The sequence below is a fragment of the Mycolicibacterium arenosum genome, assembly GCF_024320865.1.
Lineage (GTDB): Bacteria > Actinomycetota > Actinomycetes > Mycobacteriales > Mycobacteriaceae > Mycobacterium > Mycobacterium arenosum.
The window spans coordinates 228,128-275,842 of sequence record NZ_JANDBD010000011.1 but is presented as its reverse complement, the minus strand read 5'-3'; the positions used below and the strand labels follow the sequence as shown (position 1 = coordinate 275,842).

Annotated in this window: 42 protein-coding genes (1 of these 42 running past the window's edge); 12 read left to right on the top strand and 30 right to left on the bottom strand. The window is 69.7% G+C overall.

Annotation, left to right across the window (positions count from 1 at the left end; translation table 11 throughout):
- Positions 1 to 163: 163 nt before the first annotated feature.
- Positions 164 to 1,792, bottom strand: coding sequence for a chaperonin GroEL (gene groL, locus NM203_RS25380; protein ID WP_255063354.1), 1,629 nt, complete (start codon positions 1,790 to 1,792; stop codon positions 164 to 166).
- Between the two features lie 83 nt (positions 1,793 to 1,875).
- Positions 1,876 to 2,178, bottom strand: a complete 303-nt coding sequence (gene groES, locus NM203_RS25375) for a co-chaperone GroES (protein WP_036421278.1) — start codon at positions 2,176 to 2,178, stop codon at positions 1,876 to 1,878.
- Between the two features lie 235 nt (positions 2,179 to 2,413).
- Between groES and NM203_RS25370 the strand changes: the two genes are divergently transcribed.
- The gene (locus NM203_RS25370) at positions 2,414 to 3,958 is read left to right on the top strand and encodes an HNH endonuclease signature motif containing protein (protein WP_255063352.1); all 1,545 of its coding nucleotides are present in this window, start codon (positions 2,414 to 2,416) and stop codon (positions 3,956 to 3,958) included.
- A 91-nt stretch (positions 3,959 to 4,049) separates the two neighbouring features.
- On the opposite strand, the gene NM203_RS25365 is transcribed toward NM203_RS25370, so the two are convergent.
- The 7 genes from NM203_RS25365 to alr are packed head-to-tail and all read right to left on the bottom strand — an operon-like array spanning position 4,050 to position 9,319.
- Positions 4,050 to 4,493, bottom strand: coding sequence for a nuclear transport factor 2 family protein (locus NM203_RS25365; protein ID WP_255063351.1), 444 nt, complete (start codon positions 4,491 to 4,493; stop codon positions 4,050 to 4,052).
- Entirely contained in the window at positions 4,490 to 5,512 is a 1,023-nt protein-coding gene (tsaD, locus tag NM203_RS25360; RefSeq protein ID WP_255063350.1) for a tRNA (adenosine(37)-N6)-threonylcarbamoyltransferase complex transferase subunit TsaD, read from the bottom strand. The genes NM203_RS25365 and tsaD overlap by 4 nt, the downstream gene beginning before the upstream one ends.
- The gene (gene rimI / locus NM203_RS25355) at positions 5,509 to 5,970 is read right to left on the bottom strand and encodes a ribosomal protein S18-alanine N-acetyltransferase (protein WP_255063349.1); all 462 of its coding nucleotides are present in this window, start codon (positions 5,968 to 5,970) and stop codon (positions 5,509 to 5,511) included. The genes tsaD and rimI overlap by 4 nt, the downstream gene beginning before the upstream one ends.
- On the bottom strand, positions 5,967 to 6,599 hold the full coding sequence (gene tsaB / locus NM203_RS25350; RefSeq protein WP_408633409.1) for a tRNA (adenosine(37)-N6)-threonylcarbamoyltransferase complex dimerization subunit type 1 TsaB: 633 nt from the start codon (positions 6,597 to 6,599) through the stop codon (positions 5,967 to 5,969). The genes rimI and tsaB overlap by 4 nt, the downstream gene beginning before the upstream one ends.
- Positions 6,596 to 7,072 carry a tRNA (adenosine(37)-N6)-threonylcarbamoyltransferase complex ATPase subunit type 1 TsaE gene (tsaE, locus tag NM203_RS25345; protein ID WP_255063347.1) on the bottom strand — a complete coding sequence of 159 codons (477 nt, stop codon included), beginning with the start codon at positions 7,070 to 7,072 and terminating at the stop codon, positions 6,596 to 6,598. Before tsaE ends, tsaB begins: the two co-directional genes overlap by 4 nt.
- Positions 7,065 to 8,132: an alpha/beta fold hydrolase gene (locus NM203_RS25340; RefSeq protein WP_255063377.1), complete on the bottom strand. Its 1,068-nt coding sequence runs from the start codon at positions 8,130 to 8,132 to the stop codon at positions 7,065 to 7,067. Before NM203_RS25340 ends, tsaE begins: the two co-directional genes overlap by 8 nt.
- A 44-nt stretch (positions 8,133 to 8,176) precedes the next feature.
- Positions 8,177 to 9,319, bottom strand: a complete 1,143-nt coding sequence (gene alr, locus NM203_RS25335) for an alanine racemase (protein WP_255063346.1) — start codon at positions 9,317 to 9,319, stop codon at positions 8,177 to 8,179.
- Positions 9,320 to 9,446: 127 nt separating this feature from the next.
- On the opposite strand from alr, the gene NM203_RS25330 reads away from it, so the two are divergent.
- Positions 9,447 to 11,642, top strand: coding sequence for a hypothetical protein (locus NM203_RS25330; protein WP_255063345.1), 2,196 nt, complete (start codon positions 9,447 to 9,449; stop codon positions 11,640 to 11,642).
- On the opposite strand, the gene NM203_RS25325 is transcribed toward NM203_RS25330, so the two are convergent.
- Entirely contained in the window at positions 11,639 to 13,021 is a 1,383-nt protein-coding gene (locus NM203_RS25325; RefSeq protein ID WP_255063344.1) for a glutamate decarboxylase, read from the bottom strand. The genes NM203_RS25330 and NM203_RS25325 overlap by 4 nt on opposite strands.
- Before the next feature lie 13 nt (positions 13,022 to 13,034).
- Positions 13,035 to 14,456, bottom strand: a complete 1,422-nt coding sequence (locus NM203_RS25320; RefSeq protein ID WP_255063343.1) for an NAD(P)H-hydrate dehydratase — start codon at positions 14,454 to 14,456, stop codon at positions 13,035 to 13,037.
- A gap of 32 nt (positions 14,457 to 14,488) precedes the next feature.
- Between NM203_RS25320 and NM203_RS25315 the strand changes: the two genes are divergently transcribed.
- A complete protein-coding gene (locus NM203_RS25315) occupies positions 14,489 to 14,869 on the top strand; it encodes a nuclear transport factor 2 family protein (protein WP_255063342.1) in 381 nt (126 codons plus the stop codon).
- Positions 14,870 to 14,888: 19 nt separating this feature from the next.
- Here the strand turns inward: NM203_RS25315 and NM203_RS25310 are convergent, their stop codons facing one another.
- Entirely contained in the window at positions 14,889 to 15,347 is a 459-nt protein-coding gene (locus tag NM203_RS25310) for a CGNR zinc finger domain-containing protein (protein ID WP_255063341.1), read from the bottom strand.
- 83 nt (positions 15,348 to 15,430) lie between these two features.
- On the opposite strand from NM203_RS25310, the gene NM203_RS25305 reads away from it, so the two are divergent.
- On the top strand, positions 15,431 to 16,297 hold the full coding sequence (locus tag NM203_RS25305; protein ID WP_255063340.1) for an alpha/beta fold hydrolase: 867 nt from the start codon (positions 15,431 to 15,433) through the stop codon (positions 16,295 to 16,297).
- Here the strand turns inward: NM203_RS25305 and NM203_RS25300 are convergent.
- The 4 genes from NM203_RS25300 to glmS are packed head-to-tail and all read right to left on the bottom strand — an operon-like array spanning position 16,294 to position 21,500.
- Positions 16,294 to 17,031, bottom strand: coding sequence for an SDR family oxidoreductase (locus NM203_RS25300; RefSeq protein WP_255063339.1), 738 nt, complete (start codon positions 17,029 to 17,031; stop codon positions 16,294 to 16,296). The genes NM203_RS25305 and NM203_RS25300 overlap by 4 nt on opposite strands.
- Before the next feature lie 9 nt (positions 17,032 to 17,040).
- The gene (locus tag NM203_RS25295; protein WP_255063338.1) at positions 17,041 to 18,726 is read right to left on the bottom strand and encodes an MOSC and FAD-binding oxidoreductase domain-containing protein; all 1,686 of its coding nucleotides are present in this window, start codon (positions 18,724 to 18,726) and stop codon (positions 17,041 to 17,043) included.
- A 12-nt stretch (positions 18,727 to 18,738) separates the two neighbouring features.
- Entirely contained in the window at positions 18,739 to 19,632 is an 894-nt protein-coding gene (locus NM203_RS25290; RefSeq protein WP_255063337.1) for an alpha/beta fold hydrolase, read from the bottom strand.
- The gene (gene glmS, locus NM203_RS25285; protein WP_255063336.1) at positions 19,632 to 21,500 is read right to left on the bottom strand and encodes a glutamine--fructose-6-phosphate transaminase (isomerizing); all 1,869 of its coding nucleotides are present in this window, start codon (positions 21,498 to 21,500) and stop codon (positions 19,632 to 19,634) included. Before glmS ends, NM203_RS25290 begins: the two co-directional genes overlap by 1 nt.
- Positions 21,501 to 21,556: 56 nt before the next feature.
- Between glmS and NM203_RS25280 the strand changes: the two genes are divergently transcribed.
- From NM203_RS25280 to NM203_RS25265, 4 genes are all read left to right on the top strand, one after another.
- Positions 21,557 to 22,402 carry a dienelactone hydrolase family protein gene (locus tag NM203_RS25280; RefSeq protein ID WP_255063335.1) on the top strand — a complete coding sequence of 282 codons (846 nt, stop codon included), beginning with the start codon at positions 21,557 to 21,559 and terminating at the stop codon, positions 22,400 to 22,402.
- 52 nt (positions 22,403 to 22,454) lie between these two features.
- Positions 22,455 to 23,495, top strand: a complete 1,041-nt coding sequence (locus tag NM203_RS25275; RefSeq protein ID WP_255063334.1) for an LLM class F420-dependent oxidoreductase — start codon at positions 22,455 to 22,457, stop codon at positions 23,493 to 23,495.
- A gap of 181 nt (positions 23,496 to 23,676) precedes the next feature.
- The gene (locus tag NM203_RS25270; protein ID WP_255063332.1) at positions 23,677 to 25,119 is read left to right on the top strand and encodes a DEAD/DEAH box helicase; all 1,443 of its coding nucleotides are present in this window, start codon (positions 23,677 to 23,679) and stop codon (positions 25,117 to 25,119) included.
- 80 nt (positions 25,120 to 25,199) lie between these two features.
- Positions 25,200 to 25,679 carry a tellurite resistance TerB family protein gene (locus tag NM203_RS25265; protein ID WP_255063330.1) on the top strand — a complete coding sequence of 160 codons (480 nt, stop codon included), beginning with the start codon at positions 25,200 to 25,202 and terminating at the stop codon, positions 25,677 to 25,679.
- 22 nt (positions 25,680 to 25,701) lie between these two features.
- Here NM203_RS25265 and NM203_RS25260 read toward each other — a convergent pair whose 3' ends face one another.
- The 7 genes from NM203_RS25260 to adh all read right to left on the bottom strand — a co-directional run bounded on the left by NM203_RS25260 (position 25,702) and on the right by adh (position 32,190).
- Positions 25,702 to 27,051 carry a hypothetical protein gene (locus tag NM203_RS25260; protein ID WP_255063329.1) on the bottom strand — a complete coding sequence of 450 codons (1,350 nt, stop codon included), beginning with the start codon at positions 27,049 to 27,051 and terminating at the stop codon, positions 25,702 to 25,704.
- Positions 27,023 to 27,307, bottom strand: coding sequence for a type VII secretion target (locus tag NM203_RS25255; RefSeq protein ID WP_255063328.1), 285 nt, complete (start codon positions 27,305 to 27,307; stop codon positions 27,023 to 27,025). The genes NM203_RS25260 and NM203_RS25255 overlap by 29 nt, the downstream gene beginning before the upstream one ends.
- Positions 27,308 to 27,349: 42 nt before the next feature.
- Positions 27,350 to 28,681: a phosphoglucosamine mutase gene (gene glmM, locus NM203_RS25250; protein WP_255063327.1), complete on the bottom strand. Its 1,332-nt coding sequence runs from the start codon at positions 28,679 to 28,681 to the stop codon at positions 27,350 to 27,352.
- Between the two features lie 102 nt (positions 28,682 to 28,783).
- Complete coding sequence (locus tag NM203_RS25245; RefSeq protein ID WP_255063326.1) at positions 28,784 to 29,227, bottom strand: hypothetical protein; 444 nt, start codon at positions 29,225 to 29,227, stop codon at positions 28,784 to 28,786.
- A gap of 230 nt (positions 29,228 to 29,457) precedes the next feature.
- The gene (rpsI, locus tag NM203_RS25240) at positions 29,458 to 29,967 is read right to left on the bottom strand and encodes a 30S ribosomal protein S9 (RefSeq protein WP_308212851.1); all 510 of its coding nucleotides are present in this window, start codon (positions 29,965 to 29,967) and stop codon (positions 29,458 to 29,460) included.
- Positions 29,964 to 30,407, bottom strand: a complete 444-nt coding sequence (rplM, locus tag NM203_RS25235; RefSeq protein WP_255063325.1) for a 50S ribosomal protein L13 — start codon at positions 30,405 to 30,407, stop codon at positions 29,964 to 29,966. The genes rpsI and rplM overlap by 4 nt, the downstream gene beginning before the upstream one ends.
- A gap of 259 nt (positions 30,408 to 30,666) precedes the next feature.
- Positions 30,667 to 32,190, bottom strand: coding sequence for an aldehyde dehydrogenase (adh, locus tag NM203_RS25230; protein ID WP_255063324.1), 1,524 nt, complete (start codon positions 32,188 to 32,190; stop codon positions 30,667 to 30,669).
- A gap of 166 nt (positions 32,191 to 32,356) precedes the next feature.
- Between adh and NM203_RS25225 the strand changes: the two genes are divergently transcribed.
- A complete protein-coding gene (locus NM203_RS25225; RefSeq protein WP_255063323.1) occupies positions 32,357 to 32,890 on the top strand; it encodes a TetR/AcrR family transcriptional regulator in 534 nt (177 codons plus the stop codon).
- Here the strand turns inward: NM203_RS25225 and NM203_RS25220 are convergent.
- From NM203_RS25220 to eccCa, 6 genes are all read right to left on the bottom strand, one after another.
- Complete coding sequence (locus tag NM203_RS25220; RefSeq protein WP_255063322.1) at positions 32,865 to 33,782, bottom strand: alpha/beta hydrolase; 918 nt, start codon at positions 33,780 to 33,782, stop codon at positions 32,865 to 32,867. The genes NM203_RS25225 and NM203_RS25220 overlap by 26 nt on opposite strands.
- Before the next feature lie 84 nt (positions 33,783 to 33,866).
- Positions 33,867 to 35,156, bottom strand: coding sequence for a GAF domain-containing protein (locus NM203_RS25215; RefSeq protein WP_255063321.1), 1,290 nt, complete (start codon positions 35,154 to 35,156; stop codon positions 33,867 to 33,869).
- A gap of 139 nt (positions 35,157 to 35,295) precedes the next feature.
- Entirely contained in the window at positions 35,296 to 35,589 is a 294-nt protein-coding gene (locus NM203_RS25210; RefSeq protein ID WP_255063320.1) for a WXG100 family type VII secretion target, read from the bottom strand.
- A 31-nt stretch (positions 35,590 to 35,620) separates the two neighbouring features.
- Positions 35,621 to 35,944: a WXG100 family type VII secretion target gene (locus tag NM203_RS25205; protein WP_255063319.1), complete on the bottom strand. Its 324-nt coding sequence runs from the start codon at positions 35,942 to 35,944 to the stop codon at positions 35,621 to 35,623.
- Positions 35,945 to 36,021: 77 nt separating this feature from the next.
- Positions 36,022 to 37,098 (bottom strand): type VII secretion-associated protein, encoded by a 1,077-nt coding sequence (locus NM203_RS25200; protein ID WP_255063318.1) that lies wholly within the window; start codon positions 37,096 to 37,098, stop codon positions 36,022 to 36,024.
- On the bottom strand, positions 37,095 to 40,745 hold the full coding sequence (gene eccCa / locus NM203_RS25195; protein ID WP_255063317.1) for a type VII secretion protein EccCa: 3,651 nt from the start codon (positions 40,743 to 40,745) through the stop codon (positions 37,095 to 37,097). Before eccCa ends, NM203_RS25200 begins: the two co-directional genes overlap by 4 nt.
- A gap of 109 nt (positions 40,746 to 40,854) precedes the next feature.
- Here eccCa and NM203_RS25190 point away from each other — a divergent pair, with 109 nt between their 5' ends.
- Both NM203_RS25190 and mycP read left to right on the top strand, forming a co-directional pair.
- Positions 40,855 to 42,078 (top strand): EsaB/YukD family protein, encoded by a 1,224-nt coding sequence (locus tag NM203_RS25190; protein WP_255063316.1) that lies wholly within the window; start codon positions 40,855 to 40,857, stop codon positions 42,076 to 42,078.
- An 8-nt stretch (positions 42,079 to 42,086) separates the two neighbouring features.
- Positions 42,087 to 43,376, top strand: coding sequence for a type VII secretion-associated serine protease mycosin (gene mycP, locus NM203_RS25185; RefSeq protein ID WP_255063375.1), 1,290 nt, complete (start codon positions 42,087 to 42,089; stop codon positions 43,374 to 43,376).
- Here mycP and eccB read toward each other — a convergent pair.
- Positions 43,347 to 44,708 carry a type VII secretion protein EccB gene (gene eccB / locus NM203_RS25180; protein WP_255063315.1) on the bottom strand — a complete coding sequence of 454 codons (1,362 nt, stop codon included), beginning with the start codon at positions 44,706 to 44,708 and terminating at the stop codon, positions 43,347 to 43,349. The genes mycP and eccB overlap by 30 nt on opposite strands.
- 208 nt (positions 44,709 to 44,916) lie before the next feature.
- On the opposite strand from eccB, the gene NM203_RS25175 reads away from it, so the two are divergent.
- Positions 44,917 to 47,715 carry the 5' portion of an AAA family ATPase gene (locus tag NM203_RS25175; RefSeq protein WP_255063314.1) on the top strand. Its footprint extends 1,500 nt past the window's final position, so the window shows 2,799 of its 4,299 coding nt (coding positions 1-2,799); the start codon lies at positions 44,917 to 44,919; its stop codon lies off the right edge, out of view.

Below are 47,715 nucleotides of genomic sequence, written 5' to 3'. Positions count from 1 at the left end.
GTGCCAGACGCATCCTCAAGCGCCACCTCGTCGACGTCATCTACCGAGCCATGCACACCGACCAAGCCACCTGGCAACACCAGATCAACACGTGCGAACGCCCCGCATTGACATAGAAGCATCCCCGGCCCAATTGGACCGGGGGTGTTCCGTACAGCTCCGACTAGTGCGAGTGACCGTGCCCGTGGCTGTGCCCGTGGCCGTCGTCCTCGGACTCCGCGGGCTTCTCGACGATCGCGGTCTCGGTGGTGAGCACCATGCGGCCCACCGATGCGGCGTTGAGCACCGCGGACCGCGTCACCTTGACGGGGTCGACGATGCCGTCGGCCAGCAGATCGCCGTAGGTGAGCGTGGCCGCGTTGAAGCCCTGGCCGGCCGGTAGCTCCGAGACCTTGTTCACCACGACCGCGCCGTCGAGCCCGGCATTGGTGGCGATCCAGAACAGCGGCGCCGACAGCGCGGAGGCGAACACGTCGACCCCGAGCGCCTCGTCACCCTTGAGCGACTCCCGAAGCGCCTTCAGCACCGAACCGGCCTGGACGAGCGCGGCGCCACCGCCGGTGACGATGCCCTCCTCGACTGCGGCCTTGGCCGCCGACACGGCGTCCTCCACGGCTTCCTTGCGCTTCTTCAGGTCGGTCTCGGTGGCCGCGCCGACCTTGATGACCGCGACGCCGCCCGACAGCTTGGCCAGCCGCTCCTCGAGCTTCTCGCGATCCCAGTCGGAGTCGGACGCCTCGATCTCGGCGCGCAGCTGCGACTTGCGTCCGTCGATGGCCTCCTGCGTCCCACCACCGTCGACGATCACGGTGCTGTCCTTGGTGACGACGACGCGGCGGGCGGTGCCCAGCACGTCGAGGCCGACCTCGCGAAGCAGCAGACCGACGTCGGGGTTGACGACCTGGCCGCCGGTGACGACGGCGAGATCGTCGAGGAACGCCTTGCGGCGATCACCGAAGAAGGGCGCCTTGACCGCAACGGCCTTGAGCGTCTTGCGAATCGCGTTGACCACCAACGTCGAAAGCGCTTCGCCCTCAACGTCTTCGGCGATGATCAGCAGCGGCTTACCCGCTTCGGCGACCTTCTCCAGCAGGGGCAGGAGATCGGGCAACGAGCTGATCTTCTCGCGGTTCAGCAGCACCAGCGCGTCCTCGAGCACCGCTTCCTGGGAATCGAAGTCGGTGATGAAGTAGGCGGAGGTGAAGCCCTTGTCGAAGCCGACGCCCTCGGTGACCTCGAGCTCGGTGTTCAACGTCGAGGACTCCTCGACGGTGACGACGCCGTCGACGCCGACGGTGGTCATGGCCTCGCCGACCAGTTGGCCGACCTCCTCGTCACGCGACGAGACGGTGGCGACCTGCGCGATCGCCTTCTGATCGCTGACGGGCGTCGCCGCGGCCAGGAGGGCCTCGGAGACCGCGTCGGCGGCCTTGCTGATGCCCGAACCCAGCGCGATGGGGTTGGCGCCCGCCGCGACGTTGCGCAGGCCGGCCTTGATGATCGCCTGTGCGAGCACGGTGGCGGTGGTGGTGCCGTCGCCCGCGATGTCGTTGGTCTTGGTGGCGACCGACTTCACCAGCTGTGCGCCGAGGTTCTCGAACGGATCCTCGAGGTCGATTTCGCGCGCGATGGTGACGCCGTCGTTGGTGACGACGGGGCCGCCGAAGGCCTTGGCCAGCACGACGTGGCGACCGCGGGGCCCCAGCGTCACGCGGACCGCGTCGGCGAGTTTGTCGACACCGGCTTCCATCGCCCTGCGCGCAGTCTCGTTGTACTCAATCTGCTTGCTCATGAATGTCCTTTATGACGGTTAACGAGTGCCGCCCCGGAAACTCACCCGTGGAAACGGGGAGCTCCGGGGCGGGACACTTGGGCTTACTTGTTAACGACAGCCAGCACGTCACGCGCGGAGAGAATCAGGTACTCCTCGCCGCCGTACTTGATCTCGGTGCCGCCGTACTTGCTGTAGATGACGGTGTCGCCCTCGGCGACGTCCAGGGGGATGCGCTTCTCGCCATCCTCGTCCCAGCGGCCGGGGCCAACTGCGACGACGGTGCCTTCCTGCGGCTTCTCCTTGGCCGTATCGGGGATGACCAGACCGGAAGCGGTCGTGGTCTCGGCCTCGTTGGCCTGAACGAGGATCTTGTCCTCGAGTGGCTTGATGTTGACTGCCACGATGGAGCCCTCCACTTAGTTCGGGTGTAGATCCGGGCATGCCCCGGACTGCGGGTGTTAACAGGTGTTTCGGCAGAGGTCCGGGCTCGATGCGCCGTCGTCGCGGGTGCCGGCGCAGGAGTTTTGGTCGACTGCCACCTAGCACTCTATACACGCGAGTGCTAGCGCTCAAGGGTGGGGTTCTGCAAGATCGGTTTCGGCAGATTTCCCGTCGGCGGGTTGAGGTAAAATCGAACACATGTTCGAGTCGAAGAGTGCGCGGGAGTTGATCGACACGATCACCGCGCGTGCTCGGGCGTCGGCGGCTGCGGATGCTGAGAGGTACGCGGCGATCGCGGAGTTGGCGCGTCGCCGGCTGCGCGACGGCGTGGAGTTCGAGGACGCCGCCGCCGATGCCGTCGACGGGGCGGCCGCGGAGATCTCGGCCGCGTTGAACATCGGGCACGGCCGCGCGCTCGGCGAGATCGAGATCGCGACCATGTTGCGCGACACGTTCCCGCGCGTGAACGCCCTGTTCCTGCAGGGCGTGGTGACCGGGCGGCGGGTCTGGATCCTCGCGAAGCGCACCGACCTCGTCGTCGATCCCGACGTGATGGCGCAGTTGGATCGGGTGCTGGCCGACCGCATCCTCGGGTGGGGTCCGCTCTCGGAGTGGAAGTTCGAACAACTCCTCGACGCCGAGATCGCCCGCATCGATCCCGCCGCCGTGCACCGGGTCCGCGAACAGGTCCGCGACCGCGACTTCGTCGTCGGCCGCCACGACGGCTCGGGCACCGTGCCCTACTGGGGCCGCATGACCGGACCCGACGCCGCGATCGCCGTCACCCGGATCCGACGGATGGCGCGCAGCGTGTGCCCCGACGACCCCCGCACCTTCAAGCAGCGCCGTGGTGACGCGCACGCCGCTCTGATGGCCGGATCCACCGTCCTGGCGTGCCTGTGCGAGAACCCGGACTGCCCCGCCGCCGAGGGGGACGACGCCGCGGCGGGCAGTGTGAGCATCCACGTCATCACCGACCGGGCCACCCTCGACACCGCCCTCGGTGCCTGCGTCGACGAGTCCGATCTGCACGGCCCCCGCACCGTGGAGGACGAACTCGACGAGATGATCGACGAGGTCGAGGAGGACGCCCAGCACGACGCCGACACCCGCACCGACGACCACGTCGAGGAACCGCCCGTCCCCGACCCCGGGCCCGAGTCACGGCCTCTGGCGATCATCCCCGGCCACGGCGTCGTCCCCCCGCCCCTGCTGGCCGACCTCATCGCCCGCGGCGCCACGATCAGACCGATCACCAGCCCCGGCGAAGAGGCCGAACCGCGCTACCGTCCCTCGGCGGCCACCGATCACTTCGTCCGCCTGCGCGACCTCACCTGCCGGGCACCGGGCTGCGATCGGCTCGCCGAATTCACCGACATCGACCACACCGTGCCGTATCCGGCCGGGCCGACGCATGCCGGTGGCCTCAAGTGCGATTGCCGAAAGCACCACCTGATCAAGACGTTCCACGCCGGCTGGTCGGAGGTCCAACTCCCCGACGGCACGGTCATCACCACCACCCCGACCGGGCACACCTACACCACCAAGCCCGGCATCACGCTGCTGTTCCCCGACGCCGACGTCACCACCCCCGCACCACCCGCCGGACCCGCACCACCGCCCAGCCCGTACCGCTCCATGATGATGCCCCGCCGAAAACGCACCCGCGCCCAAGCCAAGGCCCAACGCATCAACGCCGAACGCGCCAAGAACCTGCACGACGACGAACCCGCGCCCTTTTAGGACTTCTCGAACCGCTTCTCGCCAGCCCGGTTTCACCTTCAAGTACTGGGCGATGCCGAATGATGCTCGCGCAGTTCCCCCATGGTGGGCGCTACCCGAAGTTGTTCGGATCGATCATCAAGTGGTCGGACACGTCGCCGAGCATCTGGATGTCGACCGTGCGCTCGGTGAAGTGCCAGCCCTCATCGTCGCGCGCGAAAGTGTCGGCGTAGCGCCCCACGACAATGGGCTGCAGTGCCACGGTGTCGGTCTGCTGGATCACGCAGAACGTCGAGCGCGCGGCCGCGGTGTCACTGTCGACGTCGACGATCGGGTTCTGCACCAGATGCCGCGTCCTGGGCGTGTTGCCGTGCTCCGGAAATCGTCGCGTCGTGTTCGCGAACAGCTTCGCGATCGATCGCGCACCGGTGACTCCCATGAAGCTGCCGCGTCCGAGCAGTTCCCCGACCCCGTCGAAGTCACCCGCGTCGATGAGTTCGGCATAGCGATAGAGCAATTCGATGACGGCGAGCTTGTCCTCGACGTTCGCGCTCATGCGATCTGCCCCTTCACCACCGGCAGGCCGGGGTCGCTCGGCACGTCGAGGGGCGACGGCGCAGCACCGGCGGCGATCAGATGCGCGGCGAACGACGCGATCATCGCCCCGTTGTCGGTGCACAGCCGCGGTCTCGGCACCCGCAGCGTCACACCGGCTGCCGCGCAACGCTCTTCGGCGAGTTCGCGCAGCCGCGAGTTGGCCGCCACCCCGCCCGCGATCAGCAGGGTCGACACGCCCAGGTCGGTGACGGCCCGGAGCGCCTTCATCGTCAGCACGTCGGCCACCGCCTCCTGGAAGCCCGCGGCGACGTCGGCGGTCGGCGCGTCGGGGTTGGCCTCGACGTACCGCGCCACCGCGGTCTTGAGCCCCGAGAAGCTGAACGCGTACGGCGCGTCGCGCGGCCCGGTCATGCCGCGAGGGAAGGCGATGGCGGTGCGATCACCGGTGCGGGCCAACTCGTCGAGCGGTCGACCGCCCGGGTACCCGAGCCCGAGCAGTCGCGCCACCTTGTCGTAGGCCTCCCCCGCCGCGTCGTCGACGGTGCTGCCGAGTTCCTCGATCGGCTCGCCGAGCGATCGCACGTGCAGCAGGTTGGTGTGCCCACCGGACACCAGCAGCCCCACGCTCTCCGGCAGCGGCCCGTGTTCGTAGACGTCCGCGGCCAGGTGCCCGCCGAGGTGGTTCACCGCGTAGAACGGCACCTCCCAGGCGGCCGCGTAGGCCTTGGCGGCGGCAACGCCCACCAGCAGCGCACCGGCCAGGCCCGGTCCGATGGTCGCGGCGACGACGTCGGGCTTGTCGACGCCCGCTGCGGCCAGGGCACGCCGCATCGTCGGCCCGAGCGCCTCGAGATGCGCACGCGAGGCGATCTCGGGCACCACACCGCCGAAGCGCGCGTGCTCGTCGACACTGGAGGCCACCTCGTCGGCGAGCAGCGTCAGGGTACCGTCGGACGCGAGATCGCAGATCCCGACGCCGGTTTCGTCGCAGGAGCTCTCGATGGCCAGGATGATCACGCTCGCACCTCCGCCTCTCGGCGCATCGTGTACGCATCCGCACCGCTGACGCGGTAGTACCGCTTGCGCAGCCCCATCTTGGTGAAGCCGACGCTCTCGTACAGACCGATCGCCGCGGCGTTGTCGGTGCGCACCTCGAGGAACACCACACCGCCCACCGCGATGTCGAGAATCCGGTTCAGCAGCTCGCGGCCGATACCGGCACCCTGATGCGCCGGGTCAACGCCGATGGTGTGAATCTCGTACTCGAAGGGCGGCTTTCGGCCCAGCCGGGTGATTCCCGCGTAGCCGACGAGGCGCCCGTCGACGCGCGCCGCGACGTAGTGGTTGTGCTCGGATTCCAGCTCGCGGATGAACGCCGTCGCCGGCCACGGGTCGTCGCCGGGGAACAGCTGTGCCTCGAGTTCACCGCACCGGTCGGCATCGGCGATCCGCAGCCCGTCGTAGGTCACCGTCACGATCGCACTCCGCGCTCCGCCGTGGTTTTCGCATCGGGCCGCCGCAGATACAGCGGCACCAGCGGGCCGGGCGCCGCGGACCAGTCGACCGCGCGGACCAGCCCCGAGGTGGACGGGTGGGTCGGCGTCAGCCGCGGAAGGTCGAACAGCCCAACGTGATCGGGCGATCCCGCCACGGCCGCGGCACCGGCGGGGACGTCACCGGGCGCGCAGACGTCGGGCCCGGTGGTGCGCGCGCCGTCGACGTAACGCGCCCAGTACACCTCGCGGCGACGCGCGTCGGTGACGACCAGGACGTCGCCGTCGGTGTCGATCCCGATGGCGTCGAGGCTGCACACCCCGTACACCGGGACACCGAGCGCGTGGCCGTACGCCGCGGCGGTGGCCATCCCCACCCGAAGGCCGGTGAAGGGGCCGGGACCGCAGCCGACGACGACAGCCGTCAGCTGGGACATCGCAACACCGGCATCGGCCATGGCGCCCAACACGTTCGGGGTCAGCTGCTCGGCGTGCGCGCGAGCGTCGAGCGTCACGTGCTCTGCGAGTACCTCGACCCCCGACGCATCCCGTCGCGCCACTCCCGCCGTGACGGCCGGGGTGGCGGTGTCGATCACCAGCACCGTGGTCACGAGCGGCTCCACCGCCAGACCGCGGTTCGGACGTCGGTGTCGCGGCCACGCTCGAGGCGGATGTCGAGGTGATTGTCCGACAGCCGTTCAGCCAGCCCCTCGCCCCACTCGACGACCACCACCGCGTCCTCCAGGTCGGTATCGAGGTCCAGCGAATCCAGTTCGTCGAGCAGGTTCGCGCGCCCGTCGTCGAGCAGCCGGTACATGTCGACGTGGATCATCGCCGGAGCGCCCTCCCGCCGGGCGCGATGCACCCTGGCGAGGACGAACGTCGGCGACGTCACCGGGCCTTCGACGTCCATCGCCTCGGCGATTCCCTTGGCCAGCACGGTCTTTCCCGCCCCGAGCGGCCCGGAGAGCACGACCACGTCGCCGGCCCGCAGATCCGCGCCGAGCCGAGCCCCGAACGCGATCGTGTCCTCGGCGGTCTGCAGTTCCGCGGTGCCCTCGGACACCGAGCGCCCCTCAGCCATGGTGGCGCACCCGCTCGCGCAACCGTCGCGTCATGGCCGTCAGCTTTGACGGGGTGGCCCGCTCGACGAGACGGACCAGCGCGTCGTTGACGATCCCGGGCTGCTCGAGCTGAACGAGATGACCCGCCCCGCCGATGATGACGAGCTCGGAGTCGGGCAGCGCATCGGCCATTCGCTCCGAGCAGTCCTTGGGGGTGAGCAGGTCCCTGTCACCGCACACGACGAGAGTCGGAACCTTGGCCAGCGTGGCGAGTCCCGCGGTCTCGTCGTGCACCTCGAGGGCGTGCAGGAACCCCACCAGCGTCGCGATCGGCGTGTCGTGCATCATCCGCTCGGAGAAGGCCACAACGCTCGGGCTGATCCGCGCATCGCCGTACGACGCCGCGCGCAGCACCGGGCCGATGACGGCCCGCGCCGCACCCCTGGTCCGGTGCACGGTCTTCGGCGCGTACCGGGTTGCGAAGCGCGCCCCTTCGAGGACGGGGTTCTTGAGGATCTCGCCGAGCGGCGAGCGCGCCACCCCCTCGGCGGCCGACGCCACCAGCGCGGCGCCCGTGATGCGGCTCGGGTAGGACTTGGGGAACTGACGGGCGTGCGACAGCACCGTCATGCCACCCATCGAATGGCCCACCAGCACAACGGGTCCGCGCGGGGCCATCACCGCGAGCACCGCCTCCAGGTCACGTCCCAATTGGTCGACGGTGAAGGTGTCGGGGTCGGCGTCCCCGGACTGGCCGTGACCGCGCTGGTCGTAGAACACCATCCGAACCTGCGAACCCCACTCCTCGGTGAGCCGGGCCCGCTGGAAGTGGAAGGCGCCCATCCGAAGGGTGAAGCCGTGCGCGAACACCACCGTCAACGCGGCATCCTCGGGACCGACCTCGCGGACCGCGAGCGGCACGCCGTCCTCCGTCGTCACCACGAAACCGCGGTCGGCGTCGAGGAGTTCGAAGTCCTCGTCCGCGTAAGGGTCGTCGTCGCTGATCCGTCGCATCACCGAGCGCGCCACCGTCATCCCGGCCAGGCTTCCGACCGCACCGATACCCGCGGCACCGGCCATCCAGCGGGCGTTGCGAATTCGGCCGCGACGGCGCGATTCCCGGCTCACCGGTAGAACCGCCGCACCCGGCCGCGCGGGCTGGTGACGATCTCGTAGTTGATGGTTCCCAACAGTTCGGCCCAGTCCTGCGCGGTCTGCTCGCCGTCGTCGCCGGCACCGAACAGGATGGCCTCGTCGCCCTCGGTCACGTCGACGGGTCCCGGTCCGAGATCCACGACGAACTGGTCCATGCACACCCTGCCGACGGCTCGCCTGCGCCTCCCGTTGATGAGCACATCGAAGCGCCCACTGAGACCGCGGAACAGACCGTCGGCGTAACCGATGGGCAGCAGCGCCACGGTGGTGTCGCGTTCCGCGATCCACGTGTGCCCGTAGGACACCCCGTCACCGGCCGATATCGAACGAACCAGTACCACCGTGCATTTCAGTGTCATCGCGGGGCGCAGCCCCATGTCGCCGCGCTCGGGGATCGGAGTCTGGCCGTACACCGCGATCCCCGGCCGCACCATTTCGTAGGCCAGGTCGGGGCGGGTCAGCGCCGCGGGCGAGTTACACAGGTGCGCGATCTCGAAGTCGACTCCCGCGTCACGGGCCGCAGAGCGGAACTCCGAAAACCGCTGCGCCTGAAGGTCGTTGACGGGGCTGGCGGGCTCGTCACCGCAGGCCAGGTGAGACATGATGCCGCGCAGCCTGATCGACTCGTCGGCGACGGCACCCTTCAGGGCGGCGAGCAGCGCGGGAAACTCGGCGGCGCCGACCCCGTTGCGGTTGAGGCCGGTGTCCACCTTCACGGTCACGACGGCGGTACGACCGGTGCGGTGGGCCGCGTCGAGCACCTCGGTCAGTTGCCGCACCGAGTTGACGCCGAGTTGCACGTCGGCGGCCAGTGCCGGCGCGAAGTCGGTACCCGGCGCGTGCAACCACGCCAGCACGGGCGCGGTGACGCCGTCGCGGCGCAGCGCCAGCGCCTCGTCGAGCGTCGCCACTCCCAGTTCGGCGGCGCCCGCGGCGAGCGCGGCCCGTCCGACCTGCGCGGCGCCGTGGCCGTAGCCGTCGGCCTTCACCACTGCCATGACCTCGGCCGACCCGGCACCCTCCTTGAGCACGCGGACGTTGTGCGCGACGGCCCCGAGGTCGACGACCGCCTGCGCGGCGCTGAATCCCAGGTCGGTGGCATCGGTAGTCATGTCGCCCCCGATTGTCCCAGAACGCGAGTCCGGCCCGGATGCCGAGCGATAGCGATCGCTTTACTCGATGACTAAGACCATAACTAATCGCTTTTCACGGTTGGCCCTTCGTCCTAGATTGAGACGCATGCGCACGCTACTAATCGCGGTCCTCATTCTGGCGGTCAGTGCGTGCACGCCGGCGACGGAGTCCACTGTCGGGGCGGAGTCGGTCAGCCGGTCGGCGTGCGAGGTGCGACTCCCCGCAGACTGGAAGCGCGCGTTGACCGACAGCCGGGTCGACACCGGCGGGGGCGCCGAGCCACTGGCGATCGGGTCCGGTGGTGAAGTCGTCGCAGCACGAGGTGACGACGTCCTGCTGATCCAGCCCGACAAGACCGTCACGACGGTCTACTCGGTGCCGGATGCGGAGCGCGAGGCTCCGGAGGTCGCCGCGATCAACGACCGCTGGATCGCCGTCGGGATCCTCCGCACCGAGGGCCACACCGTCATCGACGGCGAGTCCTACGAGTACGCCGCGAGGACCCTGAAACGGATCGACGTCATCGATCGCCGTGACGACTCGGTTCGCACCGTCTTTGAGACCCCCGAAGCCGACCTCCGGGTCGGGCGCAACCCGATCGACTCGGTGGCCGTGTTCGACGACTCGGTCTACTGGATCACTCGCGACGAGTTCACAGGTGACCACGGGACCCTCCGCGCGTACGACGCGAACAGCGGTGCCACGCGGGAGGTGGAAGTCGGTGACATGCGCGACCTGAGCGCCACCGCGACCGGCATCGTCTGGACGTCGAACCACCCGGAACCACGGCCCGTATTCCGCAGCCTGGCACCGCTACCGGATGCAATAGCGTCGGTCACCGGCATCAACGATGATCAGACCTCGCTGGTCCGCGACGGTGACGCCTACGCCTGGATGACCGGCGTGGCCGAGGGAGGCACCGGCATCGCCCGGTGGTCACCGGAAGCCGGCATCACCCGGATCAGCACGGTGCGACTCTTCGAGGGTGCGCCGGTCACACAGCCCACAGTGGAACTGATCGGACCGTACGTGGTGGTGGGCGCGGGTCAGTGGATCGACTCGTCGACGCTCATCGACACCCGCTCCGGAGCGCTGACGCGGCTCGGGCCCACGGCCTTCGGCGCTGCGGGGGGCTCCATCGTCACTGATCTGACGGATGACAACCGAACGCAGCCCCCCGTAGTCGGGTTGGTGCGCGCCGATCAGCTGTCGCCGTTGGCCTGCTCGGCTACCGGATCCGACGGCGACACCGTCCGGCCGTCGTGCGAGGTGGCGCTACCGGCCGCGTGGCGCACGGCGTTCGCCGACAGCGCAGTAGACACCGGCGGGTCGACCACGCCGCTGGCGGTCGGGCGCGGAGGTGAGATCGCGGCGGGTTACGACGACGGTGACACCCGTCGACTCCTCCTCATCGGCGAGGACGAGTCGGTGAAGACCGTCTACCGGGTCGCCGACGCGGCAGTCGAGAGCATCGGTTTCGCGGCCATCGACGAGCGCCGGATCGTCGTCGGCGTCGACACCGGCCCCCGCAGAACCGATAACGGTCACCCGCACCTCGACGACAACGACGACGTCACGGCCACCAACCCGTCGTTGCCATGGCTGACGCGCATCGACGTCGTCGACCGGTCGAACAACTCGGTGCGAACGATCATGGCGCGCAACGCCGAAGAACGTGTGAGCAGCACCAGCTACCGTGACTCGCTCGCGGTGTTCGACGGCACCGTGTACTGGACCACGCGCGCCTACCCTGCTGACACCGTCGTGCGTTCATACGATCTCGACACCGGCCGGGTCGCCGAGATCGCGAAGGCACCCACCATCGAGCAACTCCGGGCGACGCCGCTCGGCATCGCCTGGTCGGAACCCGACCGGAACCTGAATAGGTTGGTGCACAACGTCGCCGAGGTGCCCGCTGCACTGCAGGCGGCCGGTGCCGATGCCGATGCCCCGCTGGCGACCGACGGCACGGTGTACGCGTGGATCACCGACACCGGCGTCGCGCACTGGTCGCCGGACACGGGGGTGACGCGGATCGACACGCTCGACCTGTTGGGCCGCGACGTCGATCGGTCGCTTCACGTCGACGGGCCGTACGTGATCCTCAGTCTGCGGCTGCACGGCGGCGGCCGGGCGACCGTCATCGACACCCGATCGGGTGCGATCACGTCGCTCGGCACGACCATCGTCACCGCGGGCGGCGGAAGCATCGCGGTGCAGGTTCCGGAAGCCGAGTACAGCAGCCCGCAGGCCGGCCTCGTGCGCACCGCCGACCTGCCCCCGCTTACCTGCGACAGCTAGTGGGCGAACGGCGCCTCGGTGTCGAAGTGTCCGGCCGGCTTGAGTTCGTCGAGGCTCTTGAGCACCGTGCTGATGTCGTCCTTGAGCGCGCGGGCCAGGTCGGCGGAGAAGCCCTCGCGCACCACGATCCGGAGGACGGTCACGTCGGTCGCGTCGTCGGGCATCGTGTAGGCGGGCACCTGCCAGCCGTACGCCCGAAGCGCGTGCGAGACGTCGAATTCCGTGTAGCCGCGGTCGCCGCTGAGCCGGAAGGAGACGACCGGAATGGCCGAACCGTCGGTGATCACCTCGAAGTGCTCGCCAGCGCGTAGCTCGTCGCCGAGCCATCGCGCGGTCTGCGAGAGGCACGTCATCACCTGGGTGAAGCCGCTGCGGCCCAGCCGCAGGAAGTTGTAGTACTGGCCGATCACCTGATTGCCGCCCTTGGAGAAGTTCAGCGTGAACGTCGGCATGTCACCGCCTAGGTAGTTCACCCGGAACACCAACTCCTCGGGGAGGTACTCGCTGCTGCGCCAGACCACGAAACCGACTCCGGGATAAGTCAATCCGTACTTGTGCCCGCTGACGTTGATCGACACCACCCGCGGCAACCGGAAGTCCCAGACCAGGTCGGGGTGCAGGAACGGGACGACGAAGCCGCCGCTGGCCGCATCGACGTGCACGGGGACGTCGACCCCGCCATTCGCCGCCAGCCCGTCGAGCGCCGCGCAGATCTCCGCGATCGGTTCGAGCTCACCGGTGTAGGTCGTGCCGAGGATCGCCACGACGCCGATGGTGTCCTCGTCCACCGCCGCCAGCACCTGCTCGGGCGTGATGACGTACCGCCCCTCCTCCATTGGAAGGTAGACGGGCTCGACGTCGAAGTACCTGCAGAACTTCTCCCACACCACCTGGACGTTGGAGCCCATGACCAGGTTCGGCCTGCGGCTGCGCCACCCGTCGCCCACCTTCTGCCGCCACCGCCAGCTCATCGCCAGCCCGGCGAGCATCACGGCCTCGCTGGACCCGACCGTCGAGGCCCCGATGGCCGTGCTCGGGTCGTCGTCGCGCAGGCCTTCGGCGTGGAACAGATCGGCCACCATGCAGACGCAGCGCTGCTCGATCGCCGCCGTCGCGGGGTACTCGTCCTTGTCGATCATGTTCTTGTCGAAGGTCTCGGCCATCAACTTCTCGGCCTCGGGGTCCATCCACGTCGTCACGAACGTCGCGAGATTCAGCCGGGAGCTGCCGTCGAGCATGAGCTCGTCGTGAATGAACCGGTACGCCGCGCCCGCGTCCATGCACTCGTCGGGCAGGCGCAGTGCGGGCACGGGCGCCATCGAGAAGCGTCCGGTGTAGGCGGGCGAGATCGAGGGGGCGTGCTTGTGCTTGCGGGACATGGGTCTTCCCTTCCTAGAGAGCGGCGATCGAGGCGCGGATGTGGTCGAGGATGCCCGCCGCGGACGTCGGCGCCGGGCGCGGACCGGGCTGCGCGGCAGCCTGCGCGGCGGCACGGGCGTGCACGAACGCGGCCATCGCCGCGGCTTCGCCGGGCGGCAGCCCCGAAGCCAGCAGCGCACCGACCACCCCCGAGAGCACGTCGCCGGAACCCGCTGTGGCGGCCCAGGATTGCCCGGCCGGGTTCAGGTACACCACGCCGTCGGGCTGGGCGATCACGGTGACGTTGCCCTTGAGCAGAACGGTGGCGCCGAACTGCTCGGCAAGGCGCCGGGTGGCGTGCACCCGGTCGTCACCGGGCGGATGACCTGCGAGCCTGGCGAATTCGCCGGCGTGCGGCGTCAGCACGGTGGGCGCTCGGCGGCCCGCCACCAGATCGGGATGGGCGGCGAGGATCGTCAGCGCGTCGGCGTCGACGATCACCGGGAGATCGGTGCCCAGCGCGAACATCAGCGCGCCCGCCCCCGCGTCGTCGGTGCCGATACCGGGACCGACGACCCAGGCCTGGACCCGGCCCGCCGCGTTCGCGCTGGACGCCGCCACCACCTCGGGCCAGTGGTCGACGACCTGCGCGGCCGCCGCTCCCGCGTAGCGCACCATGCCCGACGTCGCGGCGACGGCGGCGCCCGTGCAGAGGATCGCGGCGCCGGGATACGCCGCCGAACCGGCGAGCACCCCGGTGACCCCCTGGGTGTACTTGTCGTCGTGCGCCCCCGGCACGGGCCACCGGGCGGCGACGTCGGCGGCCTCGAAACCTCGGAGGTCGGTCGGCGGCAGGTCGAGCCCGATGTCGACGAGTTCGACCCGGCCGCACTCCCCCAGCGCGTGCACGGGTTTGAGTCCGCCGAAGGTCACGGTCAGATCGGCACGCACGTGCGGGCCGTCCGCGGCGCCGGTGTGCACGTCGACGCCGCTGGGCAGGTCGACGGCGACGACGGGGACCTCCGCGTCGGCGAGGTCGGCGAATAGCTCCGCCGCGCCGGGTCGCAGCGGCCCCGAGCCCGAGATGCCGACGACCCCGTCGAGCACCAGATCGGTTGTCGGCGGAACGCGCTGCACCACCCGGCCGCCGGCATGCCGGAAGGCGGCGAGGGCTTTCGCGTGGGTGCGGTCGACGTTCAGCAGGACGGCCGACGCGGCGGCACCGCGACGCCGGAGGAACGTCGCCGCCCACAGCGCGTCACCGCCGTTGTCACCGGAACCGACGATCGCACACACCTCGCGGCCCGCGACCCCACCGGTGCGTGCGCGCAGTTCGCGGATCAGTGCCACCGACAGGCCGTATGCGGCCCGGCGCATGAGAACGCCGTCGGGCAGTGACGCCAGCAGTGGCGCCTCCGCGGCCCGGATCGCGTCGGCGGAGTAGTAGTGCCGCATTGACGCTTACGTTACGGGGTACTCGCTCGGGCATGACGGATTCTCGGAACACTCTGGATGCTCTTCTGGAACTCGAGCACGCCGGCTGGGCGTCCCTGAGCGACGGCACCGGCGACGAGTTCTACGGCAGAATCATGACCGACGACGCGCTGATGGTGCTCGCCAACGGCATGGTGATGGATCGCGACACCGTGGCGGCCGCGCTCGGCGAGTCGCCGCCGTGGACGCGCTACGAGATCGCGGATGCGAGGCTCGTCGCCATCGACGCCGATACCGCCGCGCTGGTCTACCGTGGCACCGGCTATCGCGAGGGCGCTGACGAGCCGTTCGTCGGTGCGATGTCGTCGGTGTACACGCGCAGCACGACGGGCTGGAAGCTCGCGCTGTATCAGCAGACCGCCGTCGCGGACTGAATCTCGACGAGCAGTCGGGTCAGCCGTTGCGTCGCGCGCGGCTGTAGTGCCGCCGCGCCTTCATCCGGTTGCCGCACTCGCTCATCGAGCACCAGCGACCCGTGCCCGAGCGGCTCCGGTCCAGCAGGAAGAGCCTGCACTCGTCGTTGGCGCACGGCCGCAACCGTCCCGGCATGTCCGCCTGTAACTCACCCCACGCCAGCACCATTCGCGCCGGCCAGTCGGCGTTCAACGTCCATGTGATCCCGTCGTCGGCCACCGCCGGCGTGCGCGTGGCGCCCCGCAGATAGCTCGCGAGCACGGTGGGCGCGACCTCACCGCGCACCACCCGCTGAAGGTCGTCCCGTAGGCGGCGGGCGTCGGCGACCGTCTGGTTTCCCGCCGCGTGGTCGCGCATCCAGCGGCCGTCGAGCAGCTCGGTCTGCACACCCTCGACCACCGGTGTGGTGTTCAGCAGTTCCAGAAGCAGGTCGGACATACTAACCATCATAACCGACTTGACAGGTTAGAAGCCGGCGCGTTGAATGAGCTAACCACCAAAACGAATCATGGGAGTTAGCAATGGTGACGCACCACCGGTACGCGGAGATCAACGGGACCCGCATCTTCTACCGGGAGGCCGGCGATTCGGACACACCCGCCGTGGTGCTGCTGCACGGCACCCCGGCCAGTTCGCACATGTACCGCAATCCGATTCCCGCGTTGGCCGACCGCTACCGGGTCATCGCCCCCGACTACCCCGGCTTCGGCCACTCCGACGTGCCGGACCCGAGCGACTTCGCCTACACCTTCGACAACGTCGCCGATCACGTGGACGGGCTGCTCGACCACCTCGGCGTCACCCGCTACGCCGTGTACGTGCAGGACTACGGCGCCCCGGTCGCCTGGCGGCTGGCGCTGCGCCATCCCGACCGGATCGCGGCCGTGACCACCCAGAACGGCAACGCCTACGTCGAGGGCTTCGTGGGCGATGCCATGGAGCCGCTGTTCGCCTACGGCCGGGACCGCACCGAGGCGAACGCCGCGGCGCTTCGCGAGATCATCTCGCCCGCCGGCCTCGAATGGCAGTTCACCCAGGGCGTCGTCGATCCGTCGGTCATCGACCCGGACAACTGGATCAACGCCCACGCCGCCGTCGCCAGCACCCCCGCACGCGTCGAGGCTCAACTGGAGTTGTTCGCCGACTACCTCGCCAACGTCGAGCTGTACCCGACCGTGCACGAGTACTTCCGGACGTCGCAGGTCCCACTCCTGGCGGTGTGGGGTCGACGCGACCAGATCTTCGGTCCCGCAGGTGCTCTCGCGTTCGAACGCGACCTTCCCGACGCCGAGATCCACCTCCTGGAGGGCAGTCACTTCCTGCTCGAGAGCCGGCTGGACGCCGTCGTCGCGCTGATGCGTCCGTTCCTGCGGCGGCACCTCGGTTAACGCACCTCCGACGGCGCGATCCACTCGGTCGGCCGCAGCAGGATGATCTCGGGAACGATGCAGCCCCGCGACAGGCGGGTGGTGAGCCGCACGGTTTCGGCCACATCGCGCGGTGAGATCATCTCAACGGCGCCGCCGCTGCGGTACTCGTCGGCCATGGGCGTGTCGACGAGACCGGGGCAGATCGCGGTGGCCTTGATGCCCTCGCTCGCGAGTTCGTCGTGCAGCGCCTCGGTGAAGCCGACAACCCCGGCCTTGGTCGCCGAGTACGACGCCAGCGTCGCCTCGCCGCGCTTGCCCGCGTTCGACGCCGTGTTCACGATCTGCGCCGAACCCCGTTTCGCCACTGCAGATCTCAGCAGTGGCAGGCACTTGTTGGTGAGCATGATGACGGCCCGCAGGTTGACGGCGAGCTGCTCGTCGACGAGCGCGGCGTCGAGTTCGCCGATCCGACGGTGCCCGGAGACACCCGCGTTGTTGACGAGCAGGTCGAGCGCACCGAACCGTTCGGTGTGCCGGGCTACCACCTCGTCGAGGTACCCGTCGTCGGTGATCGAGCCCGCCGCGCAGGCCAGTCGGCCCGTTTCGAACTCGCCCGCGATCGCCGTCAGCTTGTCGGCGTCACGGCCGAGCATGGTGACCGCGAAGCCCTCCTCCAGCAGCATCGCGGTGATGGCCTCGCCGATGCCGCCTGACGCTCCGGTCACGATGGCGGTCCGCGCGTCAGTGGTCACAGTCGACCATTAAAGATCAACGACGACGTCCTCGCTCGGCTGCGCGCAGCAGATCAGGATGTTGCCGTCGGCGGGCGGCTCCAGCGGCTCGGGGTCGTAACGCACGACGCCCGCCACCAGGGCGGTCTCGCAGTTGTGGCAGACACCGGTGCGACAGGACCACCGCACCGGGACGTCGCAGGCTTCGGCGAACTCGAGCAGCGTGGCCGAGGGCGGCCCGAACGGTGCGGCGACGGCGCTACGGGCGAACTGCACCTCGGGACCGCTGCCCGGAGTACCGGCTGGCACGTGCGGCGCAACCTGGACGGAGTCGATCCCCGGCGTGAATCCGGCCGTCGCGCCGAAGGTTTCGGAGTGGATCCGATCGGGGGCCAGACCGAAGTCGGCCAAGCCTGATTTCAGGTCGGCCATGAACGCCGCGGGTCCACACAGGTAGGCGTCCGCGGTCGACGGCACCCCGAGGTCGCTCAGCGTAGCGACGGAGATCCGGCCGACGCCGTCGTAGTCTGCGTCGCCGGCGTCGGGGCTGCTGTACAGCACGCGGGAATGGCTGTCGGACAACCTGTTCAGGAGCGTGGCGACCTCCTCGGCGAACGCCCGTTGCGCACCGTTGCGGGCGCCGTGCAGCCACCACACGTCACGCCGTGAGACGGCCAAGGCGTGCAGCATCGACAGCACCGGAGTGATGCCGACGCCCGCGGAGATCAGCAGCACCGGGCCCGCTCCGTCGCGCAGCACGAAGGCCCCGCGCGGCGCGGCGACGTCCACCGTGTTCCCGACCTTCAGATCGCGATGGATGAAGCCGCTTCCGGCACCGTGCTCCTCGAGCTTCACGCTGATCCGGTAGTCGGGCGCGCCGGGATCGTTGGACAGCGAGTAGTTCCTGACGATCCCCGGTCCCAGGCGTAGCGCGATCGACTGTCCCGGACGCCGGTTCGGCAGCGGCGCGCCGTCGGGCGAGGTCAGCGTCACCGAACGGATGACGCTGCTCTCCGCACGGATCCCGGACACGGTGAGCGGCCGGAACCCCTGCCACGCCGGCGGCGGGCTGGTCGACTCCTCGAGCATGCTCCGGAACGACCCCTGCCACCCCGCGCTCAGAGCCGGAACGCGCAGGGCCCGCTCAAGGGCCTCGCGGGAATGCCCCGGCAGGTAGAGCAGGGCGTCGGCCTCGGCGACGGTGACGTGTTCGGGACCGTCGGCGACCTTGACGATGTCCTGACCCGCTTCGATCTCCCCCTCGGTGATCACGCGGCAGTAGAAGCCCGGCCTGCCGTGCGCCACCAGCAGCGCGGCCATCCGCGGCTCCCCCAGCCTCATGCCCGCGCGATAGCAGGTCACGCGCGGCTGAGTCACCTCCAAGACGGCGTCGCCGATCCGGTAGCGATCCCCGATGCACACCTCGTCATCGGGCAGCCCCTCCACTGTGAGGTTCTCCCCGAAGTTGCCGGGCGACAGATCTTCTCGGCCGAGTTCGGTGGCCCAGTACCGGTACGACGCCAGCTGGTACACCAGCACCGCTCGGTTCTCCCCGCCGTGGCCGCCGAGGTCGCCCTGACCGTCACCGTCGATGTTGAGACGACGCACAGTGCGAGGACCCGTGACCGGCTCCTTCCACGCCCCGGTGTGGACGACGCGGCCGTCCCATGGGACATCGCGGGGAAGACCGACGTTGACCGACACCAGGGTGGGCACGAGCGGATCGTCTCACACCGGCGGCGCCGCGTCGACGTCATTCCAGTATCGGCCCGCCGTCTCGGCGATCCGGTCGGGGAACTCGCCGTTGATCGCATGCGACGCGTCCGGCCACAGCTCGACCCGGCCGTGCCGCAACAGGTTTCGGGCCCGGTCGGCGGCCCTCTCGGCGTCGTGAACGGCACTGCGGCCGGCGATCAGCGCGAGCACCGGGAGGTCCAGGCCTCGCAAGTCGTCATCGGTGAACAGCGTGGGCAGCGGCTGGTGCAGTTCGAAATCCGTCGATCCGGCCGCGATCAACCGTGCGACGGGTTCGGAGTCGTCGACGTCGGCTCCACCGGCGAGCCACGACAGCACCCGCCTGCGCAACGGCTCCGGCGCGCCCCGCACCGTCAACGGGATCGTCGCCGCGATCGTGCGAAGCGGGATACGCGCGAACGTCAGGGCCGGATCGATCAGGGTCAGCGACGCCACCCGCTGGGGCATGCGAAGCGCGTAGTTGGTCACGGACCAGCCGCCGAACGACAGGCCCGTGAGATGCACCGAATCGAGACGAAGCGCAACAAGCACGTCGTCGAGCCAGTGCGCCTGATCGTCGGCACCGGTGATCGGCACCGTCTGCACCGAGAGCCCCGGCTCACCCAGCAGGTCGAGGCAGTACACCGTGCGATGTTCCAGCAGCCCCGGCAGGTTGGCCGCCCACAGTGGCGTCGGCGCGTTGCGCCCGGGCAGCAGCACGACCGGCTTGCCCGCCGGGCCTCCGAAGCGATACCCACGTACCGTGCCGAAAGATGTTGGTGAGTCGAAGGACTCGTCATAGGCGGGCAGGGCGGACAGGCAGCTACGGTAGATCTCGAGGTAGCGCGCACGGGCGGCATCGTTGCGGAACCGCCCGACGCGCGCCACTACTCGACGGTGACCGACTTGGCCAGGTTGCGCGGCTTGTCGACGTCGTACCCGCGGGCACGGGCCACACCCGCGGCGAAGAACTGCATCGGGATGGTCGACAGCAGCGGCTGGAAAAGCGTTGACACGGCGGGGATCTCGATCAGGTGATCGGCGTAGGGACGCACGGTGTCGTCGCCCTCCTCCGCAATCACGATGGTGACCGCGCCGCGCGCCTGGATCTCGCGGATGTTGGACAGCAGCTTGCTGTGCAGGACCGCCGCGTTCTTCGGCGACGGCATGACGACGATGACCGGCAGGTCGTCCTCGATCAGCGCGATGGGCCCGTGCTTGAGCTCGCCGGCGGCGAAACCCTCGGCGTGCATGTACGCCAGTTCCTTGAGCTTCAGCGCGCCCTCGAGTGCCACCGGGTAACCGACGTGGCGTCCCAGGAACAGCACCGTCGGCGACGATGCGAACCGCTGGGCCAGCTCTGTGACCGGCTCCATGCACGTCAACACGCGGGCGACCTGGTCGGACATGCCGACAAGTTCCAGGTACTCGCGCTCGACTTCGTCGGGGTACTTGGTGCCGCGCGCCTGCGCGAGCGCGAGGCCCACCAGGTAGTTGGCCGCGAGCTGAGCGAGGAACGTCTTCGTGGACGCGACGCCGATCTCCGGTCCGGCTCTGGTGTAGAGCACGGCGTCGCATTCGCGCGGGATCTGACTGCCGTTGGTATTGCAGATAGCCAGGACCTTGGCCTTCTGCTCCTTGGCGTGCCGGACGGCCTCGAGGGTGTCGGCGGTCTCGCCGGACTGCGAGATGGCGATGACGAGCGTGCTGCGGTCCAGCACCGGGTCCCGGTACCGGAACTCGCTCGCGAGCTCCACCTCCACGGGCAGCCGCGTCCAGTGCTCGATGGCGTACTTGGCGAGCAGGCCGGAGTGATAGGCGGTACCGCACGCGACGATGAAGACCTTGTCGATCTCGCGCAGTTCCTGATCGCTGAGGCGCTGCTCGTCCAGGACGATGCGACCGTCGACGAAATGCCCGAGGAGCGTGTCGGCGATCGCCGTCGGCTGCTCGGCGATCTCCTTGAGCATGAAGTACTCGTAGCCGCCCTTCTCCGCGGCCGACAGATCCCAGTCGATGTGAAACGCGCGAGCGGCGGTGGTGACGTCGGTTCCGTCGAAGTCGTAGATCTCGTAGGAGTTCGCGGAGATCACAACGGCCTGGTCCTGACCGAGTTCCACGGCCTCACGGGTGTGCTCGATGAACGCGGCCACGTCGGACCCGATGAACATCTCACCGTCGCCGACACCGACCACCAGCGGCGTGGACCGGCGCGCCGCGACGATCTTGTCGGGCTCGTCGGCGTTCGCGAACACCAGCGTGAAGTGCCCCTCCAGACGCCTCAGCACGGCCAGCACCGAGGCGACGAAATCGCCCGCGTGCTCCCCTAACCGGTACTCACGGGACACCAGGTGCACCGCAACCTCGGTATCGGTGTCGCTGGCGAACTCGACGCCATCGGCTTCCAGTTCGGCGCGCAGCGGCGCGAAGTTCTCGATGATCCCGTTGTGGACGACGGCGAACTTGCCCGAGCCGTCGCGGTGCGGATGGGCGTTGCGGTCGGTCGGCCTGCCGTGGGTGGCCCAGCGGGTGTGGCCGACACCGGTGCTGCCCGCCAGCACGCCGGCATCCGTCTCGGCGAGCGCGTCCTCCAAGTTGCCCAGCCGCCCCGCGCGTCGGGTCACCGTGAGCCCGCCGACACCGTCGAGCAGCGCGACACCGGATGAGTCGTACCCGCGATACTCCATCCGGCGAAGGGCGTCGACGACGATGTCGCGAGCAGGACGCTGCCCGACGTACCCGACGATTCCGCACATAGCCTCACAGGGTAGTGCAGGCATCGCCGTGAACCCAGGTGAGCTACGGTCATCGGGTGGCCAAGACGAAGAAGCTCTTCGCTGCCCTGACGCGCCGCGGGCCTCACCGCGTTCTCCGCGGTGACCTGGCATTCGCCGGTCTGCCGGGCATCGTCTACACCCCCGAAGCCGGGCTCAACCTGCCGGGGATCGCGTTCGGCCACGAATGGCTGACCGCCGCCGACCGGTACTCCGGAACCCTGGAGCACCTGGCCTCGTGGGGCATCGTCGCCGCGGCGCCGAACACCGAGACGGGCGTGGCCCCGTCGGCGCTCAACCTGGCCTTCGACCTGGGCACGACGCTCGACATCATCGCCGGAGTGCGGCTCGGCACCGGCAAGATCAGCGTCCATCCGACCAAGCTGGGTGTCGTTGGTCACGGTTTCGGCGGTTCCACCGCCGTTTTCGCCGCCGCGGGCGCTCCCGACCGCGTCAAGACCGCCGTCGCGCTGTTCCCGAGCGTCACGTCACCCTCGGCGCTCGAGCCCGCCGCGGGGCTGCGCGCCCCCGGCCTGATCCTCGCCGACCCCGGCGATCCGATGTCACTGCGATCGAACGCCACCGAACTGGCCAGGGTGTGGCGCGGCGCGACCCTGCGAGCCGCCAAGGACGTGAAGGCCGGCGGCCTGATCGAAGGGCGCAGGCTCGCGAAGGCCGTCGGACTGCCCGGCGCCGACCGCGGCACGCAGAAGATCGTGCGCGCCCTGCTCACCGGCTATCTGCTGAGTGTTCTCGCCGGCGACAAGGCGTATCGCGAGTTCGCCGACCCCGAGGCCGTCCTGCCGAAGTCCGAGGTCCTCGACCCCTTCTCCGAGGATCCGACGGCCCTGGAGAACAAGGTCGTCGCGCTGCTCAAGCCATAACCGCGGGCGCGCTCCCAACCAGTTGGTTGGGAGCGTCTGGTTTAATCCATCCATGCGCACCGGGATCTTCCTCAGTTACGCCGGCGGTTTCCGCGAAGCCGCCGATCAGGTCGTCGAACTGGAGAAGGTCGGTGTCGACATCGCGCTCGTCGCCGAGGCCTACTCCTACGACGCGATCAGTCAGCTGGGGTACCTGGCGGCCAAGACCTCGACGATCGAACTGGGCTCCGGAGTCGTGCCGATCTACTCGCGCACCCCGACCCTGCTGGCGATGACCGCGGCCGGACTGGACTACGTCTCCGACGGGCGCTTCCGGCTCGGCATCGGAACATCGGGACCGCAGGTGGTTGAGGGGTTCCACGGCATCCCGTTCGACGCACCGCTGGGCCGCACCCGCGAGGTCGTCGACATCTGCAGGCAGGTGTGGCGCCGCGAGAACGTGAACTACGACGGGAAGTACTACCAGGTGCCGTTGCCCGCCGAACGCGGCACCGGGCTGGGCAAGTCGTTGCACCTCATCAATCACCCTGTTCGCGAACGTATTCCGATCACCATCGCCGCACTGGGCCCCAAGAACGTGGAACTCACCGCGGAGATCGCCGAGGGATGGCAGCCGGTGTTCTTCTACCCGGAGAAGGCCGATGCGGTGTGGGGCGACGCGCTGCGCGCCGGATCCGCCAAGCGCGATCCCGAACTCGGACCACTGGACGTCATGGTGTCGGCGAGCCTCGCGATCGGCGACGACGTGGAGGACCGCCTGGCGTGGGCGAAACCGCAACTGGCGCTGTACATCGGCGGCATGGGCGCGCGCGGCAAGAACTTCTACCACAACCTCGCGACCCGATACGGTTTCGGCGACGTCGCCAACGAGATCCAGGATCTCTACCTCGCGGGCAAGAAGGCCGAGGCCATCGCGGCGGTGCCGGACGAACTGGTGCGCAACGTATCCCTCATCGGACCAAAGGGATTCGTCAAGGAGCGCCTCGCCGCGTACGCCGAGGCGGGCGTCACGACGCTGCTGGTGCACCCGATGGCCGCCGAGTCCGCCGAGCAGGTGAAGTTCACCGAGGAACTGGTCAAGCTCACCGGGTAACCCCACGTGCACCGTGACGTACGTCTCCTGATTGGGGATGCACCCCGGTGAGCGGCTAGACTCTGCCTTGCGGCATTTTCTGTTCTGCCTCTTGCCGCTTCTACTCGTTTCTACCGAGCGCCGCGGACCACTTCCGCGCCGGGCAGGACGACCACTCGACTTTTCGGAGTATTAGCTTTTCATGCCTACTTTCGCTGAACTCGGCCTGCCAACGGCCGTCGTCTCGACGCTCGCCGCCAACGGCATCGAGCAACCCTTCCCCATTCAGGCTGCGACTCTTCCCGATTCGCTGGCCGGACGCGACGTTCTCGGCCGCGGTCGCACGGGATCCGGCAAGACCTACGCGTTCCTGCTTCCGCTGGTGTCACGACTCGCCCAGAGCAACAGCCCTCGTCTGCCCGGCCGTCCGCGCGCGCTGATCCTGGCCCCCACCCGTGAACTCGTCGCCCAGATCGACGCCGCATTGGCGCCGTTGGCGGCAGCGACCGATCTTCGCTCGGTCGTCATCTTCGGCGGGGTCGGCGCACAGCCGCAGATCGACAAGCTGCGCAGGGGCGTCGACATCGTCATCGCCTGCCCCGGCAGACTCGAGGATCACGTGAGCTCACGCCACGCGGACCTGTCCGCCATCGAGATCACCATCCTCGACGAGGCCGACCACATGGCGGACCTCGGCTTCCTTCCCGGCGTCAAGCGTCTGCTCGACCGGACGCCCAAGAAGGGCCAGCGGATGCTGTTCTCGGCGACGCTGGACAACGGCGTCGACGTGCTGGTGAAGCGGTACCTGCACGACCCGGTCACGCACAGCGTCGACTCCGCGCAGTCGCCGGTGTCGGCGATGGTGCACCACGTGCTGCACGTCGACAACGCCGCCAGGGTCGACGTCCTGACCGACCTCGCCGCGTCGCCGGGCCGGACGATCGTCTTCGCCCGCACCAAGCACGGCGCGAAAGGCCTTACCCGCAAGCTGAATTCCCGTGGTGTGCCCGCCGTCGAATTGCACGGCAACCTGTCGCAGAACGCCCGCACCCGCAACCTGGCGGCGTTCAGCGACGGCAGCGCGACGGTGATGGTCGCGACGGACATCGCGGCTCGAGGTATCCACGTCGACGACGTCAACCTGGTCGTGCACGCCGACCCGCCCGTGGAACACAAGGCGTACCTGCACCGTTCGGGACGCACTGCGCGCGCCGGCGCCGACGGCACCGTCGTGACGCTGATGATCGACAGCCAGGTCTCGGACGTTCGCGACCTCACCCGCAAGGCCGGCATCAAGCCGACCATCACGAAGTTCCGTGGCACGACGCATCCCGTCCTGCTGGAGATCGCCCCCGGCGAGCGGACGTTCAGCGGCCCCATCGAGATCGAGGCACCGGAGCCGCAGCGTCCGCCGCGCCAGCGCGGGGAGCGTCAGAGCGGCGAGCGCCAGGGCCAGGGTGGCGGCGGTCGCCGTCGCGGCGCACGCGGTGGAGCGGGTCGCAGCGCTGCACCGCGCGGCGGATCCGGACACGGGGCCACCGGCACTGGCGGATCGGGCCGCAGCGGTGCGAGCACTCCGAGTCCGCACGCGGGCAACCGCAGCGGCCAGCGCCGCCGCGCATCGCGGGCCGCCGACCGCGGCTGACCGGTTGCGGCTTGCGTGTTGAAACTCGCGCTGGCAACGGGTTTCGACACGCAAACCGCTGTCAGCGCTCGGAACCTTCCGTGGCTGCCGCCCGTTGGCGGAGCATGGCATTCTGGGATCAACTCAAGACCAAGGCGCAAGAACTCAACACACAGCTCGCCACGAAGACGGGCCAGTTCAAGAACAAGGAATTCGCCAACGGTTCGATGGCCATGTGCGCCCTCATCGCCGCTGCGGACGGCAGCATCGACCCGGCTGAGCGGCAGAAGACGGCGGGGTTGATCGCGACGAATCAGTCGTTGAGCCACTTCCCGCCCCACGAGCTTCAGGAGAAGTTCGAGTGGTACTGCAGCAAGCTCTCGAGTGATTTCGAGTTCGGCAAGGTGGAGGCGACCGCGACCATCGGCAAGCTCAGGTCGAAGCCCGACCAGGCGCGCGCGGTCATTCAGATCGGCATCATCATCGGCGGTGCCGACGGCAACTTCGACGAGCACGAGATGGCCGCCGTGCGCAGTGCGTGCCACGCAGTCGGGATCGATCCCGCGGAGTTCGAACTGTAGGGCCGGGGTGCGCTGCACACCGCTACTGCCCGACCTGAGGTAGCTCGTCGGCGGCGATCTCACACGGGGTTCGCTCCGGCGGCGCCTCGACGGGCGGTGGCGGCGGCGCGGCGAGCGGTTCGACGGGCGGCGGAGTCGGCGCGGGTTCGGGTTCGGGTTCGGGTTCGGGTTCGGGTGCAACCTCCTCGGCGACGTCGGGCTCCCCGACCGCGCCGTCCTCGACCTCGTCCTCATCCTCGGGATCGTCGTCGGGATCGTCGTCGTCGACGGGCTCCTCGTCGTCGTCGAGATCTTCGTCGTCGACCTCCGCAGGATCGGCGTCAACCTGCTCCGGTTCGAACTCGCCGCCGTCGGACAACCCGCCGAGTCCGCCGAGCAGATCGGCGAGCCCGGTGCCGAATCCCGAAGGCCCGGAACCCATTCCACCCGACTCTCCGAACGACGGCAGCGACGGCATGGCCGGAGTCGACGCCGCAGGCGCACCGAGTCCCGGTTCCACCGGGGCGGACAGCGGCGCCGACGCGGCGGGTGAGGCCGTAGGCGGCGCGGCCGCCTCCTGGGGACTGAACGCCGCCGGGGTGACCGGCGCGCTCACGGCAGGTACAACGGCCTGCGGCGCAACGGCCTGCGGAGTCGCGGCGTCAGTCGCATGCGGCCCGAGGTCGAACGGCACCTCGAAGACCGTTGGGCCGGCACCACCCAATCGCGTCACCGCCGCCTGGTAAGCCCCGGCCACCGACTCGGACGCCGCTCGCATCGCCGCGACCCAGCGGCCCCCGATCACGGTGTCCACGAACGGTGTCACCTCGCGGTCGATGAGCTCGCTAGCCGTGGCGCGATCACCGGCGCCGGTGGTCAACGTGCGGGATGCCGCGAGCCAGGTCTCGCGCTGCGCCGCCGCACCCGCATCCAGCGTCGCCGCCACCTGTGCGTCGACGGCACGCCACAGGTCGTCGCGCAGAGCGGTCAGCGCCTCGGCGGCAGTGCGCGCGTCGGCGAACACCGACTCCGCGGCGCGCTGATGCCGGTTCAGGAAGTCGATCGCCGCACCCCCGCCGGAACCGGCCCAGCCGTCCCGCAGCGCCGCCACCGCGGCGGTCTGCTGTCGCGCCACGTCGTCGGTCCCCGCTGCCACGGCTCGGAGTGCGGCCGCGTCGGCTTCCAGCGCAGCGAGATCCAGACCGTCCTGCCCGCTGTACCACTCGGTGACCTGCGCGGCGTGAGCCGTCAGGTCGGAATGCCGATAGCCCAGTTGACGGCAGGCCGCGACGTACTCGATCAGGTCACCGACCACCGGCCGCCCCTCGGCCAGCCGGGCAGCCGCGTCGAATCGGGCAGCCATCTCAACCCAGCCGAGCCGTGGCACGCGCATCGGCCCCGACGTAGCGATCCGCGGAAGCTCTTAGCGCAGAGGCTATTCCGACGTTGGACCGCGACCACGCCCGGATGTCGTCGCACAACCGGACGACGTCACCGTGCACCGCCTCCCCGTGCGCGACATGCGCGCGGCCGGCCGTCGCCGCCCCGAACGTCACCCGCATGTGCGCGACGCGGTTCAGCGCGTCGGCCGCAGCGTCGAACCGTCCCGCGGCATTCAACAGCACCGCGACGTCGATGTGTGCACCCATGCAAGATAGGACGCACGCCGACGACGTTCGGTTCCCTCGAATTCAGTCCTGTTCGCTGACCGATTCAGCGACCTTGGACGCCACGATGCGCGCGGTGTCCTCATCAGTCGCTTCCACCATGACGCGCACGACCTGTTCGGTTCCGGACGGCCGCAACAGGATTCGGCCGGAGTCACCGAGAGTCTGCTCGGCCTCGGCGACCGCGGAGCGCACCGACGGAGCCTGCGCCACCGTCGCCTTGTCGTTGACCGCCACGTTGATGAGCACCTGCGGCAGCGTCTGCATCGGTCGGGCGAGCTCCGCGAGCGTCGCCCCGGTCTGCGCCATCCGCGACATCAGCCGCAAGCCGGTGACGATGCCGTCACCGGTCGTGCCGAAGCTCGGTATGACGATGTGGCCGGATTGCTCACCGCCGAGCGAGAACTCGCCGGCCCGCAGCTCCTCGAGCACGTACCGGTCACCGACGCTGGTGGTGTGCACCTCGATGCCCGCGCCGCGCATCGCCAGGTGCAGGCCCATGTTGCTCATCACCGTCGTTACCAGGGTGTCCGACGCCAGCTCCCCGGCCTCGCGCATGGCGAGAGCGAGCACCACCATGATGGCGTCGCCGTCGATGATCTCGCCGTCGGCGTCGACGGCGAGGCAGCGGTCGGCGTCACCGTCGAGAGCGAGCCCCAGATCTGCGCCGTGCGCACGGACCGCCTGCTGCAGCACGTCCAGGTGAGTGGATCCGCATCGGTCGTTGATGTTGAGGCCGTTGGGTTCGGCGTTGATCGCGATGACGTTGGCGCCGGCGGCACGGTAGGCGAGTGGAGCCGCGATCGACGCTGCGCCGTGCGCGCAATCCACGACGACGGTGAGGCCGCGCGCGGGCGCGGTCACCGCGGTGCGGACGTGGCCCAGGTAGCGGTCCAGCGCGTCGGCGGCGTCGCGCACCCGTCCGATGCCCGCCCCCACCGGCCGCGTGGTCGGGCCGGTGTTCACCAGATCCTCGATGCGGTCCTCGGTGGCGTCGTCCAGCTTGTGACCGCCGGGGCCGAAGATCTTGATGCCGTTGTCCGGCATCGGGTTGTGCGACGCCGAGATCATCACGCCGAACTCGGCGTCGTAGGACGCGGTGAGGTACGCGACCGCGGGCGTCGGGAGTACGCCGACCCGCAGCGCGTCGACGCCTTCGCTGGTGAGCCCCGCGATCACGGCGGCTTCGAGCATCTCCCCGCTGGCGCGGGGATCGCGGCCGACCACCGCGACCCGGTGGGTGCGGTGGGATGTCCCCAGTCGCGCGGCCGCCGACGCGAGGGCCAGCGCCAGTTCGGCGGTGAGGTCCTGGTTGGCGACTCCTCGCACGCCATCGGTGCCGAACAGTCGAGCCATGCGGAACAACCTTTCACAACCAAGGGGTCGAGAGCCAACCGGTGCCGAACGGGCTCACCGCCCGCGTCCTCGGAAGGACGCGGGCGGTGAGGAGGTCAGCTATCAGCTGGGAATCTGATCGACCGTGTCGGTCGGGCTGCCGGGAACCATCGGGCCGCCGGGGTTGGCCGGCGTCATCTGGTCATCGGGCTGCCACTCACCGGCCGGGGCCGATCCGGGCAGGTTCTCCATCACGCTGCTGGCCTGCGAGAACGTGACCGCGCCAGCCGGCAGGTCGCACACCGTCTGCGCGGTCGTCTCCGTGCTGGCCTTCTCGGCGATGGTGTTGGCCTGGGTCGCGTCGATGTTGCACACCGCACCCGCGACCTCGGTGGCCTTCTCCAGGTCGGCGCTCTCCAGGACCGTGACCTCGCCGATCGACAGGCTGAGGTTCTCGTCCTGCACCATCGGCTCCGCACCAGCCACGCCCGCACTCGCGGCGAACAGGGCACCGCCGAGCGCAATGCCTGCGGCGAACTTGACGTGAGTCTTGATGACGTTGTTCATCGAACCACTTCCTCTCATTGTGGAAGCGCGCAGACCAGTCTCGTGACCAGCTGTGCTTGTGAGCTTCCGGTAGCGGGTTCGTCCCGACCGGGGCGTCGCGTAATACGACGACGCACGCGCCTCCAAGGGGTACGTATTCCCGATGGGATCGCGGCTAAACCTCGACCCCCCGAAACGACGAAACCGCCGGGTGTGCGGTGGGCACACCCGGCGGTTCCGATGTCGATCGATCAGCGCTTGCTGTACTGAGGCGCCTTGCGGGCCTTCTTGAGGCCGTACTTCTTGCGCTCGATGGCACGCGGGTCACGCGTGAGGTAGCCGGCCTTCTTCAGCGGCGGGCGGTCCTCGGGCTGCACGATGATCAGCGCGCGGGCGATGGCCAGACGCAGCGCGCCGGCCTGACCGGACGGGCCGCCGCCATCGAGGTGGGCGAAGATGTCGACGGAGTCGACACGGTCGACGAGCACCAGCGGAGCCTTGATCAGCTGCTGGTGCACCTTGTTCGGGAAGTACTCCTCCAGCGAACGGCCGTCCAGCTCGAACTTGCCGGTGCCGGGCATCAGGCGCACCCGCACCACGGCCTCCTTGCGGCGGCCGACGGTCTGAATGGGCCGGTCGATGACGATCGGCGCGCGAGGAGCGGTCTCCTCGGCGGCCTCGGTCTCGGGGGTCTCGGTCGAGTAGTCGCCCGCGGGGGCTTCCTCGACGACCTCGTCGACGGTTTCGTTGGGCTCGGTCACTGGGCCACCTGCTTGATCTCGAACGGGACGGGCTGCTGCGCGGCGTGCGGGTGCTCCGGTCCGGCGTAGACCTTGAGCTTCTTCTGCACCTGTCGGCTCAGCTTGTTGTGCGGGAGCATGCCGACGATCGCGTTCTCGACGACGCGGGTCGGGTGCTTCTCCAACAGCTCACCGATGGTGCGCCTGCGCAGGCCGCCGGGATAACCCGAGTGGCGGTAGGCGAACTTCTTGGTGAGCTTGTCGCCACCGATGGCGACCTTCTCGGCGTTGATGACGACGACGAAATCGCCGCCATCGACATTCGGCGTGAACGTCGGCTTGTGCTTACCGCGGAGCAGCTTGGCTACTTCGACGGCGAGCCGGCCGAGCACCACGTCCTGGGCGTCGACGACGTACCACGTGCGCGTGGTGTCGCCTGCCTTCGGCGTGTACGTAGGCAAAGCGCTTACCTTCTCTTTCTCGGGTGTGATCCCAGCGCGAGCCGGGGGCCGGTCAGGCGGTGTGCGGCGGGGTGAATCTCGGCGACCGGTGTAGACCCGATGGCCCCGCGATGCCGCATGCCAACGTGGGAGCTTACCCGCGGCCGTCACCGCAGGTCAAAACGCCCACCGGCGTCGAATCCCGACCGGTCGCCGAATGACGATTACCGCCACGCGAAATCGAGGGGAGCGTGGCGGTAACCGTCGTTCGGCGGAGAGATCAGAAGAAGCCCTGCGCCTTGTTCGAGTAGCTCACCAGCAGGTTCTTCGTCTGCTGGTAGTGGTCCAGCATCATCTTGTGGTTCTCGCGGCCGATGCCCGACTGCTTGTAACCGCCGAACGCCGCGTGCGCGGGGTACGCGTGGTAGCAGTTGGTCCACACCCGGCCGGCCTTGATGTCACGCCCGGCCCGGTAGGCGGTGTTGCCGTCGCGGCTCCACACCCCCGCACCCAACCCGTAGAGCGTGTCGTTGGCGATCGAGATCGCGTCGTCGTAGTCGTTGAACGACGTGACGGCGACGACTGGACCGAAGATCTCCTCTTGGAACACGCGCATCGAGTTGTCGCCGGTGAAGATCGTCGGCGTCACGTAGTAGCCGCCGTTGAGGTCGCCGCCGAGTTGACACCGCTCGCCACCGGTAACCACCTGCGCGCCTTCGGATTTCCCGATCTCGATGTACGAGAGGATCTTCTCGAGCTGGTCGTTGGACGCCTGCGCGCCGATCATCGTCTCGGTGTCCAGCGGGTCGCCCTGGCGCACGGCCTTGGTACGCACCGCGGCCATCGCCAGGAACTCGTCGTAGATGTCGGCCTGGATCAGCGAGCGTGACGGGCAGGTGCAGACCTCGCCCTGGTTGAGGGCGAACATCGTGAAGCCCTCGAGCGCCTTGTCCTGGTAGTCGTCGTTGGCGGCGAGCACGTCGGAGAAGAAGATGTTGGGACTCTTGCCGCCCAACTCCAGCGTCACCGGGATCAGGTTCTGCGAGGCGTACTGCATGATCAGCCGGCCCGTGGTGGTCTCACCGGTGAACGCGATCTTCGCGATGCGGTTGCTCGACGCGAGCGGCTTGCCGGCTTCCACCCCGAACCCGTTGACGATGTTGACGACGCCGGCGGGCAGCAGATCGCCGATGATCGAGAACAGATAGAGGATCGACGCCGGTGTCTGCTCGGCGGGCTTGAGCACCACCGCGTTGCCTGCGGCCAGTGCCGGGGCCAGCTTCCAGACGGCCATCAGAATGGGGAAGTTCCACGGGATGATCTGCCCGACGACGCCGAGCGGCTCGTGGAAGTGGTAGGCGACGGTGTCCTCGTCGATCTGCGACAGCGACCCCTCCTGCGCACGCAGCGCCCCCGCGAAATAGCGGAAGTGATCGACCGCCAGCGGGATGTCGGCGTTGAGCGTTTCGCGCACCGGCTTGCCGTTGTCCCACGATTCGGCGACGGCGATGGATTCGAGGTTCTCCTCGATGCGGTCGGCGATCCTGTTCAGGACGAGGGCGCGCTCGCCGGGCGACGTCTTGCCCCATGCCGGCGCGGCGGCGTGGGCGGCGTCGAGGGCCTTCTCGATGTCGGCCTCGGTGGAGCGCGGGATCTCGCAGAACACCTGACCGGTGATCGGCGTCGGGTTCTCGAAGTACTCCCCGCCTACCGGGGCGACCCATTCGCCGCCGATGAAGTTGGCGTAGCGGGATTCGAACGACATCAGGGCACCCTCGGTGCCGGGCCGTGCGTATGTGGTCATGAAGCGGTCTCCTAGCTTTCAGTGCCGTCCGGCGCCACAGTGTGGCGGTCGTCACTCAAGGTAGGTTTCGCACCGTTGCATCACGGTTGCACGGCCGCCCATACTCGTCGGTATCGACGGTCCGAGGAAGAAGCCCAGGCAGGCACGATCGCGCGAAACGGTCGACGTGCTGCTCGAAGCGGCCACGCAGATGTTCTCCCGCGAGGGGATCGCGACGACCACCAACCGGATCGCCGAGCGCGCCGGATTGTCCATCGGGACGCTGTACCAGTACTTCCCCGATAAGAACGCGCTGCTGCGGGCGGTGGCCGAACGTCACGTCGCCGACACCAGCCGGCGACTCAACGCGGAGTTCCACCGGTTGCGCATCGCCACGCCGCCGTTCGACGAGACCATCCGCGCGCTGCTGCAGGTGATCGTCGACGACCACCGGGCGCATCCGCGGTTGCACGCCGTCATGCACCGGCTGCTGCCGAGCACGTCCCGCGATCTCGCGGTGCTGCGCGATCTCGAGGAACACGTCGTCGAGGAGGTCGCGTTTCACCTCAAGCGCTGCGACCGCGGCGGCGACGATGTCGAATTGACCGCCCAGACCGTCGTCGCCGCCGTCGACGCGCACGTGCACCGGGTGATGACGGAGCGCGGGTTCAGCGTCACGCAGCTGACCGAACTCGTCACCGCGCTGGCGCCACCTCGGTGACGGTGGCGAGCACTTCGTCGCGCAGCCGCCCGATGCCGGGCTGCTCGATCGGGAAGTGCCCGCAGTTCTCCAGCATCACGAGTTTGGTCGGTGCCGAAATACGTTGCAGGAAGCGGATGCTCACCTCCGGCGGTGTCCAGAGGTCGGCGGCGGGTGCCACCAGCGTGACCGGCGCAGCGTCGAAGGCGGCCGGGTCCGTGTGGCGGTAGTTCATCCAGCTGCACAGGAAGCCGAGCGGGACGCGGGTCCCTCCCCCGCGCGGGTCGGATGCACACAGCCGCGACAGCGCGGGGTTCGAGCTCATCGCGGCCATGTCGGCGAACCAGCGGATGGGCAGGCGCACACGACCGAGCACCGGGTCCACGGCACGCAAGAGCGCCGGAGCGGGCCCGCCCATCCACGCGTACCTCGACGCCGCCGCGCGCGCCGTGGGGTCGGCGAGATCGAGCAGGCACGTCGCCAGCACCGCCGCCACCTCACCTGCCGTACGCGCAGCGACCTCGTACGCCAACATGCCGCCCATGCTGGCGCCGAACAGGATCAGCGGCCGCGGATCGGTTGCCCGCTCCGCACGCACCAGGTCGCACAGCAGGTCGATCCAGTCGCCGTAGCGCACGCCCGACGGATCTGGGGTCTCGGTGTGGCCGTACAGCGGCAGGTCGGGGGCGAACACCTCAACTCCGTCGCTGGCGACGACCGCCGCCGCAGGCCAGAGCGCCTCGCTGTATCCGCCACCACCGTGAATCACCATGACGCGAGCACGGGCCTGTGGCCGGGCGGCACGCGCGATGTGCACATGCGTGTCCCGCCACTGCCACCACGTGCGGGTCGGTTCGACCATCGCCGCGGCGTAGTCGGCCGGGACGAATCCGGCGTATTCATGCAGAGTCATGCATCTATCGTGAAAGGCGTGCGGCGGCTGCACAACTCGCGTTTCGATGCGTCGTGAGCTGGGCGAATACGGGGTTGCTCAGGTTCAGGACAGTTCGGCGTCCAGGCCGGCCAGGTGGCCGCGCGCCTGCGCGCGAGCGACGCCGTCCGAGGCGGCGCTGTCGTGTAGGAGCTGCCACCCGCCACGGTCGTCACGGCCCTCGGGCAGCGCCAACCAGCGGCGCAACAGCGCGACGCTGCCGGTGGACAGGACGGCGGCGCGCAGCGCGGTACTGAGCTCGGTGCGCAGTCGCGCGATAGCCGGTGAAACGGATTGCGGCAGCAGAACTCCCGCATACCGCGCCAGCGCACCATCGACCTCTCCGCGCTGCAGCGCGGCGAACACGTCGGCGACGTCGCTGTCGACCGGCGCCAGCAGCCGGTACGGCCGGGACGCGACGTACTCGGCACCGATCACCCGGCGCAGCCTCGACATCTCGGCTCGGATGGTGACCGCGTCCAGGTCGTTGTCGTCGAGCAGCATGGCCAGGTGGTCGGCGCTGAGCCCCTCCGGGTGCCGCGTGAGCAGGACGAGGATGTCGGCGTGCCTGCCCGTCAGGGTGTGTGCGTGCGGCGCACCGTCGGCGTCGGTGGACACCCACGTGGGCCGTTCGCCACCGAGGACCGTGAGCCGCGCGTTGGTGACGCCGACCGGCTCGGGGCGGGTCAGACGAAGAAGCGCGAGGTGGTGCTCGACGGCGACCGCGGTGGCCCGCACCAACGCCAGCGTCTGCGGGGACGCCACCTGGCTGCCGCCCGTCAGATCGATGGCACCGAGCAGCGCACCGGTCGCCGGGTCGTGCACGGGCACGGCGGTGCAACTCCAGGGCTGGACGATGCGCGAGAAGTGCTCCGATCCGAGGATCTGCAGTTCGCGGTCGAGGGCGAGTGCGGTGCCGGGGGCGTTGGTGCCCGCCCCGCGTTCACTCCAGTCCGCGCCGGGCACGAAGTTCATGGCCTCGGCTTTGCGCCGCGCGGTGGGGTCCCCCTCCACCCAGAGCAGCGTGCCGTCGGCGGCGGTCACGGCGACGAGGACGCCTGCGTCGGAGGCGTCCTCGACCAGCAGCTTCCTGATCACCGGCAACGCCGACGCCAGCGGATGAGCCGAGCGCAGGCGTTCCAGCGTGGAGGCCGCCGACGCCGCATCCGCGCCGCCGCGATCCGGATCGACGCCGGTCGCGAGGCTGCGCCGCCAACTGTCGGCCACCAGGGGGCGCAGGGCGGACGCGTCCAGGTAGTCCGCGTCGACCTGCCCCGCGACGAAGAGTTCGTGAACCGCGCGCAGGTCAGGCGGCTGGCCACTCGGCCGGCCGCCCGATGCCTTCGTGGTCACCACCGCTGCTCACACTCCTGCGCGTCAATTCACCTGCGCGCGTGGCCGCCAATGTAGTCCAAAACGGCCGCTGAAGGGCGCAGATGACTGTGCGGTCCCGCCGGCTCTCCATTCCGGCGGGACCGCACAGAGTTCATCGGGGCTAGCCCCACGCTCCCGCGGCGCGTCTATCGGTGTCCGCGACGTCGGCGGCGCCGTCTCGCACGGCGTTGCCGAGCCGGAACAGGATGTCGTTGAGCGCCGCCGCCGACTGCTCCCAGCGAGCCTGCTCGACGCGGTACGCCTCGGCCGCCTCCCGCGTCCACGTCGCCTGCAGCGGCGCTACCTGCGCACGCAACTCGTCCAGCGCGGCGTTGAACCGGGCCGACGTGGTGTGGATCTCCTGCCGAACCGTGTGCTCGATGGCGTCGAAGTCGTATGACAGAACCGGATCCATGATGTCTCCATATCGATTGTGGGATAGGGGTTTACAACGTGTTGCCGGTGGCGGCGATCGCGTGCGAGTGGGAATCGGCGACCTCGCGGAGCGTGCGCTCGTTGGCACGGATGTTCTCGGAGATGCGCTGTAGGGCGGTGTACAGCGTGTGCGACTCCGCGTCCCAGCGCCCGACGACGTCGCGGAACCTGGCCGCCGCCGCGCCGCCCCACACGGTCGTCGGAACGCCTGCCATTCGTCCCATGAACGCGCGCAGCATCGCACGCAGTTCGTCGTTGCGGACGTCGATCCTGCCCGCCACCGCGGTCATCATCTCGAAGTCGGTGGTGAGCGTTCCGCTCGCCGGTGTCGTCATCGCTTCCCTCTCGTCGAAAGTGCTGTTGTGGATGTGTAATTAGGACGCAGCCGGACGCCGTTCGGTTCCATCGATCGCTACCCGATTTCGCCGAGGGTTCTCGCGCTGCCGATCGCGCGCTCACACACCGCGGTTCGCCGTGGCTCCGTGGACCCGTCGCGACATCCGATGGCGATCCGAACTCCGCCGTCGACCAGCGCGGTCCAATCGACGACGCCGGACCGCACCTCGCGATAGCTCACCGCGTGTCGACCCGCCACCACGTCGTCGGGGTTGAAGTCCGTGAACACGCCCGCCGGCTGCCGCTGCAACGCGGCGCCGAGTGCCCGCGCCGTGCCATCTCGGGTCTCCAGGGGCGCAACCACGGCCTGAGTGATGTGCACCGCCGCGCCGCCGTCGGGCGACATCACCTGTAGGCGAGCCGATCCCGGACCGGTCACCACTCGTTCGACGGCCCAGTTCGCGGGGACCTCGACCGCCACGCGCCCCTCGACGACCCACGTGGTCGCCGGTGCCGAGCGCGTCGGTTCGGGGCGCAGGGCGGCGCCGGCGAGCGCCGCGGCGATCGTCAGCGCGCAGGCGATCACACCCACTCGAGCCGGACGCCACCGCGGCCGCGGCCGCTGCGGATCCGTCCCGGCCGCCCCTCGCACGCCGTCGTCGTCGACCCGGATCACCTCGACGCCGCGGCGTTCGAGCCGCCGCTCCACGTCGAGCGCCACGGCGTCGAGGCCGCCGACGCCCGTCGGGGTGTCGAGCACCACCGTGGCTGCGCCGCTACAGGATTCGAGCACCTCATCGACCGACGGCGCCCCTGGACCGAGTTCGACCACAACGGGCGCGAGGGTGCGGAGCACCTCGCCGCGACGCAGCACCGTGACCACGGCGCTCAGCGTCAGCAGCGCATCCTCGACGAGCTCCACCCGCGATCCCGGCCACCAGGACGGCACCACCAGCGTGACCCGGTCGTGCCGCTCCCCCAGTGCCTCGTCGACCACGCGACCCCACAGCTCGCGAACCGTGACGATCCGGTCGTCGTACACGGCGAGCCTGTCGTCGACGGCATCGAGTGCGGTCCGCACCAGCTCCGGGTCGACGGTCTCCGGACCGGTCACCGCGCCCGGTCCGACGACGACGACGTCGGCGTGCCTCATCGCGGATCCGTCCACGCCACCTGCAGCAGCCGATCGGGTTCGCCGCGCACGCAGACCGTTCCGCGCCCCGGTGGCAACGGCCGCGGCCGCACCGACCCGAACAGCACGCCGTCGTCGGGACCGGCGCTGAGCGCCAGTCCCAGACAGCCGTGATCGCGCAACCCGCTGAGCACGGGATCGAACATCGCCCGCGCGGCACCGCCGGAACGGCGGGCCACGACCAGGTGCAGGCCGATGTCGGTGGCGTGCGGGAGGAACTCGAGCAGAGGGGTGAGCGGGTTGACCGTCGACGCCGCCACCACGTCGTAGTCGTCCACGACGACGTACCACTCGGGGCCCGACCACCACGACCGATCGCGCAGTTGTCGCTGCGTCACCGTGTCCGGGGGCAGGCGAAGCCGCAGTTCGTCGGTCACGTCGGCCAGCTGGGACTCCGCGCCCGACACCGACATCGCATAGCCGCGCAGATGGTCGCCCTCGACCTCGCCGAGCAGGGAGCGGCGGACGTCGACGACGACGAGTTGCGCGGCCGCGGGGTCGCGGATGCGGATCAGCTCGCGGCACAGCGTGCGCAACGCGGCGGTCTTGCCGCTGCGCGAGTCGCCGACGATCAACGCGTGTGGCGCCGTGGCGAAGTCGAGCACGACGGGTGACAGCTCGACGTCGAGGCCGAGCACCACGGCGTCCGGGCACCGCGTCGCAACCGACTCGAGGAGCACCTGCGCGGGCAGCAGTTCGACCTCCGCGGTCGCGGCTCCCGGATACCGGCGCCGCAGCGTGTCCGCCGCGGCACGCCACGCGTCCTCGAGGCCCGCCGCCGAGCCGACCCCGTCGAGTCGCGGCAGCGCGATCACCGCCTCGAGACCGTCTCTGGTGACACCGTGACCGGCGGGGCGGTCGACCAGCAGCCGGGCAGCTCGGCGATCCATCTCCGAATCAGCGGGATCACCAAGGCGCAGTTCGACTCTGGTGCCGATTCGATCCTTGAGCGCGGGCCTGATCTCGGCCCAGCGGGCCGCGGCGATGACGACGTGCACGCCGACCGAGAGGCCCTGTCCGGCGATCGCAGTCACGGTCTCCTCGATCCCGTCGAACTCCTGCCGAAGCGCGCCCCAACCGTCGATGACGAGGAACACCTCGCCGTCGCGCTCGCGCGCCGCCTCGCGGCGCCGCACGATCGCCTGCACGTGCGCGACGATGCGCTCGGCCAGCTCCCGGTCGAACCGGCCCGCGACGCTGCCCACGTGCGGCAGCTCGCGCACCGACGCGAGCTCGCCGCCGAAGTCCAGCACGTGGAACCGCACCTGATCGGGCGGGTGCGCGACGGCTAGCGCGAGCATCAGCGTGCGCAGCGCCGTCGACTTCCCGCTGCGGGGGCCGCCCACCACCGCGACGTGGCCGCCGGCGGCCCGCACGTCGGCCAGCAGCGGATCACGTCGCTGCGCGAACGCGTTGTCCACCAGGCCGATCGCCGCCACGAGCTCGGGTGTCCCCGTCGCGTGCGCGAGCACACCCGCGAGCGTCGGCGGCGCCACCAGCGGTGGCAGCCACACCCGGTGGGCGGGCGTGCCGTGATCGGCCAACCGGGCGACGACCGCGTCGAGCACCGTGCGCCGTCTGGGCTCACGCGGTACCACCGTCGGCCGCACCTCGCCGACGGGCGCGGCGGTGAACGGGCTCACCGTGCCGGGCGCGCACGCGGGGTTCGCGGAAGCAGCCTCGATCGCGCCCGACACGTAGGCGGCGTGGAATCCGATGAGCTCACCCGACGGCGTCTTCAGCAGGGCGGCACCCGGTGAGTTGGGCAGGTCGAAGGCGTCGGCGGTACCGAGCACGGCGCGGGAATCGCTCGCGGAGAACGTCTTCAGGCAGATCCGATAGGACAGGTGGGTGTCGAGCCCGCGCAGCCTACCCTCCTCCAGCCGTTGGCTGGCGAGCAGGAGATGGATGCCCAGCGAGCGACCGACCCGGCCGACCGCGACGAACAGGTCGACGAAATCCGGATGGGCGGTGAGCAGCTCGGAGAACTCGTCGACCACGATCAGCAACGTCGGCAGGATCGGCAGCGCCGGGTTCGACAGCCGTTGCGCTCGGTAGCCCGCGAGGTCGGCGCAGCGGCCCGCAGCGCGCAGCAGTTCCTGCCGTCGCGTCAACTCCCCGGTGAGCGCGTCGCGCATGCGACTCACCAGATGCGCTTCGTCGGCGAGGTTCGTGATGACCGCGGCGACGTGGTGCAGGCGCTCGAAGCCGAGGAACGTCGCGCCTCCCTTGAAGTCGACGAGCACCAGGTTCAGCGCCTCGGGCGGGTGAGTGGCGACCAGGCTCAGGGTCAGCGTCCGCAGGAACTCCGACTTGCCCGAGCCCGTTGCTCCGACACACAGACCGTGCGGCCCCATCCCCTGATCGGCGGCCTCCTTCAGGTCGAGGTGCACCGGGTCACCCCGCGCATCGGTGCCGACCGGTACACGCAACAGCTCTCGTCCGACCCGTGGGCGCCACGCATGCGCGGGGTCGACCCGGTCGGGGACGCCGATACCGGACAGTGCGGTCCAGGCCGGCCGCGCACCGGGGTTGGCACTGGGCTCGCGATAGCGGGCCAGCCGTCGGGCGCATGCGAGCGCCTGCGCGATCGTCATCGCGTCGGCACCCTGCGCCGTCGGGTCGACGACGTGCCCGGACGTGCCGCCGATCATGATGACGGTGACCCCGTCGACACTGGCGTCGAGGCCGGTCACCGAGCCGCTGTCCACCACCACGACCGTGCGCGGGACAGCCTCGGCTGCAACCGAACTCACCCGGTTGAACGTTCGGCGCGCCTCGCCCGCGCAGTCGCCCCATCCCGGTCGCCGGTGCTGCGGCAGCCACTTCAGCCAGTCCCACTCACCAGCCGACGCCCGGTCGACGACGGCCGATATCGCCAGCGACGCCGGTCCGTGGAACACCGCGAGCTGGCAGACGACGGAGCGCACCAGGGCGCGGGCGGTCTCCCGCTCACCCGCGACGGCGATGACCGGATCGGCGGCGAGGTCGACGGTGACCGGCATGTCGGCCACCTCCGCAGTGTCCTCCAGCAACCGCCGCAGTGCATCCGCGGTGACCGGATCCGGTACGTCGTGGGTGCTGAGCTCGGGAGCCAGCACGGGTGTCGCGAGCGGCTGCCGACCGATGCCGATCCGAACGACGCCGAAGTCGGGATCGCCGGGTCCGCGTTCCCACATCCGGGGCCCGCCTACCAGCGCCCAGAGTGCCGCCGGGTCGGGGTGGCTGAACCGGGCGCGGCGGTGCTGCGCCGTCGCGGTCTCCAGCGCTTTCGCCGCGACGTCATCGAGGTAGCGCAGGTACCGCCGTCGGCCCGCATCCAGTTCGGCGCTGCGGTTGTCGTTGCGCAGTCCGTAGGCCAGGGATCCGACCGCCGACATCACCATCATGATCGGGAACAGGGCGAACATCGGGCTGCGACTGGTGCCGACCCCCGACGTGAAGTAGAGGGCCGTCATCCCCAGTGCCGCCACGACCATCGCGATCGGCAGCAGCCGCCCGATCGAACCGGCGGGCGTGGCCGCCGGCACCTCCGGAGGAGCATCCAGCAGCACCACCCCGCCGTCGACCGGCGGCGCGGGTTGTCGAGGTGCGCGCACGAACTCCATGCCCTATTGGACGCACCGAACGCGCGGTCGGTTCCCTCGGTTCGCGACGAATATTGGTGCGCAGCGGACCGACTCGGCGCCGCTACGGTGACGTCGAGGGGGAATGCGAATGTCCATGCGGCGGATATCGATCCACGCCGAGGTCGCCGGGCACCTGCGCGCGCACGACATTGCGCTGTGCGCCCGGTCGCCCGTGGCCCAGCTGCTCCCCGACCTCGTCGACATCGTCGGCCACGCACGCGACGGAGTACGGCGCGAACTGCGCACCTCGGCGGGCACCCCGCTCGACGAGTCGATGTCACTGACCGACAACGGGATCCGCGACGGCGACGTCGTCACGCTCGATGCCGTCCACGCACCGGCGCGCGGCCTGCTCGGCGTCGAACCGGTACGCCGGGTGGCCGGCACCGGCGACGTCGTGCGGATCGACGTCGGGCGGTTGATCGAGATCAGCTGGGGCTGGCTGATGCTCGCGGTGGCGGGTGCACTCGTGTGGACGGGGCTGCAGGACGCCGCCCTCGGCGCCGCGATCGCCATCGCGTGCTGCGCTCTCGCGACGTCGTGGCGCGCCGTGGCCACCGGCAGTCGTGGGCTCGCGGTCGCCGGTGTGCTCGGTGCTGGTGCCGCAGGATTCGTCGTCGTGCCGACGGGACCATGGCCCGCGAACGTGCTCCTGTGCGCCGCAGTCGTTTTCGCGGTGTCGGTGGTGATGTCGCGGCTGGTTCCCGTAGCGATCACCGCGCTGACCGCCTCGGGTTCGACGGCCGCAGCGGTGGCGGCCGTCGCGGCGGTCACCGTGGCGGCCACGTGGAATGTTGCGACGGCCGGGGCGGTGTTGGCGGTGTGCGGCATCGGACTGCTGGCGCTGGCACCGCGGTGCGCCGCGCTGCTCGCGGGCGTCCCGGTTGCCGCGCACAGCGTGTTGACCGGATTGGTCATCGGATCCACGGCCAGCGCGGTGATCGGAGTCGCCGTGGTCGCCGCGGCCACCAGGACGGTGCCGTCGATCGCGTTCACCTCGGTGACGGCGCTGCTGCTTCTGGCGCGCGCCCGCACCCACGTGGATGCCGGCCGTCGCATCGCTCTCACCGTCGCCGGACTGGCGTGCGCAACGGCCGCGCTGAGCGTCGTCGCCGTCGTGTTCCGCGGCGCGACCCCGTGGGTGGGGATGGGCGTCGTCGCCGCTGTCGCCGTGGCCGCAACGGGTCGGCCGGGACCGGGGGTCGCACGCGCCGTCGACGGCCTCGACTACCTCTGCGCCGCGCTGCTGGCGCCCCTCGCGTGCTGGGTGATCGGCGTCTACTCGGTGGCGCGCGACTGGGTGTTCACGTGAGCCGCAGGATGGCGGCGGTCCTGCTCGCCGCAGGCAGCGTCTGGATCGCTCCGACCGCCGCGGCGGTGGTGCCACCCGTGGTCGACGATTCCCTGCTCCCCCCGGCCGGCCCGGCCGCGCCGCCCGGTCCCACCGAGCCGATCGGCGACTGTCAGTCCGGCGCCGCGCCGGTGCGCAGTCAACCGGCCACGCAGTTGGCGATGCTCGATCTGGCGGCGGTGCAACGGCTGTCGCGCGGCTTCGGCCAGACCGTCGCCGTCATCGACACCGGCGTGGCACGGCATCGGCTGCTGCCCCGGCTGACCGCGGGTGGCGACTACGTGTCGGCCGGTGACGGCACCCGCGACTGCGACGGACACGGCACCGCGGTCGCGGGCATCGTCGCCGCGTCGGGTGACCCGGCGTTCTCCGGTGTTGCGCCCGACGCCGCGATCCTGGCGATCCGCCAGTCCAGCAACGAGTTCCGCCGCACCGACGGCGACGCGCCGTCGGGGGTCGGCGATGTCGAGACTCTCGCCCTGGCGGTGCGAGCCGCCGCGGACCTCGGCGCGACCGTCATCAACATCTCGTCGGTGGCGTGCGTTTCCGCCGACGTCGGCATCGACGACGGATCGCTCGGGGCCGCCCTGGGGTATGCGGTCGACGTCAAGAACGCGGTCGTGGTGAGCGCCGCGGGCAACGTGGGCGGGCAGTGCACCGAACAGAATCCGGTCACGGCAGGCGCCGGCCGCCCCGACTGGGCGTCCGTCGAGGTGGTGGTGAGCCCGGCCTGGTACGACGACCTCGTCCTGACGGTCGGTTCGGTCGACGGCGACGGTCGCCCCTCGGGGTTCAGTCTCGCCGGCCCGTGGGTGGACGTCGCGGCGCCGGGCGAGTCCGTCGTCTCGCTGAGTTCGGACGGCGAGGGTCTGATGAATTCGATTGACGACGAGCCGGTTTCGGGTACGAGCTACGCCGCGCCGGTCGTTTCGGGTCTGGCCGCCCTGGTGCGTGCGCGATCGCCTCACTTGACCGCCCGACAGGTCATGCAGCGCATCGAGCAGACGGCGCGCCACCCGTCGTCGGGGTGGGACCCGTACGTCGGTTCCGGCGTCGTCGATCCGCTCGCCGCCGTCAGCGCGGACGCCGGCCCACCGCCGAGCACGCCGACCAGCGGCGTGCGCGTCGCGGCTGCGGACACCGTCCCGACCGACTCGCGGGCGCGTTCGGTGGCGTTCGGCGGTGCAGCGGCGGCCGTGGCCATCGTCGTCGCAGTAGCCGCGAGTCGGTTACGCGGACGGGACGTCACGCGGCACTGAGGCCACCGCGATGGCCAACTCCGGTCCAGCGGGCAACTGAGCGAGGATCGGCCAGGGCGCGGCGCCGGGGGTCGGCAGCCCGAGTGCCGTTGCGGCCTCGTCGTCGGCCACCCCGAACAGCACGCCCGACTCGGTGACGAGGAATCGCGGGCCGCCGGCTGCGGCGGCGCCTGACGCGCCGACCGAGCGCACGTAGACACTGCGCCCACCGGGCATCGCGACCGCGTCGACGCGGGGCCCGTCGCCGTCCGCCTGCGCGAGCGCGGTCGCGCCGGTCGTGTCGAGGTGCGTCGAATCCCCGCTTGCGACAACGGTGTCCCCCCTGTCCCAGTGCACGCACACCGTCATCTCGTCGGCGGCGCCCACCGGTGCTCGTGTGCTGCGGGGGAAGCCGCCGACGGGCAGCGAGTCGACGGCCGCGCTGGCGGCCACCGCCGCGGGGCTGACCGTCGCGATGTCACCCGCACCGCGGTAGGCGGTGCGGATCACCTCGGCGGCGACGGCCCCGACGCGCTGCAGGCCGTCGGCGAGCACGACGTGGAACTCCTCGGCGTCGGCGCGCGCCACCCGGATCACGGTGCCCACGGGAAGGCCGCCCACCGACTCCGGCCCCGTCGTGCCCGCGCCCGCGATGGCGGGCACCGTGACCGCGGGCAGTTCGGGAAGGGCGTCCAGCAGCGCGCGTGAAACCGGTACCGGCGCAACGCCGTCGAGATGCAGGGCACGGGCAACCGCGCGCTCACGCAGGTCGACCCGAGCGCGGACGCCGTCGTACAGCAGGTAGGTGGTGGCCGCGCTCTCACCGCGTGGACTGACCAGTACGGTGCGGGCCGAGTCGTAGGGCGGCGACGAGGCGCCGACGAGCACGATGGTTCGCTCGCCGTCGCAGACCGTCCACGCGGGCTCGGCCAGCGGCGTGCCGATGGCGTCGGGTGCGCCGGGGATGCCGAGTCGGGGACCGCGCGGCAACCGGGTCAACGACCGTTCGGCCACGACGACGGGCGCGGCCGCGGTGCGGGCGATCAGCCGCGCGGACGCGAGGTTGGGTACCGGGTGCAGCGCGTCGTCAACGCGGACGAACATGGCACCCGACTCCCGCGCGAGGAGGATCGGCGCCGAGTCGGGCACGCCCTGCGGTCTCACGACGGCCATGACGGCACAGCCCGCTACGGCGATCGCGGCCAGCACACCCCCGACCGCAAGCGAGCGGGATTGCGCGCGTAGCGGTTCCTCGTCGAGCGAGATCTCCCTGCACACCAGTGCGTGCGACAGCCTGCGCGCCTGGAAGCGCTGCGCACTCGCCGCCAGTCGAGTCGATGCCTGTCGCGCCATGGAAACCCCCGGCTACGAGCCTATGCGCCGGGCGGTGGCCCCTTAAGCACCGAAGTGCGAGCAAACGCGGCGTAGCCGAGCGGTGGCGGCGTGCGTTAATTACGATGACTGCCACAAAGGGGTTGGGAGGGGTTCCGCAAATGCCTTCGTCGTTGCCAGTGGGTCGCCGGGCATCGCGCCCGGAGCGCGGCGAGGTGTGCGCGAAGCAATGACGACACCGCTGCTCGACTTCGGCGCGCACGTGGTCGGTCGGACTGATGAACTCGGCCAGCTCCGCGAGGCCGCGGGCGCGACGGGGCGCGCGGGCGGTGGCTGCATCCTCATCAGCGGACCGCCGGGGGTGGGGAAGTCGACTCTGCTCCAGTTGTTCGGAGCCGAGGTGTCCCAGAGTGATCACGTGTTCGCCTACGGACGCTGCCGCGACGGTTCACCCGCCCCCTACGCAGCCCTCAGCGATGCGCTCCGGTCGATGGTCCGCGCGATGGATTCCACCGGGGCCGCCGAGAGCGAGCGATGGCGAAACGACCTTCTCGAGGGTGCCGCGTCGCTGGGGTGGGTGCTCGCCGAGTTGGTGCCGGAACTCGCCAAGATCCTCGGGGCGACTCCGCCGGTATCCATCGAGATCGACGCCGCAGACGCGCGGCGCCGACTGCATCGCGCGGCCATCCGCCTGGTGTCGGACACCGCGGGCTACCGGCCGGTGGTGCTGGCCATCGATGATCTGCAGTGGGCGGATCAGGATCTGCTGATCTTCCTATCGGAGCTGCTGACGGTGTCACCGGAGGGTGTTCTGATCGTGGGCACCCATCGCGCGGGCGAGTTCGATCCGAGAGCGGCGGGGATTCCGACCGACACCCTGCGCGACATCGAGTTGGCTCCGCTGTCACACGACGAGATCGAAGATCTCCTCGCCTCTGTCACCGGTAAGGGCGTCGAACTCGGCGACGTCGCGGTCGAGTTCCACCACCGCACGGCGGGGAATCCGCTTCAGGTTCGCCAGCTGCTGTACCGAGCACAACACCAGGGTGCGCTGATTGCGGAAGGCGCGGGTGGACAGCCCACCTGGGATCTGCGCGTCCTGGAGTCGATCGAGGTCACGGCCACCTCCGCCGAGTTCCTGGGTAGCTATCTCGACCAGCTGGGCCTCGCCGACCGGGAGATCCTCGCGAAATTGACATGTCTGGGCGCCGACTTCGACCTGGACGACGCGACGCTCGCCGCCGACGAGTCGCCCGACGTCGTGGTCCACGCGCTCTGGTCCGCCTTGGAACTCCGCCTCCTTGAGGCCGTCGACAGCGGCGGTCGCAGAATCACCAATGCGATCAGCCGCGACGCCCGTTACAGGTTCAGTCACGACCACATCCTGGAGGCAGCCAGGTCCGTCCTGTCCGTCGATGAGGAACGAGAAGCCCATCTACGCGTTGGCCGACGACTCGCGCGTCTGGGCGACGACCGATTGTTCGAGGCTGCCAGGCACATCGGCATCGGCGGTCGAAACCTGATGGACGGCGAGGAGCGCCGGGATTTCGTCGATCTGCTGCGCAGGGCCGGACTGAAGGCGCGAGCACAGGCCTCCTTTCCGTTGGCATGCGAGTACTTCCGGGACGCCGTGGCGCTGCTCGGAGCGCGTCGCTGGACCGATCACTTCGCACTCAGTCGCGAGTTGCAGTTCGAGGTCGCCGAGTCCGCCATGCTGGTCGGTGACGTCGCCGTGCTCAACGATCTACTCGACGAGGCCCACCGTTTCCTCTCGGAACCAGCGGATCTCGCGCGCTTGTTCTATCTCCGCCTCAAGGGACGTGTTGCGGAAAACCGCCTTCAGGACGCGCTTGAGACCGGACTCCTGGCGCTGCACGAGCTAGGCGAGTCGGTGCCCCCGCATCCGGGCAAGCCCAGGATGGCCGTCGCCCTGACCCAGATGAAGCTCGCGATGAACCGCTGGACCAACACCCGGCTGCTCGAGCTACCCGTGTGCGATGACCGCCGAGTCATCGAGGTGCAGCGCATCCTGTCCGAACTGCGCAGCATGTCATACATGCTGCGTCCCAATATCTTTCCTCTGGTGGTCCGCAAGCAGCTCGACCTGACACTCAAGTACGGCCACACCCCGTCATCACCACTAGCGCTGGCGAGTTATGGTCTGCTCCTCGTCTTCACGGGCGACCTTCAGGGCAGTCAGCGCTTCGGCGAGGTTGGGCTGTCCCTTAGCGAGCCAGAGTATTTTCCACAGTCGCGTCCCGAAACGATGTTCCTCTACGTGAACTTCATCCGGCACTGGCGCCACCCCATCGGAGACGGCCTCGGAGAACTGCGCGACGCCGTGACAGCTGCGCTCGACCAGGGGGACCAGGAGTACGCCGGCTTCCTCGCAGCGGTACTTCTCTCACAGTCATTCTGGGTCGGCAGGCCGATGGCGGAAATGGACACGCTTGCGCAATCCCTCATCCCCGAGATCCGCTCGCAGCCCGCACCCACCGCCGTGTGTCAGGCCATGCAGCAGCTCTGCCTCAACCTGATGGGCCGCAGTGAGGACCACCTATTACTCGCCGGCGAAAGCGGCTTCGACGAACGCGAAGTGGTGCCTGCCGCCCGCGAAGAGGGCGACGCGGTCACACTCGGCGTCGTTGAGGCGATGAAGCAGGGACTGCATTTCTGGGCGGGGGATTACTCAGGCGCGGCGGGCGCCGGCAACGAAGCACTCGCCCACAGCGACGGACTGGTCGGAACCGCGCCGCTGCAATCTGCACACGTGCTCAGCGGCATGAGCATGATCTACAGCGCTCCGCACGACCGGTCGACGCGTCGCTTCCTGCGTAAAACCATTGCACTGCATCGGAAATGGGCCCAGGGTGCGCCGACCAATTACGCGGCGTCGCTGGCACTGTTGGAGGGCGCCTGGGCGCGGGCGTGCGGAAAACACCGCAACGCCGAGTTGCACTTGGAGCTGGCGATCGAACTGGCTGAGAAACACCAACTTCAACTCATCGGCGCGATGGCTTATGAGGAG

What these genes read in the sequence shown, in the direction of transcription:
- groL (WP_255063354.1), bottom strand. Translation starts at nt 1,792, where the DNA reads ATGAGCAAGCAGATTGAGTACAACGAGACTGCGCGCAGGGCGATGGAA.
- NM203_RS25370 (WP_255063352.1), top strand. Translation starts at nt 2,414, where the DNA reads ATGTTCGAGTCGAAGAGTGCGCGGGAGTTGATCGACACGATCACCGCG.
- NM203_RS25365 (WP_255063351.1), bottom strand. Translation starts at nt 4,493, where the DNA reads ATGAGCGCGAACGTCGAGGACAAGCTCGCCGTCATCGAATTGCTCTAT.
- tsaE (WP_255063347.1), bottom strand. Translation starts at nt 7,072, where the DNA reads ATGGCTGAGGGGCGCTCGGTGTCCGAGGGCACCGCGGAACTGCAGACC.
- NM203_RS25340 (WP_255063377.1), bottom strand. Translation starts at nt 8,132, where the DNA reads ATGGCCGGTGCCGCGGGTATCGGTGCGGTCGGAAGCCTGGCCGGGATG.
- alr (WP_255063346.1), bottom strand. Translation starts at nt 9,319, where the DNA reads ATGACTACCGATGCCACCGACCTGGGATTCAGCGCCGCGCAGGCGGTC.
- NM203_RS25330 (WP_255063345.1), top strand. Translation starts at nt 9,447, where the DNA reads ATGCGCACGCTACTAATCGCGGTCCTCATTCTGGCGGTCAGTGCGTGC.
- NM203_RS25325 (WP_255063344.1), bottom strand. Translation starts at nt 13,021, where the DNA reads ATGTCCCGCAAGCACAAGCACGCCCCCTCGATCTCGCCCGCCTACACC.
- NM203_RS25320 (WP_255063343.1), bottom strand. Translation starts at nt 14,456, where the DNA reads ATGCGGCACTACTACTCCGCCGACGCGATCCGGGCCGCGGAGGCGCCA.
- NM203_RS25315 (WP_255063342.1), top strand. Translation starts at nt 14,489, where the DNA reads ATGACGGATTCTCGGAACACTCTGGATGCTCTTCTGGAACTCGAGCAC.
- NM203_RS25310 (WP_255063341.1), bottom strand. Translation starts at nt 15,347, where the DNA reads ATGTCCGACCTGCTTCTGGAACTGCTGAACACCACACCGGTGGTCGAG.
- NM203_RS25305 (WP_255063340.1), top strand. Translation starts at nt 15,431, where the DNA reads ATGGTGACGCACCACCGGTACGCGGAGATCAACGGGACCCGCATCTTC.
- glmS (WP_255063336.1), bottom strand. Translation starts at nt 21,500, where the DNA reads ATGTGCGGAATCGTCGGGTACGTCGGGCAGCGTCCTGCTCGCGACATC.
- NM203_RS25275 (WP_255063334.1), top strand. Translation starts at nt 22,455, where the DNA reads ATGCGCACCGGGATCTTCCTCAGTTACGCCGGCGGTTTCCGCGAAGCC.
- NM203_RS25270 (WP_255063332.1), top strand. Translation starts at nt 23,677, where the DNA reads ATGCCTACTTTCGCTGAACTCGGCCTGCCAACGGCCGTCGTCTCGACG.
- NM203_RS25260 (WP_255063329.1), bottom strand. Translation starts at nt 27,051, where the DNA reads ATGCGCGTGCCACGGCTCGGCTGGGTTGAGATGGCTGCCCGATTCGAC.
- NM203_RS25255 (WP_255063328.1), bottom strand. Translation starts at nt 27,307, where the DNA reads ATGGGTGCACACATCGACGTCGCGGTGCTGTTGAATGCCGCGGGACGG.
- glmM (WP_255063327.1), bottom strand. Translation starts at nt 28,681, where the DNA reads ATGGCTCGACTGTTCGGCACCGATGGCGTGCGAGGAGTCGCCAACCAG.
- NM203_RS25245 (WP_255063326.1), bottom strand. Translation starts at nt 29,227, where the DNA reads ATGAACAACGTCATCAAGACTCACGTCAAGTTCGCCGCAGGCATTGCG.
- adh (WP_255063324.1), bottom strand. Translation starts at nt 32,190, where the DNA reads ATGACCACATACGCACGGCCCGGCACCGAGGGTGCCCTGATGTCGTTC.
- NM203_RS25220 (WP_255063322.1), bottom strand. Translation starts at nt 33,782, where the DNA reads ATGACTCTGCATGAATACGCCGGATTCGTCCCGGCCGACTACGCCGCG.
- NM203_RS25210 (WP_255063320.1), bottom strand. Translation starts at nt 35,589, where the DNA reads ATGGATCCGGTTCTGTCATACGACTTCGACGCCATCGAGCACACGGTT.
- NM203_RS25205 (WP_255063319.1), bottom strand. Translation starts at nt 35,944, where the DNA reads ATGACGACACCGGCGAGCGGAACGCTCACCACCGACTTCGAGATGATG.
- NM203_RS25200 (WP_255063318.1), bottom strand. Translation starts at nt 37,098, where the DNA reads ATGAGGCACGCCGACGTCGTCGTCGTCGGACCGGGCGCGGTGACCGGT.
- eccCa (WP_255063317.1), bottom strand. Translation starts at nt 40,745, where the DNA reads ATGGAGTTCGTGCGCGCACCTCGACAACCCGCGCCGCCGGTCGACGGC.
- NM203_RS25190 (WP_255063316.1), top strand. Translation starts at nt 40,855, where the DNA reads ATGTCCATGCGGCGGATATCGATCCACGCCGAGGTCGCCGGGCACCTG.
- mycP (WP_255063375.1), top strand. Translation starts at nt 42,087, where the DNA reads ATGGCGGCGGTCCTGCTCGCCGCAGGCAGCGTCTGGATCGCTCCGACC.
- eccB (WP_255063315.1), bottom strand. Translation starts at nt 44,708, where the DNA reads ATGGCGCGACAGGCATCGACTCGACTGGCGGCGAGTGCGCAGCGCTTC.